The organism is Halobellus sp. Atlit-38R (assembly GCF_003665925.1).
GTDB lineage: Archaea > Halobacteriota > Halobacteria > Halobacteriales > Haloferacaceae > Haloquadratum > Haloquadratum inordinatus.
In genome coordinates, this window is record NZ_QXIJ01000001.1 from 223417 (window position 1) to 277754 (window position 54338).

At 67.0% G+C, this 54338-nt stretch carries 59 protein-coding genes and 1 other RNA gene (2 of these 60 only partly in view); 33 read left to right on the forward strand and 27 right to left on the reverse strand.

Annotation, left to right across the window (positions count from 1 at the left end; all coding sequences use genetic code 11):
• Nucleotides 1-201, forward strand: partial view of a DUF2797 domain-containing protein gene (locus D3D02_RS01140; RefSeq protein WP_121568155.1) — the final stretch only. Its footprint begins 576 nt before the window's first position; the window shows 201 of its 777 coding nt (coding positions 577-777); the start codon falls outside the window, past its left edge; the stop codon is at nucleotides 199-201.
• Nucleotides 202-331: 130 nt separating this feature from the next.
• Nucleotides 332-1492, forward strand: coding sequence for a DUF4382 domain-containing protein (locus D3D02_RS01145; RefSeq protein ID WP_121568156.1), 1161 nt, complete (start codon nucleotides 332-334; stop codon nucleotides 1490-1492).
• 152 nt (nucleotides 1493-1644) lie between these two features.
• Here the strand turns inward: D3D02_RS01145 and D3D02_RS01150 are convergent, their stop codons facing one another.
• From D3D02_RS01150 to D3D02_RS01160, 3 genes are all read right to left on the reverse strand, one after another.
• Entirely contained in the window at nucleotides 1645-2940 is a 1296-nt protein-coding gene (locus D3D02_RS01150; RefSeq protein ID WP_121568157.1) for an MFS transporter, read from the reverse strand.
• A 153-nt stretch (nucleotides 2941-3093) separates the two neighbouring features.
• An RNA gene (gene ffs, locus D3D02_RS01155) (signal recognition particle sRNA) lies at nucleotides 3094-3404 on the reverse strand.
• 100 nt (nucleotides 3405-3504) lie between these two features.
• Nucleotides 3505-3921: a hypothetical protein gene (locus tag D3D02_RS01160; RefSeq protein ID WP_121568158.1), complete on the reverse strand. Its 417-nt coding sequence runs from the start codon at nucleotides 3919-3921 to the stop codon at nucleotides 3505-3507.
• 124 nt (nucleotides 3922-4045) lie between these two features.
• Here D3D02_RS01160 and D3D02_RS01165 point away from each other — a divergent pair, with 124 nt between their 5' ends.
• Nucleotides 4046-5200, forward strand: coding sequence for a thiolase family protein (locus tag D3D02_RS01165; RefSeq protein ID WP_121568159.1), 1155 nt, complete (start codon nucleotides 4046-4048; stop codon nucleotides 5198-5200).
• Nucleotides 5197-5589 (forward strand): OB-fold domain-containing protein, encoded by a 393-nt coding sequence (locus D3D02_RS01170; protein WP_121568160.1) that lies wholly within the window; start codon nucleotides 5197-5199, stop codon nucleotides 5587-5589. The genes D3D02_RS01165 and D3D02_RS01170 overlap by 4 nt, the downstream gene beginning before the upstream one ends.
• Before the next feature lies 1 nt (nucleotide 5590).
• Here the strand turns inward: D3D02_RS01170 and D3D02_RS01175 are convergent, their stop codons facing one another.
• Nucleotides 5591-5821, reverse strand: coding sequence for a SelT/SelW/SelH family protein (locus D3D02_RS01175; protein ID WP_121568161.1), 231 nt, complete (start codon nucleotides 5819-5821; stop codon nucleotides 5591-5593).
• 103 nt (nucleotides 5822-5924) lie between these two features.
• Between D3D02_RS01175 and D3D02_RS20555 the strand changes: the two genes are divergently transcribed.
• Complete coding sequence (locus D3D02_RS20555; protein WP_158599309.1) at nucleotides 5925-6098, forward strand: hypothetical protein; 174 nt, start codon at nucleotides 5925-5927, stop codon at nucleotides 6096-6098.
• A gap of 76 nt (nucleotides 6099-6174) precedes the next feature.
• Here the strand turns inward: D3D02_RS20555 and D3D02_RS01180 are convergent, their stop codons facing one another.
• Together D3D02_RS01180 and cyoE are read right to left on the reverse strand one after the other, a co-directional pair.
• Entirely contained in the window at nucleotides 6175-6843 is a 669-nt protein-coding gene (locus D3D02_RS01180; protein ID WP_121568162.1) for a hypothetical protein, read from the reverse strand.
• Complete coding sequence (gene cyoE / locus D3D02_RS01185) at nucleotides 6843-8249, reverse strand: heme o synthase (protein WP_121568163.1); 1407 nt, start codon at nucleotides 8247-8249, stop codon at nucleotides 6843-6845. The genes D3D02_RS01180 and cyoE overlap by 1 nt, the downstream gene beginning before the upstream one ends.
• A gap of 220 nt (nucleotides 8250-8469) precedes the next feature.
• Here cyoE and coxB point away from each other — a divergent pair, with 220 nt between their 5' ends.
• Entirely contained in the window at nucleotides 8470-9180 is a 711-nt protein-coding gene (gene coxB / locus D3D02_RS01190) for a cytochrome c oxidase subunit II (protein ID WP_121568164.1), read from the forward strand.
• A gap of 110 nt (nucleotides 9181-9290) precedes the next feature.
• Here the strand turns inward: coxB and D3D02_RS01195 are convergent, their stop codons facing one another.
• The gene (locus D3D02_RS01195) at nucleotides 9291-9776 is read right to left on the reverse strand and encodes an adenylyltransferase/cytidyltransferase family protein (protein WP_121568165.1); all 486 of its coding nucleotides are present in this window, start codon (nucleotides 9774-9776) and stop codon (nucleotides 9291-9293) included.
• Nucleotides 9773-10297, reverse strand: a complete 525-nt coding sequence (locus D3D02_RS01200) for a Mov34/MPN/PAD-1 family protein (RefSeq protein ID WP_121568166.1) — start codon at nucleotides 10295-10297, stop codon at nucleotides 9773-9775. Before D3D02_RS01200 ends, D3D02_RS01195 begins: the two co-directional genes overlap by 4 nt.
• Nucleotides 10298-10447: 150 nt before the next feature.
• On the opposite strand from D3D02_RS01200, the gene D3D02_RS01205 reads away from it, so the two are divergent.
• On the forward strand, nucleotides 10448-12373 hold the full coding sequence (locus D3D02_RS01205; protein WP_121568167.1) for a DHH family phosphoesterase: 1926 nt from the start codon (nucleotides 10448-10450) through the stop codon (nucleotides 12371-12373).
• Between the two features lie 36 nt (nucleotides 12374-12409).
• On the opposite strand, the gene D3D02_RS01210 is transcribed toward D3D02_RS01205, so the two are convergent.
• Nucleotides 12410-14158 (reverse strand): phospholipase D-like domain-containing protein, encoded by a 1749-nt coding sequence (locus tag D3D02_RS01210; protein WP_121568168.1) that lies wholly within the window; start codon nucleotides 14156-14158, stop codon nucleotides 12410-12412.
• A gap of 69 nt (nucleotides 14159-14227) precedes the next feature.
• Nucleotides 14228-15544: a HEAT repeat domain-containing protein gene (locus D3D02_RS01215; RefSeq protein ID WP_121568169.1), complete on the reverse strand. Its 1317-nt coding sequence runs from the start codon at nucleotides 15542-15544 to the stop codon at nucleotides 14228-14230.
• 97 nt (nucleotides 15545-15641) lie between these two features.
• On the opposite strand from D3D02_RS01215, the gene D3D02_RS01220 reads away from it, so the two are divergent.
• Nucleotides 15642-16499: a trans-aconitate 2-methyltransferase gene (locus D3D02_RS01220; RefSeq protein ID WP_121568170.1), complete on the forward strand. Its 858-nt coding sequence runs from the start codon at nucleotides 15642-15644 to the stop codon at nucleotides 16497-16499.
• A gap of 40 nt (nucleotides 16500-16539) precedes the next feature.
• On the opposite strand, the gene surE is transcribed toward D3D02_RS01220, so the two are convergent.
• The 3 genes from surE to D3D02_RS01235 form a co-directional block, all read right to left on the reverse strand.
• Entirely contained in the window at nucleotides 16540-17343 is an 804-nt protein-coding gene (gene surE, locus D3D02_RS01225) for a 5'/3'-nucleotidase SurE (RefSeq protein WP_121568171.1), read from the reverse strand.
• Nucleotides 17344-17453: 110 nt separating this feature from the next.
• Entirely contained in the window at nucleotides 17454-18950 is a 1497-nt protein-coding gene (locus tag D3D02_RS01230) for a small ribosomal subunit Rsm22 family protein (protein WP_121568172.1), read from the reverse strand.
• Nucleotides 18947-19729, reverse strand: a complete 783-nt coding sequence (locus D3D02_RS01235) for a prephenate dehydrogenase/arogenate dehydrogenase family protein (RefSeq protein WP_121568173.1) — start codon at nucleotides 19727-19729, stop codon at nucleotides 18947-18949. Before D3D02_RS01235 ends, D3D02_RS01230 begins: the two co-directional genes overlap by 4 nt.
• Before the next feature lie 297 nt (nucleotides 19730-20026).
• Between D3D02_RS01235 and D3D02_RS01240 the strand changes: the two genes are divergently transcribed.
• Entirely contained in the window at nucleotides 20027-20530 is a 504-nt protein-coding gene (locus tag D3D02_RS01240) for a hypothetical protein (RefSeq protein WP_121568174.1), read from the forward strand.
• Between the two features lie 35 nt (nucleotides 20531-20565).
• Here the strand turns inward: D3D02_RS01240 and D3D02_RS01245 are convergent, their stop codons facing one another.
• Complete coding sequence (locus tag D3D02_RS01245; protein WP_121568175.1) at nucleotides 20566-21777, reverse strand: Xaa-Pro peptidase family protein; 1212 nt, start codon at nucleotides 21775-21777, stop codon at nucleotides 20566-20568.
• Between the two features lie 147 nt (nucleotides 21778-21924).
• On the opposite strand from D3D02_RS01245, the gene srp19 reads away from it, so the two are divergent.
• From srp19 to D3D02_RS01260, 3 genes are all read left to right on the forward strand, one after another.
• Complete coding sequence (gene srp19 / locus D3D02_RS01250; RefSeq protein ID WP_121568176.1) at nucleotides 21925-22206, forward strand: signal recognition particle subunit SRP19; 282 nt, start codon at nucleotides 21925-21927, stop codon at nucleotides 22204-22206.
• A 1-nt stretch (nucleotide 22207) separates the two neighbouring features.
• Nucleotides 22208-22435, forward strand: coding sequence for an H/ACA ribonucleoprotein complex subunit GAR1 (locus D3D02_RS01255; RefSeq protein WP_121568177.1), 228 nt, complete (start codon nucleotides 22208-22210; stop codon nucleotides 22433-22435).
• 70 nt (nucleotides 22436-22505) lie between these two features.
• Complete coding sequence (locus D3D02_RS01260; RefSeq protein WP_121568178.1) at nucleotides 22506-23573, forward strand: presenilin family intramembrane aspartyl protease PSH; 1068 nt, start codon at nucleotides 22506-22508, stop codon at nucleotides 23571-23573.
• 20 nt (nucleotides 23574-23593) lie between these two features.
• On the opposite strand, the gene D3D02_RS01265 is transcribed toward D3D02_RS01260, so the two are convergent.
• Nucleotides 23594-24100, reverse strand: coding sequence for a PUA domain-containing protein (locus D3D02_RS01265; protein WP_121568179.1), 507 nt, complete (start codon nucleotides 24098-24100; stop codon nucleotides 23594-23596).
• Between the two features lie 227 nt (nucleotides 24101-24327).
• On the opposite strand from D3D02_RS01265, the gene D3D02_RS20560 reads away from it, so the two are divergent.
• On the forward strand, nucleotides 24328-24504 hold the full coding sequence (locus tag D3D02_RS20560; protein ID WP_158599310.1) for a hypothetical protein: 177 nt from the start codon (nucleotides 24328-24330) through the stop codon (nucleotides 24502-24504).
• Nucleotides 24505-24546: 42 nt separating this feature from the next.
• Here D3D02_RS20560 and D3D02_RS01270 read toward each other — a convergent pair whose 3' ends face one another.
• Nucleotides 24547-25044 (reverse strand): NYN domain-containing protein, encoded by a 498-nt coding sequence (locus tag D3D02_RS01270; RefSeq protein ID WP_121568180.1) that lies wholly within the window; start codon nucleotides 25042-25044, stop codon nucleotides 24547-24549.
• Nucleotides 25045-25371: 327 nt separating this feature from the next.
• On the opposite strand from D3D02_RS01270, the gene dapA reads away from it, so the two are divergent.
• The 11 genes from dapA (at nucleotide 25372) to psmA (ending at nucleotide 34546) form a co-directional block, all read left to right on the forward strand.
• Nucleotides 25372-26289, forward strand: coding sequence for a 4-hydroxy-tetrahydrodipicolinate synthase (gene dapA / locus D3D02_RS01275; RefSeq protein WP_121568181.1), 918 nt, complete (start codon nucleotides 25372-25374; stop codon nucleotides 26287-26289).
• Complete coding sequence (dapB, locus tag D3D02_RS01280) at nucleotides 26290-27108, forward strand: 4-hydroxy-tetrahydrodipicolinate reductase (RefSeq protein ID WP_121568182.1); 819 nt, start codon at nucleotides 26290-26292, stop codon at nucleotides 27106-27108.
• 2 nt (nucleotides 27109-27110) lie between these two features.
• Nucleotides 27111-27956 carry a 2,3,4,5-tetrahydropyridine-2,6-dicarboxylate N-succinyltransferase gene (locus D3D02_RS01285; protein WP_121568183.1) on the forward strand — a complete coding sequence of 282 codons (846 nt, stop codon included), beginning with the start codon at nucleotides 27111-27113 and terminating at the stop codon, nucleotides 27954-27956.
• The gene (gene lysA / locus D3D02_RS01290; RefSeq protein ID WP_121568184.1) at nucleotides 27953-29200 is read left to right on the forward strand and encodes a diaminopimelate decarboxylase; all 1248 of its coding nucleotides are present in this window, start codon (nucleotides 27953-27955) and stop codon (nucleotides 29198-29200) included. The genes D3D02_RS01285 and lysA overlap by 4 nt, the downstream gene beginning before the upstream one ends.
• Nucleotides 29197-30078, forward strand: a complete 882-nt coding sequence (gene dapF, locus D3D02_RS01295; RefSeq protein ID WP_121568185.1) for a diaminopimelate epimerase — start codon at nucleotides 29197-29199, stop codon at nucleotides 30076-30078. Before lysA ends, dapF begins: the two co-directional genes overlap by 4 nt.
• Nucleotides 30079-31191, forward strand: coding sequence for a M20 family metallopeptidase (locus tag D3D02_RS01300; protein WP_121568186.1), 1113 nt, complete (start codon nucleotides 30079-30081; stop codon nucleotides 31189-31191).
• Between the two features lie 113 nt (nucleotides 31192-31304).
• On the forward strand, nucleotides 31305-31859 hold the full coding sequence (locus D3D02_RS01305; RefSeq protein WP_121568187.1) for a BGTF surface domain-containing protein: 555 nt from the start codon (nucleotides 31305-31307) through the stop codon (nucleotides 31857-31859).
• A 71-nt stretch (nucleotides 31860-31930) separates the two neighbouring features.
• A complete protein-coding gene (locus D3D02_RS01310) occupies nucleotides 31931-32641 on the forward strand; it encodes an RNase P subunit p30 family protein (protein ID WP_121568188.1) in 711 nt (236 codons plus the stop codon).
• Nucleotides 32625-33290 (forward strand): class I SAM-dependent methyltransferase, encoded by a 666-nt coding sequence (locus D3D02_RS01315; RefSeq protein WP_121568189.1) that lies wholly within the window; start codon nucleotides 32625-32627, stop codon nucleotides 33288-33290. Before D3D02_RS01310 ends, D3D02_RS01315 begins: the two co-directional genes overlap by 17 nt.
• 7 nt (nucleotides 33291-33297) lie before the next feature.
• Nucleotides 33298-33777 carry an Rpp14/Pop5 family protein gene (locus tag D3D02_RS01320; protein ID WP_121568190.1) on the forward strand — a complete coding sequence of 160 codons (480 nt, stop codon included), beginning with the start codon at nucleotides 33298-33300 and terminating at the stop codon, nucleotides 33775-33777.
• A 4-nt stretch (nucleotides 33778-33781) separates the two neighbouring features.
• The gene (psmA, locus tag D3D02_RS01325; RefSeq protein ID WP_121568191.1) at nucleotides 33782-34546 is read left to right on the forward strand and encodes an archaeal proteasome endopeptidase complex subunit alpha; all 765 of its coding nucleotides are present in this window, start codon (nucleotides 33782-33784) and stop codon (nucleotides 34544-34546) included.
• A gap of 271 nt (nucleotides 34547-34817) precedes the next feature.
• Here psmA and D3D02_RS01330 read toward each other — a convergent pair whose 3' ends face one another.
• Nucleotides 34818-35168 (reverse strand): MarR family transcriptional regulator, encoded by a 351-nt coding sequence (locus tag D3D02_RS01330; RefSeq protein WP_121568192.1) that lies wholly within the window; start codon nucleotides 35166-35168, stop codon nucleotides 34818-34820.
• Between the two features lie 25 nt (nucleotides 35169-35193).
• Nucleotides 35194-35955 (reverse strand): NRDE family protein, encoded by a 762-nt coding sequence (locus D3D02_RS01335; protein ID WP_121568193.1) that lies wholly within the window; start codon nucleotides 35953-35955, stop codon nucleotides 35194-35196.
• A gap of 137 nt (nucleotides 35956-36092) precedes the next feature.
• Between D3D02_RS01335 and D3D02_RS01340 the strand changes: the two genes are divergently transcribed.
• A complete protein-coding gene (locus tag D3D02_RS01340; RefSeq protein WP_121568194.1) occupies nucleotides 36093-36530 on the forward strand; it encodes a universal stress protein in 438 nt (145 codons plus the stop codon).
• A 144-nt stretch (nucleotides 36531-36674) separates the two neighbouring features.
• On the opposite strand, the gene purH is transcribed toward D3D02_RS01340, so the two are convergent.
• Nucleotides 36675-38264, reverse strand: a complete 1590-nt coding sequence (gene purH / locus D3D02_RS01345; RefSeq protein ID WP_121568195.1) for a bifunctional phosphoribosylaminoimidazolecarboxamide formyltransferase/IMP cyclohydrolase — start codon at nucleotides 38262-38264, stop codon at nucleotides 36675-36677.
• Nucleotides 38265-38431: 167 nt separating this feature from the next.
• Here purH and purB point away from each other — a divergent pair, with 167 nt between their 5' ends.
• The 5 genes from purB (at nucleotide 38432) to D3D02_RS01370 (ending at nucleotide 42874) form a co-directional block, all read left to right on the forward strand.
• A complete protein-coding gene (gene purB / locus D3D02_RS01350) occupies nucleotides 38432-39829 on the forward strand; it encodes an adenylosuccinate lyase (RefSeq protein ID WP_121568196.1) in 1398 nt (465 codons plus the stop codon).
• Nucleotides 39830-39889: 60 nt separating this feature from the next.
• Nucleotides 39890-40969: a glucose 1-dehydrogenase gene (locus D3D02_RS01355; protein ID WP_121568197.1), complete on the forward strand. Its 1080-nt coding sequence runs from the start codon at nucleotides 39890-39892 to the stop codon at nucleotides 40967-40969.
• A complete protein-coding gene (gene gfcR, locus D3D02_RS01360) occupies nucleotides 40953-41597 on the forward strand; it encodes a transcriptional regulator GfcR (RefSeq protein WP_121568198.1) in 645 nt (214 codons plus the stop codon). The genes D3D02_RS01355 and gfcR overlap by 17 nt, the downstream gene beginning before the upstream one ends.
• Nucleotides 41598-41732: 135 nt before the next feature.
• Complete coding sequence (locus D3D02_RS01365) at nucleotides 41733-42074, forward strand: glutaredoxin (RefSeq protein WP_121568199.1); 342 nt, start codon at nucleotides 41733-41735, stop codon at nucleotides 42072-42074.
• 233 nt (nucleotides 42075-42307) lie between these two features.
• On the forward strand, nucleotides 42308-42874 hold the full coding sequence (locus D3D02_RS01370) for a hypothetical protein (RefSeq protein ID WP_121568200.1): 567 nt from the start codon (nucleotides 42308-42310) through the stop codon (nucleotides 42872-42874).
• Nucleotides 42875-42979: 105 nt separating this feature from the next.
• Here the strand turns inward: D3D02_RS01370 and D3D02_RS01375 are convergent, their stop codons facing one another.
• A complete protein-coding gene (locus D3D02_RS01375; protein ID WP_121568201.1) occupies nucleotides 42980-44317 on the reverse strand; it encodes an aminomethyltransferase family protein in 1338 nt (445 codons plus the stop codon).
• Between the two features lie 190 nt (nucleotides 44318-44507).
• Here D3D02_RS01375 and D3D02_RS01380 point away from each other — a divergent pair, with 190 nt between their 5' ends.
• Nucleotides 44508-45041, forward strand: coding sequence for an amino acid-binding protein (locus D3D02_RS01380; protein WP_121568202.1), 534 nt, complete (start codon nucleotides 44508-44510; stop codon nucleotides 45039-45041).
• A 65-nt stretch (nucleotides 45042-45106) separates the two neighbouring features.
• On the opposite strand, the gene D3D02_RS01385 is transcribed toward D3D02_RS01380, so the two are convergent.
• Entirely contained in the window at nucleotides 45107-45850 is a 744-nt protein-coding gene (locus D3D02_RS01385) for a type I 3-dehydroquinate dehydratase (RefSeq protein WP_121568203.1), read from the reverse strand.
• A 124-nt stretch (nucleotides 45851-45974) separates the two neighbouring features.
• Between D3D02_RS01385 and D3D02_RS01390 the strand changes: the two genes are divergently transcribed.
• Complete coding sequence (locus tag D3D02_RS01390; RefSeq protein WP_121568204.1) at nucleotides 45975-47306, forward strand: glycerate kinase; 1332 nt, start codon at nucleotides 45975-45977, stop codon at nucleotides 47304-47306.
• A 30-nt stretch (nucleotides 47307-47336) separates the two neighbouring features.
• Here the strand turns inward: D3D02_RS01390 and D3D02_RS01395 are convergent, their stop codons facing one another.
• A complete protein-coding gene (locus D3D02_RS01395; protein ID WP_121568205.1) occupies nucleotides 47337-48347 on the reverse strand; it encodes a D-glycerate dehydrogenase in 1011 nt (336 codons plus the stop codon).
• A 188-nt stretch (nucleotides 48348-48535) separates the two neighbouring features.
• Here D3D02_RS01395 and D3D02_RS01400 point away from each other — a divergent pair, with 188 nt between their 5' ends.
• Complete coding sequence (locus D3D02_RS01400; RefSeq protein WP_121568206.1) at nucleotides 48536-49507, forward strand: phosphoadenosine phosphosulfate reductase family protein; 972 nt, start codon at nucleotides 48536-48538, stop codon at nucleotides 49505-49507.
• 6 nt (nucleotides 49508-49513) lie between these two features.
• On the opposite strand, the gene D3D02_RS01405 is transcribed toward D3D02_RS01400, so the two are convergent.
• The 5 genes in view from D3D02_RS01405 to D3D02_RS01425 are tightly spaced (at most 5 nt apart) and all read right to left on the reverse strand, a layout consistent with a single transcriptional unit that may run on beyond the window.
• Nucleotides 49514-50686 (reverse strand): XdhC family protein, encoded by a 1173-nt coding sequence (locus tag D3D02_RS01405; RefSeq protein ID WP_121568207.1) that lies wholly within the window; start codon nucleotides 50684-50686, stop codon nucleotides 49514-49516.
• Nucleotides 50683-51501, reverse strand: coding sequence for a Rossmann-like domain-containing protein (locus D3D02_RS01410; RefSeq protein WP_121568208.1), 819 nt, complete (start codon nucleotides 51499-51501; stop codon nucleotides 50683-50685). The genes D3D02_RS01405 and D3D02_RS01410 overlap by 4 nt, the downstream gene beginning before the upstream one ends.
• The gene (locus tag D3D02_RS01415; RefSeq protein WP_121568209.1) at nucleotides 51498-52895 is read right to left on the reverse strand and encodes a VWA domain-containing protein; all 1398 of its coding nucleotides are present in this window, start codon (nucleotides 52893-52895) and stop codon (nucleotides 51498-51500) included. Before D3D02_RS01415 ends, D3D02_RS01410 begins: the two co-directional genes overlap by 4 nt.
• Nucleotides 52896-52900: 5 nt before the next feature.
• Nucleotides 52901-53848, reverse strand: a complete 948-nt coding sequence (locus D3D02_RS01420) for a MoxR family ATPase (RefSeq protein WP_121568210.1) — start codon at nucleotides 53846-53848, stop codon at nucleotides 52901-52903.
• A protein-coding gene (locus D3D02_RS01425; protein WP_121568211.1) for an XdhC family protein crosses the window boundary here: on the reverse strand, nucleotides 53845-54338 show its end. Its footprint extends 625 nt past the window's final position; the window shows 494 of its 1119 coding nt (coding positions 626-1119); its start codon lies beyond the right edge, outside the window — the gene reads right to left on this strand; its stop codon occupies nucleotides 53845-53847. Before D3D02_RS01425 ends, D3D02_RS01420 begins: the two co-directional genes overlap by 4 nt.

Consider the following 54338-nt stretch of genomic DNA (forward strand, 5'->3'; position numbering starts at 1 on the left):
GCGTACGGGCTCGACCTTCGCGATCGCCCCGTCGCCGAGACGATCGCCACCGGCACCGTCCGCGGCGTTCAGGGGCGCCTCCTCGTGCTCGATCACGCCGGGAGCACGTACGCCGTCGACCTCCGCGACCTCGTCGGCTACGAGGCGACGGCGGAGGCGACGACGCGCGATGTCCAAGCGAGTCTCGGCGCGTGGGGATGACCCGTGCTATCTAGCCGATTGTGTTCCGTCTCTCCCGGCGCTGTACCCGAATTAAACGGGTCAAATTCGGACAAATCCGGGATCAGCACCTGCAGTATAAATGGTCGTTCGGGGTCTCGAACCGAGTGCAATGAACCGAAACGCAATCGCGAGCGTCCTCGTCGCGGCGCTGGTGCTCCTCGCCGGTTGTTCCGGCGGGATCACTGGCTCGCAAGACGGGACTGCGACCGACGGATCGACGACGACCGCGGCACAGTCGACGACCGCCGCGACAGACAGCGGCACGCTGAATCTCTACGTCAGTGACGAACAGAACGCAATCAGTGACTTCGAACACCTCAACGTCACGATCACCAGAGTCGGCTTGAACCCGGCCGACGACGGTGGCGACGATACTGACGATGAGGAGTCGGACGACACCGAGGAGAGCGGTAACGAGACGAACGAGAGCGACGACACCGAGAACGTCACTGAGACGACGACCGAAACCCAGACCGAATCGCCCGAGACGGAGACTGAATCGGACGACGACGTCGAGAGTGATGCCGAGGACGGCGAGGGAGAGTGGGTCGAATACGAAGTCGACAGCCGGACCGTCGATCTGACGCGCCTGCAGGGCGCAAACGCGACGAGGCTCTCGTCGTTCGACGTCCCGAACGGCACTTACGAGAAGGTCTTCGTCTACGTCTCCGAGGTGAACGGGACGCTGAAAGACGGCAGCGACCAGCGCGTGAAACTCCCGAGCGGGAAGCTGCAGTTGAACTCGGAGTTCACCGTCGGTAACGGCGAGTCGGTCGACTTCGTCTTCGACATCACGGCAGTGAAGGCCGGCCAGAGCGGGAAGTACGTCCTCAAGCCGGTCATCTCCGAGTCCGGGACGGACGTCGAGATCGACCCGGTCGACGAGGACGAAGACGACGAGACGGGCGAAGGCGACGCTGACGATCGAGGCGACGCGAGCGAGCAGTCCGCGGAAGCGACTGCCGCGTTGAACGCCAGTTTCGTCGGCAACGTCACGCAGGGCGAGAACGCGACGATCAGCGTCACGCAGAACGGCTCCGCCGTCGCGAACGCGACGGTCGCCGTCGACGACGACCGAGTCGGGACGACTGACGCCGACGGTACGGCCACGGTTTCGGTTCCCGACGATGCCGAGGAACTCGAAGTGACGATTACCCGCGGCGACGCCGAAACCGAACTGACAGTCGAGTTCGAGACGGAGTCGTCCCGAGAAACGCAGTCGACGACGCAATCGAGTAGCGACGGCGGAACGTCGACCGCGACGAGCTAACGCCGCGACGATCACAGAGGGACACCCACAGAGCGGCATCCCTCGCTTTCTGTTTCTTCAAACTCTCGTGCTCAGAGGGAGTATCGTACGTCTCCATAGATTTCTCGCCGGACAGTACGGCGAGACTCTCCGAACAGTGACGATACCCCCTATCAGTCCCCAGCCGCGGGCGTCGCGACCGACGTCTCCCGCGTCCGCAGGTAGGTAATGACGAAGATGCCCGTCGCGACGCCGATGAACGCCGCGGCGGTGAGAAACGCCGCGGTCGTCGAGACGGCGTCTTTGATCCCGCCGACGAGGACCGGCCCCGTGACCTGCCCGACCTTCCAAGCGATCGACCGGAGCGACATACTCGACGCCACCGAATCGAGCGTCTCGCCCTCTTCGACGAACAGCGCCATACTCGCAGGGAGCCGGACACTGTCGGCGATGCCGAGAATCCCGTAGGCGGCGAAGAGCGCGAAGAACGCCCCACCGAGAACCTGCGTCCGGCCGAACGCGTCGAAGCGAACCGGCTGGATCGCCCCCTCGAACACGAGTGCGAACGGGATGAGTGCCGTCCCGAGTCCGTACAGGAGCGCGCCGACGGCGACGAACCAGTATCGCCTGCCGATCCGGTCGGTCAGATCGCCCATATACCCCTGGAAGATCGACTTCGTTAGCTTCCCGCCGGCGAGGATCCACCCGATCGCGAAGGCGTTGATCCCGAACTCGGTGCGCGCGAAGATCGGCAGGAAGATGATGACGGCCATCTTGCCGACCGAGAAGCCGACCCGGAAGATCACGAGCGCGCGGATCATCGGCCGGCTCAGCAGGGATCGGAACGTCTCCATTCCGGTCGCCTCGTCGGGATCTTTCTGCCCGCCCGGGTTGTCGCGGAGATAGCGCCACACGAGGACGAGCGCGAGGAACGTGATCGCCGTCAGCGCCGCGTACGCCCAGACGAAGTCGTAGGTGTAGAGCAGATAGCCGCCGATGACGTCGCCGGCGAGACTGGAGAAGGCGCCGACCTGATTGTACGCGCCGAGCCAGCGACCGCTGCCGTCCTCGGGGCTGATCTCGCCGACGACGGCCGAGCCGGTGATCCAAAGCAGGCTGGCGCCGAGCCCCTGGAGAATCCGGATCAGAATCACGTGCACCGAGTTCTCCACCATCGCGAAGCCGACGAAGACGGCGACGTTGATCGCCAGGCCGGCGAGCAGGAAGTGTTTGGCGTTGCCCGTATCGACCTTCCGGCCGAGCGGGAGGACGACGAGCAACTGCGCGATAGCGAAGGCCGTGCCGAACAGCCCCTCGACGACGCCGGTCGTGCCGAACTGGTCGGCGTAGAGCGCCAGCGCGATCAGGATCGTCGAGTAGGCCTGACTCCGGGCGAAGGCGACCCCGGACAGCGCGGCGAACTCCCGGTCGCGCAGGAGTCCGAGCGCTCCGCTGGCGTGTCCTGTCATTGCGTGTTCGAATCGCCACCGTCGACGGAATTAAACGGCACTATTCGGGGAGCCACAGGGGTGTGTTGCCGGGTGTCGTAGTCGAGGCGGGGTCGCGCGTCGTCGACTCACCGGACACAGCGCCGTCGCTCGCGAACGCGAAAACGGTATGAATGGTGGACAGCGAGATTGCCCGGCGTTCCGGCACGGGGAATCCCGGTTGCCTCCTCCACCCCGCGATCCTCCGAGCGACGAACGTTCACTGGTTCGCTGCTCGCTTCCGCGCCTGACGGGGTGCCAGCGACGAATCGTGGCAGACCGGCCCTGCGGCCGGCGTTCACGAACCGCCGTCCCCGAAGGACGAGGTTTCTACGTTGGCTTCCGGGGCCCGTGTCGGTCTGACCGGACGCCCCCGGGTTCGGTCCCCGCTGAAGGCCAAAGTTGCGGGTGGAGAGCAGGGCCTAGCTGCCCGACCTAGTCCATCAACACGTAGACCGGGGCGACATAAGGGGCTTTCGACTCACAGAGTCGCCGATCGCCGGACGCCGGCGGGGCGATCCGGGCCCGCCGCGCTGCCGTGTCCGTTCAGCGGAGCACCGCTCGGGCGTAGCTTCCCGCCGTGACGGCGGCGATCGACGCCCCGGTGACGACGATCCACCGGTGGTTCTCGATCCAGGCGTACTCGGCCGGGAAGCTGAAGAGCAGCGTCGAATCGATCGACAGCGCCCACAGCAACGAGAACAGTACCATCGCCAGCGCGGAGACGAGCGCGACGCCGGCGAGCGTCTGCGGGTCCGAGCGCTCCTGTGCGCCGGCCAGAAAGACGACGATGTTGAGGAGCGCGAGGACGCCGACGATCGAGACGCCGAGGGGGCCGGCGGCGTAGTACGCGGCGACGCCCACGTCAGGTGCCGTGATCAACAGGGCGGGCGCGAAGACGACGCCCGCGAGGAGGAGACACACGACTGCACCGATCGTCGGGGCGACGGATCTGAGATTCATACTCGTCTCACGTGTCGATTGGCTCGCGTGTAAGCGCTTCGAGACCTATCGGACGTCGAGACTGCCCGGTCCGCTCGTCTCTCGGAAGGGAAACCGGTAAGCCACCACCCCCTCGTTCTCGACTATGGAGCGCGTAGCGATCATCGGCGCGTCGATGACCCAGTTCGGGCAGCGCGAGGAGTGGATCCGCGGGCTGCTCGCCGAGGCGGGCAGCGCCTGCCTCGACGACGCTGGCGTCTCGGCGGACGCCGTCGATCACCTGTACGTCTCGAATATGGCGAGCGGAGAGTTCGAAGGGCAGACTGGCGTCCCGAACGCCCTCGCACACGACCTCTCGGCGGTCCCCGCCTACACCGCTCGGATCGATCAGACGTCGTCGTCCGGCGGCGCGGGCGTGTACGCGGCCTGTCAGTCGGTCGCCTCCGGTGCCTCGGAGATGACGCTTCTCGTCGGCGGCGAGAAGATGACGCATCGATCGACTGCGGAGGCGACGGACGTCATCGCGTCGCTGACGCACCCCGCCGAGTACAAACACGGCGTCACGCTCCCCTCCTTTGCGGGGCTGACGGCGCGACACTACCTCGACAAGTACGACGCGCCGCGGGAGTCGCTCGGCAAGGTCGCAGTGAAGAACCACAAGAACGGCGTCGACAACCCCCACGCGCAGTTCCAGAAGGAAGTCGACCTCGACACCGTCTTGGAGTCGCCGATCGTCGCCGACCCGCTTCGGCTCTACGACTTCTGTCCGATCACTGACGGCTCGGCGGCGCTGCTGTTCTGTCCCGAGTCGGTTGCCCGCGAGTACGCCGACGAGTACGCGGTCGTCTCCGGGATCGGCGGCGCGACGGACACTCACGTCGTTCACGAGCGCGCGGACCCGACGACGATGGGCGGCGTCGTCAACTCCGCAGAACAGGCCTACGCGATGGCCGACGGCGACCCCGACGACGTCGACGTCGCGGAACTCCACGATATGTTCACCATCCTGGAGTTCCTCCAGTCGGAGGACCTCGGCTTCTTCGAGAAGGGCGAAGGGTGGAAGGCCGTCGAAGAGGGCGTCACCGACCGCGACGGCGAGCTCCCGATCAACACTTCGGGCGGACTGAAGTCGAAGGGCCATCCCCTCGGTGCATCCGGCGTGGCACAGGTGTACGAAATCTACCAGCAAGTCACCGGTAACGCCGGCGCCCGGCAGGTCGACGCCGAGACCGGCCTCGCCTGCAACGTCGGTGGGTTCGGAAACTGCGTGACGACGACGATCCTGGAGGGACAGCTATGAGCGACGAGTCAGACACCGGCGACGAACAGACGATGGAAGCGTACCGCTACCCCGACGGGAGCATCACGTACCCCGGACACCCGTTCGGGCCCGGCGGCGAGGAACCGACCGGAACGGTCGACCTGAGCGAGTACGTCGCCGAGGTCGTCACGTGGACGACGTCGACGGCGACGCCGCCCGGCGTCCGACAGCCGAACACGCTCGCGATCGTCGAGTTCGACGTCGACGGCGAGCCCGTTCGTGCCATCGGACAGGTGACGACCGAGGAGGTCGAAATCGGCGACGAGGTCCGTCCGGTCTACTGCGAGGAACTCCGCGATCCCGAGAAGGGCATCCGCGAACCGGCGAGCCAAGAGTGGGACGGCTTCCGGTTCGAGCCCACAGCGTGACTTAGATCGCGTCGCGGACGCGACGGGTGATCTCGTCGACGTCGTAGTCGTCTTCGGCTTTATCCCAGACGATCTCGTCGTCGACCGCAACCGTAAGAACGCCGTGGTCTCCGGTCACCAGCGCCACGCGATCGAGTCGGTCGCCGAACTGTTCGAGTAGCGCGTGTTGGATCTTCTCGGCGCGTTCGAGGAAGCCGCAGGGAACGCAGTATTCGATTTCGATTGCGGGCATCTGTCTTCGGAACGTTGGCTCTGTGCCGTGTTAAGCGCGTCGTGACCGACGTTCCGCCTCGGAGTCAGACTTTTGTCCGCTGACGCCGTACTCTGACATTGGTATGTGTTACCATACATACCAACTGAAGGCGCTAGCGGAGGAGCGACGAGCGCAAGCCGCACGGCGTGAAGAGGAGACGGAGGACGAAATCCGCACCGACGATGTCGAGGACGGCGTCACCGAGGAGCACAGCCCCGAGAAACGAACCAAGCCACAGCCAGTCGGGTTCGCCTGAGCACCCGGAACCGCACTATTTCGACCCCGAACGGCGTGGTCGGTCCGACCCCCGCAGCGACCGACCACGTCGACGTTCAGCCGAGTCGATTCCCGAACAGCGGCCGCCAGTACAGCAGCGCGACCGTCAGCAAGAAGACGACCGTCGACACGTCGTAGGAGAAATCGAACGTCGCTGCAACGACGGCAGAACTGCCGCCGAGCACCCCCGAGAGAATCGACGCCAGAATCGGCCACGAACAGGAGACACACGAGAGCAAGCCGACGATCCCCGAGACTGCTGCGCCGGCGGCGTCGATCACCGTCGCGTACACCAGATACGCCAAGGCGACGTAGCCGACGATGCGGGCAGGCATCAACACGAGCGCTGCCCACGGCGTCGAGACGACCGGCGCTGGCCCCCACCCCGGAGCGAGCGTCGCCAGCCGGACGCCGAACTCACCAGCCCCGGGACGCATCGCCGTGACCAGGACGCCGCCGGCGGCCGCCAACGCGACGAAATAGAGGACCGCGATCGCGGCCGCCCGGCGTCGCGTCCGCTCGTCGGCCGGTGCCGGGTCGGTCTTCCAGACGGCGACGACGCCGACGAAGATCCACGCGAGGCCGTAGACCGCATAGCGTGGCTGCGTGATCGTAATTCCGGACAGGAGAACGTACGCGACCGAGAGCACCGCGAGGGAGTTACCGATCAGCGCGGCGTAGAGAAGATCGCGCGTGTCGACGCTGACCGCGCGTGCGACGGACATTATACCGCCAACGCGTCGACGACGACGGCGAGCAGCAGCGCCCCGAGATACGCGTTCGACGCGTGGAACGACCGGAACGCCGCGGCTTCGGTCTGTTCGTAGTGCAGGCGGATCGCGAAGTAGAGGAAGATCGCGCCAAAGACGACGGTCGTGAGCGCGTACGCCAGCCCGAGCGCCTGCATCGAGGCCATCGCACCCGCGGCGACGAGCGTCGCCGCCAGATACCAGAGGATGTGTTTGCGGGTCGTCGTCTCACCGCGGACGACCGGCATCATCGGGAAGCCGCCGCGCTCGTAGTCGTCCTTGTACGCGAGCGCGAGGTTGTAGAAGTGCGCCGGCGTCCACAGGAAGATGATCGTCGCGAGCGCGATCCCGCCGAGGCCGATCTGCCCGTCGACGGCGACCCAGCCGATCAGCGCCGGAAGCGCGCCCGCCGCGCCACCGATGACGGTGTTCTGGACGGTGTTCGGCTTCAGCAAGAGCGTGTAGACGACGCTGTAAAACAGGATCGCTGCGACGCCGAGCACGGCCGCGAGCACGTTCACCCACGCGAACAGTGCAATCGACCCCACGGCCAGGAGGACGCCGAACGCGAGGGCGTTGCGGACGGGGACGAGGTCGGTCGCGAGTGGGCGATCGCTCGTCCGCTGCATCCGACGGTCGATGTCGCGCTCGAAGACGTGGTTGAACGTCCCGGACGCGCCGATCGACAGAACGCCGCCACCGAGCGTCGCGAGCACGACACCGATCGTCAGGCCGCCGTTCGTCGTCGCCGCCAGCGCCATCCCCGCGGCCGCGACGAGACAGAGCAGCCACATCAGCCGAGGCTTCGTCAGCCGGACGTACGCCTTCGCGGTCGCGACCAGCCGTTCCCGGCGGTCGGTCGGAATGTCCGGTTCATAGGAATTCTCGACCGGCGGGTCGAGATCGATGCTATCGACGGGCTCTTCGGAGGGGTCACCCGTCTCCCGTTCGAGGCTCCACGCGAGCGCGGCCACCAGCGAAACGAAGATTCCCATCCCGACAGTCAAGTGCGCCGCCGAGAGCGTTGCGTCGGCACCACCGACGGCGACGAACGCGCCGAGGGCGGCCTGGACGGGATAGAGGAGTCCTGCCAGGAGCGTCGCACCGAGGACGCGTCGCCCCGCACTAGCGCGCACGGCCGAGACGACAGTTACGACGCCGAGGACACCCACGGCGACGGCCAGCAGTCGATGTCCGACCGCGAGCCACCCCGCGGCCGACGTCGGCGACGTCCAGCCGTCACCACAGATCGGCCAGGCCGTACACGACGCGGCCGCGTCTGTGAGAGCCGTGGTTGCACCGACGAGCAAGAGGAGATAGACGCCGATGGCGGTCGCTGCGAGCAGATTGTGGAACCGATTGTGTGTTGCAGTCGACGCCACGAAAGTCACCTATACGCCGTTAGGAATCACCGTACTTAGGGTCCCCGCTTTCCTGACCGCAGTCGGTTCGTGAGACGACAAAGTATCGGACAATATGTGGACTACTCCACACTCCACCCGGTCGCGGTCGACCGATCACGACGAGCAGTCTGTTGCAGACGGTACGATAGAGTGACCGAAGTCAGCAACTATTTACGTGGTACTTCCTAACTCCGCACCGATGCGAAAGACGCGTTTGGCACTCGTTTCACTGCTCGCGGTGGTGGTGGCGGGCCTCGTCGCGGATCCGGTCGCCGCACAAGCGTCCGCCAGCGCAGAACTCATCAATGGGTTGAACGGGAAGCTTCTGTACATCGCTGTCCCGATCACCATCCTGGTAGAGGTAATCCTCCTCTACACGGTGGTGAAGTTCAGGAACAACGACGATCCGTCACCGACCCAGGAGAACCGTCGCCTGGAGATCACGTGGACGATCGCGACGGCGATCATCCTCCTCTTCGTCGGTGTGGCCTCCTACGGCGTCCTCGCGAACGAGAACGTCGCTACGGGCCCCGAGATCGAGAGTACCCAGGGCGAACCCGTCGTCGTCCACGCCGAGGCGTACCAGTGGGGCTGGGAGATGTCGTACCCCGAATCGGGTAACTTCTCGACCGGCACCGAGATCGTGGTTCCGAAGGACCGTCCGGTCCAAATCCAGGTGACATCACGGGACGTGATCCATGGATTCCACGTTCCGAAGTTAGCGCTCAAGACGGACGCGATGCCTGGACAGGTGAACACGATCAAGACAGTCCCCTACGAGGAAGGGACGTATCAGGGCTACTGTACTGAATACTGTGGCGTCGCTCACTCGCAGATGTACTTCACTGTCGAGGTCGTCTCCCAGGACGAGTACCAGCAGTGGCTCGACGAACAGCAGAGTAGCGAGTAATCGCGCACCCGCTTTTCGGGTTTCTCCGGTCTGTGAGCAGTTGCTACGCGCTGCTGTCTACTTCTCCTATCCAAGTGGTCGGCGAGTGCCGACGATACCGGAAAAAGCGGCTACGCGTTCCGATCTGCGTCCGAGACTGCTTCTTCTGCTGGCACCGCGTGGTCCGGTCCACGCTCTTCGAGAATCCGGTCGATGATCCGTCCGGTCGAGAGCAGTTCATCGTCGTACCGTGGTTCCCGAGCTGACGCGCGATCGACCTCACAGTCGATCCCACGTCCTGCGAGCGCGTCGCGGAGCGCGTCGGCGTCGTGGTGCTGGTCGTGCCCGAGAACGATGACGTCGGGATCGATCTGCTCGATGGGGACGAAGATGTCTTCGCGGTGCCCGAGGTGCGCATCGGTCACCATCTCGAGTGCGCCGACGACATCCCGTCGCTGCCGGTCGGGCAACACAGGACGTTCCTTGTGTGTGACGTTCTCCCGTCGAGCGACGATGACGTGTAGTTCGTCGCCCATCGCAGCCGCCTCCGAGAAGTAGTGGATGTGGCCGGGATGAACGAGATCGAACGTCCCTTGCGCGACGATTCGGCGGGTCACCGGTACGACCCTCCGGACTCCCGATAGCTTCCGCCGAGGTTGCCGTAGTCGAGGTCGAGGTCGTCCTCGGTGAAGTCGAAGAAGTCCTCGGGGTCGGGCAGGTCGACGTCGAGGACGGGAAGGTCGCGAACCTCCCCGCTCTGGTCGAACGCCTGCCAGTCAGTCGGGCCGTACGGATGACCGAGGATGATGTGGACCTGGCCTTGGCCGAAGGTGTCCAGATCGGCGTCGCTCGGCCGGAGGACGCCGTTCGGGTGCGAGTGGATCGACCCCACCGCGTGGCGGTCGTTCGGGATCATATTGCTGTCGACGGTGGCGCTCGTCGGATCCGACCGCGTCCCCGGGACGATCAACACCTCCGTGATGACGGTGCCCGAGCGATCGAGATCGAAGTGGCGGGCGTCTTCGCCGCGGAGAAAGCCCATATACTCGTTCGGATGTGTCTCGCGGGATGCCTCCCGTGCGAAGTCGAGCGCGTCGGCGGCGATGCCGATCACCTCACTCGACCGGAAGAGTCGCATATTCGATTCTCCGGTTCGTCGCCTTCTAAGCGTTCCGGTCGGATTATGGCGAGGCCAGCCGACCGCACCGTCGGGAGACGGCGTCGGCGCCACCTGCCACGTGCGCGCGGATTGTAAAGTCTTAACCGCGACGCACCACTTCTCGCCAGTATGACCGCCGATAACGCCGGGGATTCCGGCGGCGCGTCCGCTCCGGATTCGGAGACGGACTCGCGACCTATCGTCTACGATCTCGCACCGAACTGCACGCTCGAAGACGTCGAAGAAGGTGAACGGTACCACGCCGTCGTCAACGGCGTCGTCGAATACGGCATCTTCGTCGACATCTCCGACGAGGTGTCCGGACTCGTCCACGAGTCGAACCTCGATCGCTCCTACGAGGTCGGCGACCGCCTGACCGTCACGCTCGAAGAGATCAAAGAGAACGGCGATCTCGCGTTCGACGTCTTCACCGAGTCGACGTACCAGACTGTCGTCGTCGATCACGAACCCGACATCGCACCGATCGCAGGGTTGAGCGCCGGCGACGAAGTCCACATCGAAGGACAGGTCGCCCAGATCAAACAGACGGGCGGCCCGACCGTCTTCCGCATCGCCGACGAGACGGGAATCGTCTCTGCGGCGGCGTTCCGCGAGGCGGGCGTTCGCGCCTTCCCGGCCGTCGAACTCGACGACGTCGTCCGGATCGGCGGCAGCGTCGAGTCCCACGACGGCTCGCTCCAGCTCGAAGTCGACTCGATGACTCGACTCGACGGCGAGGCGATGGCCGAGGCCCGCGAACGCCTCGACGCCGCGTTCGAGGAACGCGCAGCGCCCGAGGACGTCGAGTCACTCGTCGAGTGGCCGGCGTTCGAGAAACTCCGCGACGACCTTCGCGAGGTCGCTCGCCTGCTGCGACGGACGGTGCTGGAAGGGCGTCCGATCCGCGTTCGACACCACGCTGACGGCGACGGGATGTGCGCCTCCGTGCCAGTTCAGCTGGCCCTGGAGAACTTCATCGAGGCCGTCCACGACGACGACGACGCCTCGCGGCACCTCGTCAAGCGACTTCCCTCGAAAGCGCCGTTCTACGAGATGGAGGACGTCACGCGCGACCTGAATTTCGCGCTCGAAGGCCGTGCGCGGCACGGCCAGCGGCTCCCGCTCCTCCTGATGCTCGACAACGGCTCCACCGAGGAGGACGTCCCCGCCTACGAGAACCTCGCACACTACGACGTGCCGATCGCGGTCGTCGACCACCACCACCCCGACCCGGAGGCGGTCGACGACCTCCTCGACGCCCACGTCAACCCCTACCTCTACGATGAGGACTACCGCATCACGACGGGGATGATGTGCGTCGAACTCGCGCGGATGATCGACCCCGACGTGACCGAGGAACTCCGTCACGTCCCGGCCGTCGCGGGCCTGGCCGACCGCTCGAAGGCCGAGGCGATGGAAGACTTCGTCTCGCTCGCCGAGTCTGAGGGCTACGACCGCGAGCGTCTGCTCGACGTCGGCGAGGCGCTCGACTACGCGGCCCACTGGCTGCGCTACAACGACGGTCAGTCGCTCGTCAACGACGTGCTGAACGTCGGCTGCGACGACGAGGACCGACACCAGGAACTGGTCGACTTCCTCGCGAGCCGCGCCGAGCGCGACGTCGAACGGCAGATGGACGCCGCCGCTTCTCACCTCGAACACGAGCGGTTGGAGTCCGACGCCCACCTCTACACTGTCGACCTCGACGAGTGGGCCCACCGCTTCACCTACCCCGCGCCGGGGAAGACCACCGGAAAGCTCCACGACCGAAAGGTCCGCGAACACGGCGAGCCGGTCATCACGATCGGCTACGGACCCGACTTCGCCGTCCTTCGGTCCGACGGTGTCCGCCTCGACATCCCGCGGATGGTCGCGGAACTGAACGAGGAAGTCGTCGGCGGCGGCGTCTCCGGTGGCGGCCACCTCGTCGTCGGATCGATCAAGTTCGTCAAGGGGATGCGCACCGAGGTCATCGAGAGCCTCGTCGACAAGATGGCCGACGCCGAACTCGACGAGGAACTCTCCTCGCAGGCCGTCGTCGACACCGAGGCCTAAGCGCGCCGCCGAAAACGCAGACGCAGGCCGCACTTCTCACTCGAAGTCCACCGTTCGGCGAAGGACGAAGCCGGCGAGCGACGCCGCCGAAAGCGCGCCGAGTGCCATCGTGAGCGTCCGCTTTCTGTTCTGCATCCCCTCTCGATTACTCGTTCGTTCGCCGCTCGATCCGCCGGCTCCGGCGGCGTCCCAATCCGCTGTGAAGACCCGTCCGTAGTACGTCGCCGCCGCCTCGCCGTCGAGCGCGAGGGAGACTTCCCTGTTCTCGGTCGCCGCGTGTTCGTTCCAGTTGAGACTGCCGACGATGACCGTCTCCCCGTCGATCACCGCGCCTTTCGCGTGGACTTTCCCGAACCGTCCGGCCGGGCGAGCGATCCGCGCCTCGATCGGGAGGCCACGCTCGCGGAGGCGCATCGCCCGCTCGACGACCGCCTGATTCGACTCCGCGTCGTACCACGCGTTCGAGAGGAGGATGCGAACGTCGACGCCGCGCTCGGCGGCGGCGACGAGCGACGCGAAGTAGGGCCCGTCCGGATCGAGCCGTGGTGACAGGACGGCGATGCGGGCCTCTGCACCGGCGACTTCGCTCCTGACGGCAGTCCCCGCGTTTCCGGGGGCCGTCAGCACTCGCACGTGTTCGATAGTGACCGTTTCGGGGGCGAATCCAGTATCGTACGACCCCGAAGCCGGGTCCTCTTCGACGAACGAGGCAGTTCGGCGGTGTTCGCGCCACGGCACGGCGTCGATGCCGTCGGCGTCGTGAGCGAAGACAGCGGCGAGTTCGTCGGCCGTCTGCTCGGAGTGAACGCGGACCCCCCACCCACGGCTGTCCCGACCCCCGGTTCCCGCCGGCTTCCAGTTCTCCGTCAACACGAGCGCGTCGTCGTCGCTGACGGCGTACTTGGGGTGGTGATACGAAAAGCGCGCGTGCGGGCCGTCGACCACGCGGACGTCGACGCCGCCCGCGACGAGGCGGTCGAGTTGTTCGCGCTGATTGGTCGTCATTCCGCCGACTGGGCCGCCTTCCAGGAGCACGCGCACGCGGACGCCGCGGTCGGCCGCGGCGAGGAGCGCGTCGGCGACGCGGGGCGAGGCGAACGTGTAGCCGGCGAGTAAGACCCGCGTCTCGGCTCGCTGGAGCGTTTCGAGCGGCACTGCGGGCGAATCTGGGAGGACGAACGTCGTCGCGGTCGCCGGTCCCGTCGCGACGACCGACCGTGGAGACAACCCACGCGGCGTCCACCGGCCGGTCGTCGCGTTCAACCGCTCGCCTTCGCGAGCGCGGTCGTAGGCGACACGATCGACGGTGACGCCGTCTCGACGAAGGACGAGTCGTTCACCGGCGTTCGCCAGCGAGAGCGAGGCTCGGACGACCGGCACGTCGACGAGCGGTCGCGTCGCGTTCGGCGCCGCGGACAACGCGACGGTGCCGGCCGAGGGGACGCTGATATTCGACTCGCCGTCCGAGAGCGTCAGGTTCGACGCACTCGCGGCGTCGACGACGACGAATTCGCCGACGTCGCCGTCTGCGACCGGATCCGGAAACGCGGCGACGATGTGCGGCCCTGCGGGTGATCCATCGGTGGTGTTTGCCGTGGAAGACGTGACATCGGGCCCCGAAGACGCGGCCGCAACGGGCGCGACGGCTCCAGCGATCCCGGCAGCAACGAGGAGGAGCACGCAGACGAGCCGATACGCTTCGGGAGAGACGGGGAACTGGGCAGTCGTCCGATCAACTGCGACATAGCCGCCTGCGGCCCCCGTACGACGCGCTCGTGATACCACGGCGCGTCTGGCCCGGCGATCCTATTTGAACGTACGCAGTCGCCGCCCAGTTACGCGGTCGCCGTCCGGTTACGCCGTCGGCGCTTCCGCGTCGGCGTCGCCGTCGCCGAGCGCGTCGGTCGCGAGGTCGGCCTCGTGCTGGACGAGGAAAGAGCGTTCGTCGGTGTACTCGGCGACGGTTTCGAGAGCTTCTTCGGTGCCGATCTGCCGGAGCGCCCACGCCGCGGCGGCGCGGACGGTGTCGCTCTCGTCGTCGGCCAGCGTGTCCGCGAGGGGCGCGACCGCGCGCGTGTCGCCGATGAGGCCGAGCGCGCGTGCGGCGTACGGCCGAACGTTGTCGTTGTCCATCTCCAGTTTGTCCGCGATCGCCTGCGTCGCCTCCGTCGACCCGATCTCGCCGAGCGCGCGGAGCGTCACCTTCTGGAGCGCCGGATCGGAGTCGGCGTCGACGTACTCGACGAGCGTCTCGACGGCCTCCGCTGCTCCATCACCCATTCGGCCGAGCGCCTTGATCGCCGCCTTGTCGCGGCGCTGGGCGAGTTGGTGCATCTCCTCGAAGGCCTCGGGGTTCGCCATCCGGACGAGCGCGTCCATACAGTGCTCCTGCATAAACTCCGACTGGAGGCTATCCTTCGCGAGCAGCACCATATCGACGCGGCCGCGTTTCTCCCACTCTTTGAGCGCCGACAGCTCCGGCGGGTAGTCCTTGTAGTGACCCAGGACGTCGTAGAAGCCTTGGGCCATCAGTTGCTCGTTCGTCTCCAGGTCGTCCCACTCTTGGGCGTCTTCGAGACCGGCTTCGAGGTCGTCGGTCGCCTCCAGGAGCGACGCGATCGTCTCGGCGTCCTCGTCGGCGTCGAGGTCCGCGGCTTCGACGGCCGCGATCGCGTCGTCGAGTGCCGCCACGAGGGCGTCCTCGTCGTCACCGTCGAGCGGGACGTCGGCGTCCAGCTCACCGGCGACGGCGTCGGCGAAGGCGGAGACGACGTCGACGATCTCGGATTCGCCCTGTTCGGTCCACTGGGTGTCGGTCACCTTCGACTGCGCGGACTCGATCTCGTCGACGACGTCGCTCGCGTACGGGCCGCGCTGGGACCCCAAGTCGTCGCGGAGGTCGGAGACGCGCGATTCGAGCTCCGCGCGCGGATCCTCTGCGTCTTCGTCGTCCTCGTCGGGTTCGGGCAGATCCGCGGCTTCGAGGTCCGACTCGATCCCGTCGAGGTCGGACTCGACGTCGTCTAAGTCTGCCTCCGTCTCCGCGCCCTCGAGGGCGGATTCGACGTCGTCGAGGCGTTCGTTCAGGGTTTCGGGCGTCGCGTCTGTCGACTCGTCCGACGCCGCCGTCTCCTCCGCATCGGCAGCCGTCTCGTCGTCCCCGTCGCTCATATGCTCGATATCCGTCCGTACCCGAAAAGAGCGTTTCCCTTCTGTCGCCGCGGCGTCCCGAACGCTCTTTATAGGATCGCAGGTGCAACTGGGGCCAATGACCGCTCCGAGAGAGGACACGGCCGGTGACGTGCGCGACGCCACAGACGCGGACGACACTACAGACACGGACGACACCCCAGACGCCGATGGCTCCGACGACACGAACGACTGGGACACGACGGCCTACGACGGGTCGCACTCGTTCGTCTACGAGTACGGCTCCGACGTCGTCGAACTACTCGACCCGCAACCGGACGAGCGGATCCTCGATCTCGGCTGCGGCACGGGACATCTGACCGACCGTATCGCGGACGCCTGCGCGGAGGTCGTCGGCATCGACCAGTCGGCCGAGATGATCGAGACCGCACGCGAGGCCCATCCCGACCGGCAGTTCGTCCGGGTCGACGCCCGCGACTTCGACGTCGAGGAACCGTTCGACGCCGTGTTCTCGAACGCCGCCCTCCACTGGATCCACGAGCAGGACGACGTCATCGACGCGGTGGCGGAGGCGCTCGAACCCGGCGGGCGGTTCGTCGCCGAACTGGGCGGTACGGGGAACGTCGGCATCATCGTCGGGGCGATCCAGACCGAACTGGACGCGCGCGGGTACGAACCGCCGACGGAGCCCTGGTACTTCCCGACCGTCGGCGAACACGCCACACGCCTCGAAGATCACGGATTCGAGGTCCGCTACGCGCGCCTGTTCGGTCGCCCGACCGAACTCGAGGAGGGCGAAAACGGCCTGGCGGCGTGGATCGAGATGTTTGGTGACCGGCTCCTCGGTCCGGTGCCGGAATCAGAACGCGGTGCCGTCGTCTCGGCGGTCGAAGACCGACTCCGAGAGGACCTCTACGACGACGGAACGTGGACCGCCGACTACCGGCGGTTGCGGTTCGTCGCCGTCCTCGACTGAGCGACGGCGTGCGCGTGCTGGCGTTCTCCAGATCTCGTCGTTAGGTCGCGTCGAGATACGTCTCGGCGAGTCCGTCCAGGGCTTCGTGATGCTCGGTCGTGTGCGGCGCGGTCAGCGGCGAGACCGACACCTTGCCCTCGACGACCGCGCGGCGGTCGGTGCCTTCCGGATCCGGGATGTCGCCCGCGCGCATCATCTCCCAGATGCCGTCGTGGAGCGTGATCCGACCGTTACCGTCGTGTTCGGCCGTCATCTCGTATTGGGTCGACGGGCGCGTGATTTCGAGCGGTGCGGGGCCGCTCTCCGGGTCGACGATGGGCGCGTTGATGTTCAGATACTCCGCCTGTTCGAACACGCCCGCGCCGAGCGCGTGTTCGAGCAGGTACGTCGTCGCGCGCGTCGCGTTCACGAAGTCTGCGGGGTCGGTGGCCTGCTCGCGCCACGGCGTGTCGCCGTCGCCGGGGACGTACAGCGAGACGGCGATCGCCGGGACGTCGAAGAACGCCGATTCGACGGCCGCGCTGACGGTTCCCGACCGACCGAGGACGTACGCCCCGAGATTTGCGCCCTTGTTACAGCCGGCGACGACGACGTCGACGTCCGGACACAGCGATTCGAGGCCGGCGACGACGCAGTCGGCGGGGGTGCCGTCGATCGCGTATCCCAGGTCGTGCTCGCGGACGGCGACGTCGTTCGAGAGCTGGCGTCCGACGGCGCTCTGGTCGTTCGCGGGCGCGACAGCAGTCACGTCTGTGAACGCCGAGAGCTCCTCGTACAGCGCCTGGAATCCGACGGCGTCGATGCCGTCGTCGTTCGTCAAGAGTACAGAGAGCGAATCGCTCATACCGGTATCTTCGCGGGACGGCGGAAAGGTGTACCGCCCGTGGCGGTCTTCAGAGGCGGTATCCCGGAAGGGATGAGTCAGCGAGACGGATCAGCGTGGGACGATCCGACTCACGCGACGACCTCGACGAACGTCCCGTCGTCGACGACGAGGTTGTACGCGCCCTCGTCGCCGTTCCACAGACAGAGGACGTTCTCGAACGCCAGCACGTCGCCGTAGTCGGCCGTGAGAAGCGCCTCGTTCAGCGGGTCGCGCGTGGTCGAGACCGCGTAGTGTTCGACCGACTCGCTGCCGTCGCCGATTTTGAACAGGGGATTGGCGTCGTCGCTGTCGGTCAGGTCGCGGCTCAACTTCACCGCGAGGAGGTCGATGCGGTTCGTGACGTGTCGCTCCATCTCGGCCATCTTCGCGTGCCGATCCGGGTCGGCAAGGACGTCCGCGCGGCGCGCTCCGTCAGGCCGCAGAATCGCGTAGGAGAACTGGACCGTCTCGTTTCTGAACGTGCCGTCCCCGGGCGTGCGCCCGCTGGACTCGGGGACTGTCTCTGACTCCGAGTCGGCCGCAGACCCGGCCCCTGTCTCGGCCGTGGACTCCACGCCAGCGTCGGCCGTCCCGGCCTCGTCGAGGCGGTGCTGGAACGGCGGTGCAGCGACGTCGCGGCGGCGGTCGAACGACCAGCCGCGATCGGAGGGGGCTTCGCCCGGCCACAGTCGGAGCGTCGGCGCGTAAACCGACACCGCAGACGCCGGCGGCGCGAGCGCGCGCTCGACGTCGCGGAGCCCCGTGCTGGTGTTGCGGTCGGCGGGTGCGATGGCGACGAACGAGCCGTCGTCCGCGACGGCGTCGAGGTACCGCGACGCGACGGCTTCGGGGTCGTCGAGTTCGCTCAGCACGTTCGCGAAGAGGACGAGATCGAACTCGCTCTCGGGCTCGAACGCCTCGGCGGTCTCGCGGTGGACCGTCGTCCGGAAGTTCCGTCCCGTCTCTTTCAGCATCCGTTCGAGCACGTCGGCCGATGCGGACGGCTCGACGGCGTGGTAGTCGACGACGGCGTCCTCCGGCAGATAGTCGTGCAGCCCGAGCGCCGGCCCGCCAGTCCCCGCGCCGACGTCGAGGACGCGAAGCGTTCGGGGGAGGTGCTCACGCTCTGCGAGGTCGTCGAGCACGTAGCCGACCGCCGCGTAGTAGTCAGAGAGGTGATATATCGCGTACCCGAGCGCCGCCACCGCGTCGTATTCGACGGGGTTCTGCCGGTAGTAGTCCTCTTTGAGTCGGCGGATCGTCTCCCGTAACTGGTCGCCGCTCTCGCCGCGATGCCAGTTCGCCCCGTAGCGCTCGACGAGCAGGTCTTCCAGCGCGAACGCGTACGGTTCGGGAAACGTGTCGGGCTCCCATCCCGGTTGCGGCGCGGGGTCCTCGCTGACCGGAACGAACGTGCCGTCTTCGCGCTCTCTGAGGCCGAGGTCGTACGCCTCCTCGCGGAGTGTTTCGCGGACGACGGCCGGATGCGGCGTCCCGTCGATGTACTCGTGGATCTCTTCGGGGTCGATCGGGCGGACGTTTCGCAGGTACTTCGCGTTCGCGCGCACGGCCTCGCGGTCGATCATTCTGTGTCCCCGTGACCGTCTTCGGTCCTCTCGGCGTGCTTCCGCTGTCGCTGTCTGGCCTCTTCGTACAACTGCTCGAAGGCGTCGCCCTCGGCGTCGGCGACGCGGCGTGCGGCCTCCGCGACGGCGTCGGCACCCTCGAACGACTCCTGAATCTCCCGGTAGACGCGCGGGGTCCCTTCGGTCACGGTGTCGACGAGGTCAGACAGGACGCTGGAAATCGGCGTCGCGAACTCCTCGCGGACGTCCTCGGCCGCCAGCGCGTACGCGAGGACCGCCGTGTGCGCTCCCGCTTGCACGGTCTCCATCGCCGAATCGTGTTCGGCGGGGTCCGTCTCGAAGACGCGGTTGTCGGCGTCGGCGATGGCGTCGAGCGCGGCATCCGTGACTGGGCCGGCGGCGTCGACGACCGCCGCGACGTTCCCGGGGGCGTTCTCCGGGGCGAAAAGCGGGTGTAGGCTGACGCGCTCGCGGTCCGGCAGGTGTTCCCGCATCGCTTCCACGGGGTCGGCCATCACGCCGGTGACGTCGAGCATCGCGCGCTCGGCACGCTCGGCGTGGGCCGCCACCGCGTCCCGGACCGCACTGATCGGCACGGCGAGACAGACCACGTCGAACGTTTCCGTCGTATCGAGCGCGACGGCACGACCCTCCACTGCGTCCGCGGCGGCGCTCGCGACAGCCCAGTCCCGGTCGGCGAACGCCACGTCGAACTCCGCCGCGAGCGTCTCGCCGGCCCAGCGACCCATCGCGCCGGCTCCGACGACGAGTACCTCCATCGCCGCCGACTACGCGCCGCCCCAATCAAAAGGGGTTCGGTGACGGTTTCGGGGGCGACTCCGGACGACTTGTGAGCTACTGCCGGAATCAGCGCTGATATTCAGAGGAATACGTTTAACCGAGTGGTTACCCGTGTCTAGGTGGGGGAAAGGAGTCTGTACCGTCGCAAAACTGGCCGGTCGGCCAGACCGACAGCGTATGCTGACGGCACAGCGACTGCTATCGCCGCACAGTATGGGGATGAACACGCGCGTAATCGCTCTATAACAATAGGGGAATAGAGAAAGTAATCACCGATGAAGTTTCCTACGGTCTCCGGGAGAGACACACAGGGGCGTCGACTGACGCTTCCCGACGACTTGCACGGCGAGCAGACGCTCGTCGTCGTTAGCTTTCATCAACGACAACGGTCGCTCGTCAACTCGTGGCGACAGTTCGCTTCCGAGCTGTGCGAGCGGTTCGACCACTTCGGGTATTACGAGCTTACCGTCTGCGGCAAGGGCGGGATGCTCCCGCCACAATCGATGGGCGGAATGTCGCCCGCCAGCGCCCGCCAGCGCACGCACGACAATACGGTCTTCCTCTCGGTCGACAAGCAGGCGTTCCGACGCCGCCTCGGGATCCTCGGCGAACAGACGATCTACGCGTTTCTGCTCGAAGACGACGACGTGGTTCGCCAGGCCGCCGGCGTACTCACGCCGAAGACCGGCGAGGCGCTGGAGTCGCTTCTTCAGTCGTATCGCGACGAGAAGCACCGCCAGCCGAACGGATCCGAGAGCGCCGGCGAGTCATCGAGCTGATCGTACTGTTTTTATAAGCTGACGGGTGCGCTCCGTCAGAGCTGTAGTTCGATCGGGTGTTCGGTGAGGTTCTCGTAGCCGTCCTCGGTGACGACGACGAGATCTTCGATCCGAACGCCGCCGACCGCTGGATCGTACAGCCCCGGCTCGATCGTGATGACGTGCCCCGGCCGCAGTTCGCCGCCGTCGGGCGAGACCCGCGGCAGCTCGTGTACGTCGAGGCCGACGCCGTGCCCCGTCGAGTGGATGAATCCCGTCTCGGTCGTCGGGTCCGAACGGAGCGTCGGCAGGCCCGCGTCCTCGTAGACGTCGCAGGCGGCGTCGTGGACGGCTGCGCCGGTCACGCCCGCCTCGACGGCGTCGAGAGCGGCGTCGAGCGCCTCGTGAGTCAACTCGAACCACTCGCGGACGGTCTCGGTCGGTTCGCCTTTCACGAACGTCCGCGTCATATCGGCGTGGTACTTCGTCGCCTTCGAGCGGGGGAAGATGTCGACGATGATCGGCTCGTTCGGCCGCAGCGGACCGCTCCCTCGATCGTGCGGGTCTGCGGCGTCCGCACCGCAGGCGACGATGGTCTCGTCGAGCGCGCAGCCGTGACGGAGCAGCGTGACCTCGATCTCCTCTTTGACGCGCTCGCTGGTCAGAACGTCACCGTCGTAGCGGAGAATCTGGTGGTCGACGTCGGCTGTTTCGGCGTCTCCGTCGCCCGATTCGACGACCGTGGCATCTTCGAGCAACTCTGCTGCCGCCCGCATCGCCGCTTCGTTGGCCTCCTGGGCCGTGCGAATGTGTTCGATCTCCCCGGGCGTCTTTCGCGCGCGGATATCCGTCACGACGTCCTCGGTTTCGGGCGCGACCGCGACGTCGCGCTCGCGGAGATGGTCGGCGGGTCCCAGTGGGAACCGCTCAGGGGTGGCGACGCTGTCGACGCCGTGGTCGTCGAGCCACGCGGCGACGACGCGCGCCTTCGCCTCGCTTCCACCGTGCTCGGCCACGAGCGCGCGGTAGTCGTAGTCGGCGAGCCGCGACACGTCGTCGGCTCGGCTCTCTTTCTTGGCGCGACCGTACTCCAGCGCCGAGACGAGCAGCGCCGTCCTCTCGGGCGTGTAGACGGTCACGAACGGGTCGGGTGCATCGAATCCCGAGAGGTAGCGCTGCGTCGAGTCCGAACTGTCGGCGTCGACGAGGTAGCCGTCGTGTCCGTCGGCGTCGAGATAGGCGTCGAGTTGCGAGAGATCGGGGTCCATAGCCGTCCGGTGGGGCGCGGTCGGATAAAGAACCACGCTTCAGGTGTCTTTCGGCACCGAATCGGTCCCCGATCGCCTCCCTCGATCGCCCTCGCGCGCCGGATTCGGACCACAACCGTATTACGGGCGCGCCGCGGTCGTTCGACTATGGCTGTCGAGAACGTCATCTGGCCGCGCTACCTCGACGCGTCCGTCTCCCGCGAGGACGGGCGACGGGTCCCGCTCGACGACGCCGTCGAGGATCCGACGGTCGACGAGATCGCGCAGGCCGTCCAGCAGATCGGCTACGACGCCGTCATCGAACGCGACGTAACGCACCCCCGCGAGTGGGACGCTCGGGGGCGCGTGCTCGTGAAAGGTGCCGAGGATTCGACGAAGAACGACCTCGTGCAGGCGGTCGCCGCCTACGTCGGGATCCTCCGGGGCTGAGATGCAGCGCCTCGGCACCGTCTCTCGAATGGCACAGAACCTCCTCATCGTCCGCTGCGACGACGCCGACCACCCCGACATCGGCGCGGAGGCCGTCGACGAGTCGCTCTCGACGGTCGGCCGCGTCGTCGACGTCTTCGGCCCGGTCACTCGGCCCTACGTCGCCGTCACGCCCGCGAGCGACGTGTCTCCGGCGTCGGTCGTCGGCACGCGGTTGTACGCGCGCTGAGCGCGGTCGCGTTCCACCGCCGAAGCCCGAAACACAATTCCCATAGTGCGTCGGCCGCAACTCAGAGCGTATGCGAAGACGCGTCGCCGCCGGCGTCGGGTTCGCCGCCCTGCTGTTCTTGCTCGTGCAACTCGGCGCGCTGGCGCTCGTGCCGACCTTCTACGAACAGGGGTATCAGACCGTCGAGGACCCCTCCGATCCGACGAACAGCCTGCTCTACATCGGCGCGATTCTCGTCGCGACGGCGGCGATGCTCGCGGCGTTCAAATTCGACCTCGACTGGCTCGTCCAGGGATTCGTCGTCCTCGCCGCCGCGTCGCTGGCGTGGTACGTCTTCTCGGTGTTCCTCTCGCCGCTAGCTGCGATCGGCGCGTCGCTCGTCCTCGCGGCGCTTCTGGTCGTCCACCCCGAGTGGTACGTCATCGACGCCGCGGGCGTCCTGATGGGGGCGGGCGCGGCGGGCCTGTTCGGGATCAGTTTCGGACTCTTGCCGGCTATCGTCTTGCTCTCGATCCTCGCCGTCTACGACGCCATCAGCGTCTACGGCACCGAACATATGCTCGATCTGGCGGAGGGCGTGATGGATCTGAACCTCCCGGTCGTCCTGGTCGTCCCCACGACGCTCTCGTACTCGCTTTTAGACGCGAAAACGGCGGCCGTCGACGACGGTGACGAACAGTCGGCGACGTACACCGACGGGGCGGGCGCGGAGACTGCTGAGACGGGGTCCGAAGGCGATACCGAGTCCGAGAGCGACGAGTCCGACGAGGCACCGATAGCCGACGACGAGACGCCCGCGGACGAAGACGGGGCCCCGGCAGACGAAGACGACGTCCGCGACGCGTTCTTCATCGGTCTCGGGGACGCCGTGATGCCCACGGTGATCATCGCCAGCGCGGCGTTCTTCCTCCCGGCGTCGCTCGCGCCGTCGCTCGGCGTCCCCGGGCTCCCGGCGCTCAATCTCCCGGCACTGACGGCGATGATCGGGACGTTCGCCGGCCTGTTCACGCTGCTGTGGATGGTGCTGAAAGGTCGCGCCCACGCCGGACTCCCGCTGCTGAACGGCGGAGCTATCGGCGGCTATCTCGTCGGTGCGCTCGCTACTGGCGTCCCGCTCCTGACGGCGCTCGGGCTCTAAAACTCGCGTCGCCCCACGACTCAGTCGCCGTCGGCTTCCGCTTTCGCCTCTGCGCCTTCGCGTACGTGCACCGCCATCCCTGTCTGGAAGTCCGCCATCGCGTCCGCGGAGAGTTCCGCGCGGCCGACCGCGATGACGGTGTCGTCGTCGAGGACGACGGCGACCTCGTCGCCCGGCCGGACCGCCGGGTCGACGTCGCGGACGAACTTCGCGAAGGCGTTCTTGCCGTCGCGGACGAACGGTTCGCTCTCCTCGCCGACGACGACGCGGGCGGTCGGCCGATCGAGCGCGTCGACGAGTCGTCGTCCGCCGGCGACGCCGAGGGTGAACCGGCCGTCGGTCCCGTAGGAGACGACGCGGCCGTCCGCCGAGACGATCTGTCGCGGCCGGCCGCTCGTCGACCGGCGGATCGTCAACGACTCGCTGCCGTCGTTCGGAAACAGCGCCCCGCCCGCGCCCGCGCCGAACTGGTAGTCGGCGATCGTCCGCAGTTCCGCGAGCGTCTTCTCGCGGTTCGCGTCAGTCATACCCGGTCGTTCCGGGCCGACCGTCAAGACACTCGCGGTCCACGTCCGAGGAGCAGACGTCCGGGCCTGCTTCGGAAAGTGGCGACCCGGGGCCTGAGTGCGGTTCTTCGCACACGGGACGATCTGCGGTTTTTCTCCTATGTGCCGTTCTCACTTCTGTGCGCGACGCTCGCACACCGACCGCGACTCGAAAACGTATATATACCGGTGGGAACTGGGATTGTGGTATGGCTGTCAACGTGCGACTGGTCGCGATCGGGGCACTGCTCCTCGTCGCGAGCAGTGGCCTCCTCTTCGAGACGGGCGTCAGCAACCTCCTCGCTGCCGCCGTCGCCGCGATCGCCGTCGCCGGCTCGGCGCTCGCGCTCCTCCGTGCGGGTACGGGCGACGCTCGCGCCGCCTGAAACGACGTCGCCGCCCGACGGAGGCCGCCTCCGACACCGCGCTTACAGCAGGAACGTCTCTTTTCGCTCCGAGAGGTCGAGGAACGTGTCCGCAGCCTCGATCAGCTCTTCGGCCGTCGACTCCTCGAAGGCCATCACCTCGACGCGGACGCCCTCGTGACGCAGGTGCGAACACAGCCTGGAGAAGTCGCCGTCGCCCGTACAGAGGACGACCGTGTCGACGTGGTTCGCGAGCGTGACGGCGTCGAGACTCATCCCGACGTCCCAGTCGGCCTTCTTCGAGCCGTCGCCGAACGTCTTGATCTCCTTGATCTTCGGCTCGAAGCCGATGTCGACGAGCGCGTCGAAGAAGCTCTCCTCTTCGGGCGCGTCCGCGCGAATGACGTACGCGATCGCGCGGGTGAGGTCGCGTCCGGCGACGCCCTTCTCCAACAGCGCGGAGTAGTCGATGTTCCGCGAGTAGAGGCTCTGGGCCGTGTGATAGAGGTTCTGGGCGTCTGCGAGCATCGCCACCCGCTGACTCGGGTGAATTTCGGTCATACAGTCTCTGGGGAGGCCACACTACATGAATGTCCGGTCCCGTCGGTCCCGGTGGTGCAGCGGATCTGCGCCCGACGGCGAAACGTATATTATGCGGGAGGGATGTCTGTGAACTGTGACGCGCGCCACGACGCCTGCGACGGATTCGCCCCGTTCGCCAGCGGTACGTGGCCTTCTTTTCATCGGTAAAAAACGCGCGCCTTAACGCTCTAGGCGGGAGTGGCATCCCCGTCTTTGGCGACCCTACGACCGGGCGCGCACCGACGGTCGACCGACGACCAACCGATACACCCTACCGACTGCGACTCGCAGTACCCCCTACCAACGATGACACAGATCGACTTCACCGGCGTGTTCCCCGCGATGACCACGCCGTTCACCGACGACGGACAGATCGACCACGAAACGCTCGCCGCCGACGCCCAGCGCCTCGAAGCCGCCGGCGTCGCCGGACTCGTGCCCGCCGGATCGACCGGCGAGAGCGCGACGCTGACGCACGACGAACACATCGAGGTCGTCGAGACGGTCGTCGAAGCCGTCGACGACGTCCCCGTCATCGCCGGCTCCGGCTCGAACTCGACCCACGAGGCGCTCGACCTCTCACAGCGCGCTGCCGACGCCGGCGCTGACGGACTGCTCCTCATCTCGCCGTACTACAACAAGCCCGAACAGGCGGGGCTCCGCGAGCACTTCCTCGCGATCGCCGACGCGGTCGATCTCCCACAGATCGTCTACAACGTGCCGAGCCGCACGGGCCAGAACATCGAACCCGAGACGGTCGCTGCGCTGGCTTCACACGAGAACATCACGGCGTACAAGGCCGCGAGCGGCGACATCAGCCAAATTTCAGAGGTCATCGAGTACACACGCGAGGAAGACCTGTCGGTGCTCGCGGGCGACGACGCGCTGACGCTGCCGATCTGTTCGCTCGGCGGCCGCGGTGTCATCTCCGTCGCCGGCAACGTCGAACCCGAGCGGATGGTCGACCTCGTCGACGCCGCGCTCGAAGACGAGATGGACCGCGCCCGCGAGCTTCACTTCGAGCTCTCGCCGCTGTTCCGACAGCTCTTCGTCGAGACGAATCCCATCCCGGTCAAGGCCGCGATGGAGATTCGCGGCTACGCCCCCGGGAAGCTCCGCTCGCCGCTTACCGACCTCTCCGCGGAGCCGCGCGCGGAACTCGAAGAAATCCTCGCGGATCTCGAAGCCGACGCGGAGCAGCGCGAGCAGACGGAGGCAGTATAGATGAGCGGCGGTCTCCGCGTCGCGATCACGGGCGCGAGCGGTCGGATGGGCGGCGAACTCCTCGCCGCCGCGGCCGACCGCGACGACGTCGAGTTCGTCCTCGCAGCGACTCAATCGCCCGGGGCATTCCCCAGCGGTGACGTCCCGGCTGCCGACACCGTCGTCGACGATACTGAACTCGATGGGGCGCTTGCCGAACACGACGTCGACGTCCTCGTCGACTTCACGGTCCCGGGCGCGAGCGTCGAATACCTCCGCACGGCCGCGGCGAACGACGTCGCGGTCGTCGTCGGGACGACCGGCTACAGCGAACTCCAGCGGACCGAACTCGGCGAGGTCGCCGAAGCCGTCCCCTTCCTGAAGGCGTCGAACTTCTCGCGCGGCGTGGCGGCGCTCCGACGGGCCGTCAGGGAGGCCGTCGCGGCGCTCCCCGGCTACGACATCGAACTGACGGAGACCCACCACAACGGCAAGCGCGACGCGCCCTCCGGCACGGCGCTTTCGATCCTCGACGACGTCGACGAGGTCCGCGGCGCCGACGCCGAGCGCGTCAACGGCCGCGTCGGCGAACAGCCGCGAGAGGGCGACGAGATCGGCGTCCACGCCCGCCGCGCGGGCGACGTCACGGGCGAACACGAGGTCCTTTTGGCCGGCAACGACGAGGTACTCGAACTGACCCACCGGGCCGGTTCGCGCGGCATCTTCGCCGCCGGCGCGCTCGACGCGGCAGCCTGGCTCGCCGGACGCGACGCCGGTCGCTACGATTTCGACGAAGTCTTAGATGCCGACAGTGACGAGAGTGACACAGGAGCACACTGACAATGGGACTCGAATCCGACGTGACGGACCTGTGGCAGCGCTACCAGGACGACGAACTCTCCGCCGACACCGCGGGCTCTGCGATCGACTCGACGCTCAACGCCTTCCTCGAAGCCCTCGAAACGGGTGACGTGCGAGCGGCCGAGCAGGTTGGCGAGAGCGGCCCCGACGGCTGGGTCGTCAACGAGTGGGTCAAGCAGGGCATTCTCCTGAACTTCGGCCTGCGGGAGACGCTCCCCCGCGAGTACGGCGGCGTCACGTACTACGACGTCCTGCCGCTGCGCTCGACCACCGACCTCGGCGGGCGCGGCACCCGCAACACGCCCGACGGGACGGCGATCCGACGCGGTGCGTACCTCGGCTCGGACTGCATTATGATGTCGCCGTCGTTCGTCAACATCGGCGCGTACGTCGACGACGGCACGCTCGTCGACTCCTGCGACACCGTCGGGTCCTGTGCCCAACTGGGCGAGAACGTCAAACTCGGCGCGAACACGCTCATCGGCGGCGTGCTCGAACCGGTCGAGGACGCGCCCGTGATCATCGAGGACGGCGTCTCGCTGGGCGCGGGCTGTCGCGTCACCTCTGGTTTCCACGTCGGCGAGAACACCGTCGTCGGCGAGAACACGCTTCTCAGCCCCCGGATTCCGGTCTACGACCTCGTCGAGGAGGAAGTCATCTACGGCCACCTCCCGTCGAACCGCCGCGCGTTCACCCGCTACGTCGAGTCCTCGCTCGGCGACCACGACCTCTTCGAGTCCGGCGCGTACAAGCCGGCGGTCGTCGCGCTCGACATCGAAGACGACACGCTCGATAAGACCCGCCGCGAGGAGGCGCTTCGGGAATGAGCGAGGGCGGCGACGGCGGGCCGGCGGTTCGCCGCCTCGACGAGTGGGACGAGGAGACGCTCCTCGCACTCGCCGAGGAGTACGAGACCCCGCTCTACGTCGTCGACCTCCGTAGAGTCGAAGCGAACTGCACCCGACTTCTGGACGCGTTCCCCGGCGCCGACGTCCGGTACGCCGCGAAGGCCCACACCGGCCAGTCCGTGCTTCGAACCGTCCGCGAGGCCGGCCTCGACGTCGAGTGCGCGTCCGCCGGCGAAGTCGAGCGCGCTTTCGAGGCCGGGTTCTCTGGCGATCGAATCCAGTACACGGCGGTCAATCCGCCCGCCGGCGACCTCGATCTGGTCGTCGAGCGCTGGCGCGAACACCCCGGGCTGACGATCACCGTCGGCGCGGCCGACACCGTCGACCGCCTCCGCGACCGCGGCTTCGACGGGCGGCTCTGCATCCGCGCGAACCCCGGTGTCGGCGCGGGCCACCACGAGAAGGTCCAGACCGGTGCGAACGCGAAGTTCGGCATCCCGATCGAGCGCGTGCCCGACCTTGCAGACCAGTGGGCTGCCGAATTCGACCTCGTCGGCGTCCACGCCCACGCGGGCAGCGGCATCTCCGGTGAGGACCTCTCGGAGCACCGCGAGTTGGTCCGCCGGATGGGAGATCTCACCCGCGACGTCGAATCCCGCGTCGGTTCCCTGGAGTTCGTCGACGTCGGCGGCGGGTTCGGCGTGCCGTACCGCGACGACGAACCGCCGTTGGACCTCGCCGCCGTCGCCGACGCGACGCGCGAGGCGCTCGGCGAGGTCGACGCGACGCTCGCGATCGAACCCGGACGCTACATCGCCGCAGATGCTGGCGTGCTCCTCACGCGGGTCAACACGGTCAAGGAGGCCCGCGACGCCACCGTCGTCGGCGTCGACGCCGGGATGACGACGCTGCTCCGCCCGGCGATGTACGACGCCTACCACGAAATCCGGAACCTCTCCGCACCTGCCGACGCCGAATCGATGCCCGTCACCGTAGCGGGACCTATTTGTGAGTCGGCGGACGTACTGTGCGAGCACAGACCGCTCTCGCGGCCCAGACGGGGGAACACCCTCGCCGTGGGGAACGCGGGCGCGTACGGATACGAGATGTCGAGCACCTACAACTCTCGACCCCGGCCGGCGGAAGTCGCCCTCTCGGAGACGACGGTCCGACTCGCCCGACGACGGGAAACCCTGACTGACCTCACCGAACTAGAACAATGAGCGTACTGCACGACCACGTACCAGTAGAGAAGTACCACGGCACCGGCAACGACTTCATCGTCGTCGACGCCGTCGAATCGATCCCCGACCGCCCGGCGTTCGCCACGACCCACTGCGACCGCGAGACCGGCGTGACACACGACGACTCGCCGCGCACCGGCGCGGACGGCGTTCTCTTTCTCGCACTCGAAGACCGGTACTCGCCGCCGCGCATCGTGATGACGCTCGTCCAACCGGACGGCTCCGTCGCCGCGATGTGCGGCAACGGTGCCCGCGTTGCCGCCGCCTGGGGCGCCGAACAGACCGGCTCGGACGTGCTGATGATCGACACGCCCGCCGGTACCCGCCGCGCGGATGTCGACGGTGACCACGTCACCATCGAGATGGGCGAACCCACCTTCGCCCCTCGTGACGTGCCGCTGGCTCGCGACGCCGAACTCGTCGAAGAAGACGTCGAAGGCCTCACCGTCACCGCGGTGAACACCGGCGTCCCCCACGCGGTCGCGGTCGTCGACGACGTCGACGACGTGGACCTCGAAGCCGTCGCACCGGACGTCCGCCACGCGGACGTCTTCCCGGAGGGAGCCAACGTCACGCTCGCCTCCCGCGTCGAGGACGACGAGGGCAATCCGCACTTCCGACAGCGGACCTACGAGCGCGGCGTCGAGGGCGAGACCCAGTCCTGCGGGACCGGTGCCGTCGCCGTCGCCGCGGTCGCAAAGCGCCTCGGCCTCGTCGACGGCAGCGCACCCGTGACCGTCAGCCCGCCGGGCGGCGACTTGGAGATCACCGTGCCGGACGACGGACCGGCAACCCTCGCCGGCCCCGCCGAGCGGGAGTTCGCGAGCGAACTCGACGTCGTCGTCCGATCGGCGTAGATGGTCGACGACGACTTCGATCCCGTCGCGTTCCTCGAAGACGCCGTTCCGATCGCCTCCAACGAGAGCGTCGAGGAGATGCGCGCGTTCCTCGTCGAGACGCTCGAAGCCCACGGCCTCGACGCTCGCGTCGACGACGCGGGCAACACGCTCGCCGCGAAGGGCGCCACCGAATCCGACGCGGACACGCATCTCGTCTTCAACACCCACATCGACACCGTCTCTCCACACGTACCGTTCGAGCGCGAGGAGGCGGACGGCGAGACGACCCGCATCCGCGGCCGCGGCTCCTGCGACGCGAAGGGGCCGCTCGCAGCTATTCTCGCCGCGTTCTTCGCTGTCGACCCACGCGAGGACGCCCGCGTGACGCTCGCAGTGACGCCCGACGAGGAGAAACTCTCGACGGGCGCGGCCGCGCTGGGTCTCGACGCCGACTGCTACGTCGTCGGCGAACCGACCGGTCTGGACGTCTGCACCGCCGCGAAGGGGCGTTTCCAGGGAACGCTCACGCTCACCGGCTCGGCCGCGCACGCCGCCGAACCGGCGTCGGGCGTGAACGCCATCGCCGGACTGGAAGCCGCACTCGCGGTGATTCGACGGTTCGACGACGACCGGGACCCGCATCCGCAACTCGGCGCGGCGACGCTGACGCCGACGACCGTGACGGGCGGCGACGCGACGAACCAGATCCCGGCGCACTGTGAACTCGTTCTTGACCGCCGGAGCGTCCCGCCGGAGACGGCCGAGGAGTTCCGAACGGGACTCGAAACGGCCGTTCGCGCCGCTGTCGCCGACGATGTCGGCGTCGACTTCTCGCTCACGGACCGCCCGACGCCGTTTCTGGAGGCGTTCGCGACCGACGAAGAGCACGCCCTCGTGCAGACACTCGCGGCCGCGTCGGAGCGGGCCGGCGGATCCGGGACCGTCCGCCCGTTCACGGCCGCGACCGAGGCGTCGTACTTCTCGCCCGCCCCCGTGGTCGTCTTCGGTCCGGGTGTGCTCGCCGACGACGAGGGGGCCGTCGCCCACGCCGAACGCGAGTACGTCGACGTCGACGACGTCGAGCGCGCGGCCGCCGCACTTACCGACGCGACGCGGCAGCTCGTCGGCTGATCGGCCCAGCGGTCGGTCTGGTGGAGGCAGCACGAGCCCCCCCGGCGGCGCTCAAGCGACGATTTAAGCATTCCCCGCCTACTTGGCCGCCACACTCGTCTCCCCGAGTGGGTATGATCGATAGCCCTCCAACAGATCGTATCGCACAGATCGCAAGCGAGATCGAGCACAGCGCACCAGCGACACGTTCGGTCGTCTCCCTCGCACTCGTCGCCACGCTCGTACTCTCGGCGGCCGCCGTCCCCGCGACCGCACAGGCGGACGAGGAGCCGTTTCAACTCGAGACGGAGTCGGTCTCGTCGACGGCGGAGGTGACGATCGCCGGAACGACGACGCTCGATCCGGGTACCGAACTGCAGATTCGCGTCCAGTCCGCGGGCGAGACTGACCCGCAGTTCCTCAAGACGCAAGCGGCGACCGTCGGTGAGGATGGGTCCTGGAACGCCACTTTCGACCTCTCGGCGGTCGAGACGCACGACTCGATCACAATTACTGTGGCAGGGCCGGACGGGAACCAGACTGCTGACTTCGACGTCCCGGTCCGGAACGATCAGTCGACGTCGACCGAATCCCGCTCGGGTACGTCGACGCCCGGATTCGGTGTCGTCGTCGCCGTCGCCGGCGTTCTCGGCAGCGCGGTCGTGCTCAGGCGGCGTCGCGGCCGCTGACCGTCTCCTCGATTCGCGCGCTACTTCGACCGATCGTAACTGCCATACTCGCCCGGCCTGTTCTTCGGACTATGTACGAGGCGGTTCACGCCCACCCGGACGGACAGAGCACGGCCGCACGCTTCGCGACGACGGCCGAGCGCTACGGGTACGAGGGCGTGATCGTCCGCGCTGACGACGCCGACCCCGACTACGAACGTCTCCGTGAGAACCTCGCGGCCGACGTCGTCGACGCCGCCGAAATCGTCGCTGCCGACCCCCAACACGCCAGCGGCGCGGTCGGGAACGCGCGCACAAAGCACACGCTCGTGTCCGTCTGCGGCGGGACGAACGCGCTGAATCGCTTCGCCGTCGAGCAGGACCGCGTCGACGTGCTCACGCGGCCGTTCGAGGGCGCAGACGGGAGCGGTGACGGCGATTTCAACCACGTGCTCGCGAAGTCCGCTCGGGAGCACAGCGTCTGGATCGAAGTGAACCTCGCGCCTGTCCTCAGAAATCGAGGCGGCCACCGCGTTCAGCACCTCGAGAAACTCCGTCGGCTGAAGCGGCTCGTCGACCACTACGACGCCCCCTACGTCGTCAGCGCGAATCCGCAATCGCACCTGCAGCTCCGCGCGCCCCGGGAGCTCGCCGCGCTCGGTGCGGAGATCGGCCTCGGAGAAGAGTGGACACGCGATGGACTTGACGCGTGGGGGCGGCTGATCGCCCGGAACCGCGAGCGGCTCTCCGAGTCGTTCATTGCCCCGGGCGTCGAACGTGGCCGGTATGAAGAAGACGATTGACGAACACGCCGCGCGCTTCTCGGCGGCCGCCGACTCGTACGACGACGAGTCGAACTCTGCAGAGTACCTCGCGTGTGCGGACTTAGTCGTCGAACACGCCGCTCCCGGTCCCGACGACGTCGTCCTCGACCTCGGGACGGGCACCGGGGCGATCGCGCTCGCGCTGGCACCGAACGCGAAGCGCGTGATCGGCCGCGACATCAGCGAGGGGATGCTGGCTGAGGCGCGCGCGAAGGCCGGCGACGCGGGCCTCGAAAACGTCGAGTTCGGCGAGGGTCGCTTCCGCGACCCCAACTACGACGGGCCGGTGGACGTCGTCACCTCGAACTTCGCGATGCATCACCTCTCCGACGCGGAGAAACGGGAGGCGATTGCCGCCATCGCCGACCTGAATCCGCGGCGTTTCGTGCTCGGCGACCTGATGTTCTTCGGAGCGCCCGACCCCGACGAGCCCTTCTACAGCCCCGAGGTCGACGACCCCGCGACCGTCGGGACGCTCGTCGACGCGCTGACCGACGAGGGGTTCGTCCTCACGGCCGTCGAGCGCGTCCACGATCAGGTCGGCGTCCTCGTCGCCGAACGGTTCGGCGACGCGAGCGAACGCGTCAGCGTCGCGGACGCGGACGCTACCACAGACAGCGCGGAGTGAACCGCCCGTGAAGCACCTTCCGAAACACCTCCAGCCGCGCTGGCGGTATCTGGCCGTCGAGATCGAGACCTGGCCCGACGCGGAGTTCGACCGCGGGGCATTCCAGCGGGACCTCTGGTACGCGGCACAGAACCTCTACGGCGACGTCGGGAGCGCGGAGACGGATCTGACGGTGCTCTCGTTCGACCTCGATGGCGGCGACGGCGAGACGATCGTGCGGGCGTATCGGGGCACGGAAGACCGCGCCCGGGCAGCGCTCGCGACCGTCGACGCGGTCGACGGCACCCCCGTCGGCCTCCGTGTTCGCGGAATTTCGGGCACTGTTCGTGCCTGTGAGGAAAGGTATTTGAACGGCCGGACCGGACGTGGGAAACAGAGAGACGTCGTGTTCGAGAACGAACCCCACCCTGCCGTCGTCCGCGGGACGCGCGTCGATGTCGAGGGTACCGACGGGTTCGCGGGCGCGACGCGGCTCGATTTCGAGTGATACTATGCAGGGACAAGCCCAACAGCAGGCATACGATCGTGGGATCACGATTTTCTCGCCCGACGGTCGTCTCTATCAGGTGGAGTACGCGCGGGAAGCAGTCAAGCGAGGGACCGCGAGCGTCGGGGTCCGGACGCCCGAGGGAGTCGTCCTCGCGGCCGACAAGCGATCTCGCTCGCCGCTGATGGAGCCGACGAGCGTCGAGAAGATTCACAAGGCTGACGACCACGCCGGCATCGCCTCGGCGGGCCACGTCGCGGACGCGCGACAGCTCATCGACTTCGCGCGCCGTCAGGCGCAGGTCAACCGCCTCCGCTACGGCGAAGCCGTCGGCATCGAGACGCTGACCAAGAACGTCACCGACCACATTCAGCAGTACACGCAGGTCGGCGGCGCCCGTCCGTTCGGCGTCGCGCTGCTCATCGGCGGCGTCGAGAACGGCTCGCCGCGCCTCTACGAGACGGACCCCTCCGGGACGCCCTACGAGTGGAAGGCCGTCTCCATCGGTGCGGACCGCGGGGACATCCAGGAGCACCTCGAAGAGAACTACGAGGACGAGATGACGCTCGACGAGGGCGTCGGCCTGGCGCTTCGCGCGATCGCCTCCGCGAACGACGACGAACTCACGGCCGCGGGCGTCGACGTCGCGACCGTCTCCGCCGACTCCGAGGAGTTCGTCGAACTCGAAAACGACGAAATCGAACCGTACATCGTCGAGAACGACCTCGAACCGGCCGAAGAAGACGAAGACGACGAAGCCGACGAATAACGGCGTCGGACCGCGGTACTTCTCCGCTTTCGCGACCTGTCTGTAGTAGCATTTGCAAGTCTTCACTCATCGGCTCGTACGCTGTCGTTCGATCGGATGAGCAATCAGTTGCAAATGCTACTATAGAAACCTCGTTCCCGCGATCGACTGTGCCGCTCGCACCGCCCACCAGTCGGACCGTTTTGCAGCTATTCGGGACACACGCGGTCGGGACACACGCGGCTACCGAGCGCGCGACCGAGCGACGATGGAGTGCAGAAACGAGCCGCGATCAGTACTCTTCGTACGCGAGATTCATCAGCCACTGCGAGAAGGCGTCGCTGTTGTGGTTGACCTCCTCCTCGCCGATGAACGGCGAGAGCATATCGCCCGCCATCAGGAGCGAGAAGTCGAGGTCCCGCGCGGCCGGTTCCAGATGGTAGGTGTTGTGTCCCTCATAGACCGTCTCCTCGCGTTCGATCAGGCCGAGCGACGCGAGTCGTTCGGCGATCCGGCTGCCCTTCCGCGAGGAGATGTCGAGTTCCTTCCAGAAGTCGCTCTGGTGGATCCCACCCGTCTCTCGGATGAGTTCCAGCGCTTCGCGTTCGTCGTCCGAGAGATCGGCTTCGGCGGCTGCGCTCATATGCCGACCGACGCCCGCGACTCGTTTAAATTTGACCTTCGACCCGGTCGAAGGCGGTGTCGCAAGGGGCCCCGTCGGCGAACTGGAACTCGGCGTCGTCGTCGGCCGAGAGCGTGATCAGCGACGAGGACCGCGTCCCGAAGTCCCGGTCCGACTCGTGGACGCAGACGCCGTACTCGTGGGTTCCGAGAACCTCCTTCGCGCGGTCGAGCCAGGCGGACGCGGAGTCCCACTTCCGCGAGTCCAACTCCGTCCGGACCTGCTGGGCGTTGTGCGCCTGGATCGCCCCCATCTCGGGCCGCCACTCGGGTTCGACGAACTCGCCGTCGATGCCGACGTTGACGACGACGTGGACGCCGGGTGTCAGTCTTCGAACGTTCAGTTCACCGTCCCACTCGAAGAAGTAGGCTCGGGGGTCGTCCCCACCGCGCTCGGCTACGACGAGGTGAAATCCGTCGTACGTGTCCGCGGCGACGGCGTCTTCGACCGTCTCGCGCGCATCGACGGCGCTCTCGGCGCGCAGCGCGTCGCGAACGAGCAGTCCGCGGGAGCGCCCTCCACCGCCGGGCACGTCGACCCAGCGGTTCGTGAGGCCGACGAAGACGCCGTGTTCGTTGTAGCCGATCCACGTCCCGCCGGCGACTGCGTCCCGCGGCGCGACGAACGACGGGTCGCCGTCGACGACGGCCGGCGGTTCGGAGTCTCGATCCAGCAGTTCGTCACGGTTCGCCGCGACGACGACGGGCGCGTCCTCGAATGCGCGCCAGGCGAGCGTCAGTGTACACACGCACGCCCCTTGGAACGAGGGAGAAATATACTCTCTGCCGGCGCGCCCTTAGCGTATCGCAGGCGCCGACTCACCGCTCCCGCACGGCGACAACCGGGGGACCGTTCAAGAGGGTGCCGTCCGAACGGCGAGACGCGATGTACGATCACATTCTCGTTCCCACCGACGGCAGCGACGGGACCGCACAAGCGCTCGACCACGCACTCGACATCGCAGCGACGCGAGAGGCGAAAATCCACGCGCTCTCGGTGGTCGATCGGCGGCTCTATCTGGCCGCCGGCGAGGAACAAAAGCCCGACCTGAAGGCGACGATGGAGGAAGACGCCCACGAGGCGGTCGAAGAAATCGCCGAAGCCGCGGCGGAGGCTGGCGTCGAGTGTACGACGACCGTCCGTGACGGTATTCCGTACCGCGCGATTCTGGATTACGCCGCCGAGAGCGACGTCGACCTGATTGTGATGGGGACGCACGGCCGTTCCGGGCGAGACAAACTCGCGAATCTCGGCAGCGTCACCGAGCGCGTCGTCGAGAACACCGACGTGCCGATCCTCGTCGTCCGGATGGACTCGGAGTAGGGGTTCGTTTCAGTTCGACTTCGGTCGCACGGCAGGCAGCCCGTTTCAGACCGGTTTTACTTCACTTCGCTTGGTCAGCGTGCCGGAAGTCGCGTGAGACTCGCCCTCCTCGTCTCACTGACTTTCGACACTCCTTCGCTCCGCTCAGTCGTGTCGAAAGCACCGCCGCCCGGTGAAGACCATCGGAATCCCGCGCTCGTCGCAGGCCTCGATGACGTCCTCGTCGTTGACGGAGCCACCGGGCTGGATGACGGCCGACACGCCGGCGTCGGCGGCCTCCTCGACGCCGTCGGGGAACGGGAAGAAGGCGTCAGACGCCATCACGGCCCCGTCGGCGTCCTTGCCCTCGGCGTGCTCGTCGGCCTTCATCGCGGCCAGTCGGACGGCGTCGACGCGGGAGACCTGACCCATCCCGACGCCGACGGTCTCGGTACCGTCCGCGAAGACGATGCCGTTCGATTTGACGTGCTTCAGCACCTTCCAGGCGAACAGCATCGTCTCCAGCTGCTCGTCGGTCGGTTCGGTCTCGGTGACGACTTCGATCTCGTCGCGGTCGGGCGCCCACAGGTCACGCTCCTGAACGAGACGGCCGCCGACGAGCGGCTTTTCGGTGAGGCGGTCGGTCCGGTCGCCGAGCGGGCCGACGTCGAGGACGCGCAGGTTCTCCTTCTCGGTGAGGACGTCGAGCGCGGCGTCGGTGTACCCCGGCGCGACCACGACTTCCTTGAACGAGTCGACGATCTCTTCGGCGGTCGCGGCGTCGCACTCGCGGTTGAGCGCGACGATGCCGCCGAAGGCGCTCATCGGGTCCGTCGCGAGCGCGTCGGCGTAGGCGTCTGCGAGGGTGTCCGCGGTCGCACAGCCGGCGGGGTTCGTGTGCTTGATCACCGCGGCCGCGGGTTCGTCGAACTCCTTGATCAGGTTCAGCGCGGCGTCGGCGTCGTTGTAGTTGTTGTACGACAGGCCCTTCGCGCCCTCGTTCAACTGCGGGGCGTCGACGACGCTCGCCTCGTCGACGGCGGCGTCGGCGTAGACCGCGGCGTCCTGGTGGGGGTTCTCGCCGTAGCGCAGTTCGGCGACGCGGTCGTCGGAGACGACGCGGCGCTCGGGGAACTCGCCCCCGTCGTCGCCGTCGACGGTCACGGTGAGTTCCTCGCCCTCGCTCTCGACGTGGAGGCGACCCTCCGCGAACCAGCGGACGGCGCGCGGGTACGCCGTGAACTCCGCGTCGTGGAGGACGCGCGTCTTCAGCGAGTCGGTGTCGTCGTCGGCGTAGACCGGCACCGACTCCTGGGTGACGACCGGCCCGGCGTCGACCTCGTCGGTGACGACGTGGACGGTACAGCCGGTCACGCTGACGCCGGCGTCGAGCACCTGTTCGTGGGCGTCCATTCCGGGGAACGACGGGAGCAGCGACGGGTGGACGTTGAGCGTCGTCGGCGCGGCGTCGAGGAACGTCTCGGTGAGGACGCGCATATAGCCGTCCAGACAGACGAGGTCGAAGTCGTAACTCGACAGCGCGTCGAGGACGCGCTCCTCGTGTGCCTCGCGGGATTCGTCGTCGTCGCGCTCGACGACTTCCGTGGGGATGCCGCGCTCGGAGGCGGCGTCGAGGACGGGCGCGCCCTCGTGGTTCGCCACGACGACAGCAAGTTCCGCGCCGCCGGGGCGTCGATCGTCGATGTGCAGGAGGTTTCGTCCGCGATTGCTCGCCAGGCCGGCAATCTTGGTCATACTCGTGGGGCCTCGCGCAGATAGTAAGTCAGTTGCGGTCTCGCCGGCACCGATATACACAATTGCGGATAGGTGCGTCCGAAAATCGGTCTGTAACCCCGAGAAATATGCACAGGAGTGGGATATCCATCGACACGCTTTTTTAGCGCACTGCGGAGACTCAGCGTATGGACGACCTCTCTCGTTCCGACCCGCTCGCGGCAGTCTCGCCGCTCGACGGGCGATACGCCGGCCGAACCGCGCCGCTCGTGCCCTACGCCAGCGAAGCGGCGCTGATGCGAGCGCGACTCCGCGTCGAGGTGGAGTACCTCCTCGCGCTGGCGGACCTGGACGCTACGTCGCTCTCGCTGACCGACGAGGAGCGCGCCGACCTTCGCGCCGTTGTCGACGACTTCGGCGCCGACGACGCGGACCTCATCAAGCGCCTGGAGACCGAAGGCGCCGAGGGGTACAGCGCGACCAATCACGACGTGAAGGCCGTCGAGTACTTCCTGCGCACGAAGACGGACGAGCGCGTCCACCCGTGGATCCACTTCGGGCTCACCTCCGAGGACGTGAACAACCTCGCGCAGCGACTGCTCGTCAAGCCCGCCGTCGAAGACGTGTTGCTGCCGGCGCTGACGGCCGTCCGCGACGAACTGGTCGACCTCGCCCACGAGTACCGGGACACGCCGATGCTCGCGCGAACGCACGGCCAGCCCGCGACGCCGACCACCTTCGGCAAGGAGATGGCCGTCTACGCCGCGCGCCTGGGGACGACGATGGGACGCGTCGTCGACGCCGCAGACGGCCTCTCGGGCAAACTCGCCGGCGCCTCCGGGACGTACGCGGCGCACGTCGCCGCCTACCCCGACGTCGACTGGCGCGCGTTCTCCCGCTCGTTCGTCACCGGTCTCGGTCTCGACCACACCGCGCTCACGACGCAGGTGAACCCCTGCGACGACCTCGCGTCCGTCTTCGACGCGCTTCGGGGCGTGAACAACGTCCTCTGTGACCTCGACCGCGACATCTGGCTCTACGTCTCGGACCGCTACCTCGGACAGGAGGCCGCCGACGGCGAGACGGGGTCGTCGACGATGCCGCACAAGGTGAACCCGATCGACTTCGAGAACTCCGAGGGGAACCTCTCGAAGGCCAACGCGGATCTGACGTTCCTCGCCGACTACGTCACGACCTCGCGCCTCCAGCGCGACCTCTCGGACTCGACAGTGAAACGCAACATCGGTGCGGCGTTCGCGCACTGTCTGATCGGCTACGGAAAGACCGAGGCGGGGCTCGGAAAAGTCGTGCCCAACCAGACGGTGATGCGCGAGGAACTCGACGCCCATCCCGAACTGATCGGTGAGGCCGTTCAGACGATCCTCCGGCGCGAGGGCGACACAGAGGCCTACGAACGTGTCAAGGAACTCACGCGCGGCCGCGACGTGACGCTCGAAGACTTCCGCGACCTCTTCGACGACCTCGACGTCGACGACGACGTCCGCGCGGAACTGCGCGCGCTCTCGCCCGCCGAGTACGTCGGCGTCGGCGACGCCCTCGTCGACGATCTGAACGACGACGTCTGAGTATAATATTAACTCATAGTGGAATAAATCTTTTATCGACACCGCGCGTTAGCTCGAGGTATGCACGCGATCGCGGTCGAGCGCGGGGCGAACCGTCCGGTCGTCGTCGATACCGAGCGGCCGGTGCCCGGCGTCGGCGAGGCGCTGGTCCGGACGCTCCGGGTCGGCGTCGACGGGACCGACCACGAGGTCGTCGCCGGGGGCCACGGCGACTTCCCGGCGGGCGAGGACCACCTCGTGCTGGGCCACGAGGCGGTCGGCGTCGTCGAAGACGCCGGCGACACGCGATTTTCTCGGGGCGACGTGGTCGTCCCCACGGTTCGCCGACCGCCGAACGGATCGAACCCGTACTTCGCGCGCGGCGAACCGGATATGGCTCCCGAAGGCGCCTACCACGAGCGCGGGATCTCTGGGGCGCACGGATTTATGTCGACGTACTTCACCAGCCCCGAGGCGTATCTGGTCGAGGTTCCGGCGTCGATCGTCGACGTCGGCTTCCTCGTCGAACCGCTTTCTGTGGCCGAGAAGGCGGTCGAACTCGCGTACGCGTCGCGCTCGTCGTTCACCTGGGAACCGGAGTCGGCGCTCGTCCTCGGCAACGGGAGCCTGGGCCTGCTCACGCTTGCGATGCTCCGCGACCAGTTCGACTTCGAGCGGCTCTACTGTCTCGGCCGCCGGGACCGCCCCGATCCGACGATCGACATCATCGAAGGACTCGGTGCGACCTACGTCGACTCCCGGGAGACACCGCTCGAGGAGGTTCCGGGCGCGTACGAGTCGATGGATCTCGTGTTCGAGGCGACGGGCTACGCGAAGCACGCCTTCGGGACGATCGAGGCGCTCGCGCCCAACGGCGTCGGCGCGCTGTTGGGGGTCCCGGGCTCGTGGGAGTTCGAGATCGACGGCGGGAAACTGCACAGAGAACTCGTGATGCACAACAAAGCGCTCGTCGGGAGCGTCAACTCGAACGTCCGACACTTCGAGTCCGCGGTGGAGACGCTCGCGACGCTCCCGGCGTGGTTCCGCGACGCGGTCGTCACTGGCGTGTACGATCTAACCGAGTTCGAGGCGGCCTTCGGCGACGACGACACCACTATAAAAACCGCCGTCCAATTCAGCGCGTATGAAGAACGTCGATGATCTCATCTCGAGTGCGGCCGAACTCGCCGAACGCGGTCTGTCGAAAGGCGAGATCGCCGACGAGCTGAACGTCTCCCGGGAGACGGCCAGTTGGCTGGTCGAACGCAGCGGCTCGAACAACTACGAGCCTGAACCGGTACAGCCCGAGGACAACGGCGGTGGCCCCCACGACATCCACGTCGACTGGAGCGCGATCGGCCGCGACTCCCAGCGGCTCACACACATCGGCCGAGCGATGGCCGACCTCCTGGTGAAAGAGGGCGAGGAAGTCGATCTGACGATCGGGATCGAGAAAGCCGGCGCGCCGCTCGCGACGGTCGTCTCGACGGAACTCGACACTGACCTCGGTTCGTACGCCCCGGCGAAGCACCAGTGGGAGGAAGGCGACATCGAAGACCTCGGCGGGTCGTTCTCGCGGAACTTCGCGCAGATCCGCGACCGCGACTGCTACGTCGTCGACGACACCATCACTTCGGGAACGACGATGCGAGAGACCGTCGAGTCGATCCGCGAGGAGGGTGGCAACCCCGTCGCCTGCGTCGTCATCGTCGACAAACAGGGCGTCGAGGACATCGAGGGCGTGCCGGTCTACTCGCTCATCGACGTCGTTCGCGTCGGCAACGAATAAGAGCGGGTCAGGGCCGCGCTCGCACCGTCTCCGCGAGTGTTTCACGGTCGCCGACTCCCGCTCGAACCGTCGAGCGGGACTGCCCGAACTTCGGGCGACGCAATCCATTTCAGGACTGGACGCATACGTCGCTCTATGACGTTCCAGCCCGGTGCGGATATGAGCGACGACGAAGTACGAGCGCGCGTCGACGACGCTATCGAGTCGAACGACGTCGTCCTGTTTATGAAGGGGAACCGGCTGATGCCCCAGTGTGGCTACTCCCAGCGCGCGGTCAATCTCATCTCTCAATACGTCGACGAGTTCGAAACGATCGACGTGCTCCCCGCGCTCGATCAGTATCGGAGTGCGCTCGAAGATCACAGCGGCTGGGAGACGATTCCCCAGACGTTCGTCGCCGGCGAGTTCGTCGGCGGCAGCGACATCCTCGCAGAGCTCGACGAGCGGGGCGAACTCGAAGCGACGCTCGACGCGTAAGTGACGGAGGCATCGCTGTCGTCCGGGATTGCCCACCTGCACGAATGTGGGTGCCGAGACGCGGTGATTCGTTTGTCCGGAGTTCGAGTCATCGACTACCCTGTGGGTTTCGCGTCTGCTCGCGGGCGCCGCCGCGAATCAAAGGGTAGACCCTATAAGGCCCCGGCACCTACCACTACACAGGTACCGACGTCGCGTCGCGTCCGTTCGTACGGGTACCACCCAAAGTAACTATGTCAGGCCGCGTATACCGACTTCACTCGACACTGGAACTGCCCCTCGAAGAGGTCGAAGAGTACCTGAACGGTGACCCGGAACTGCCGCCCGAGGTCGACGACGTCGAGGTGACCCGTCGGAACAACACGCTCATCCTCAAAGCCGTCGCAGCCGAGGACAATCTGAGCAAGTACACCCCGACGGCACAGTTGAAAGCCAGCATCACAGAGAACCGCGTCTACGAGGAAGAGCCGCCGCGCGCGGGCGCACCGCGCTGGGAGGAAGAAGAAGAGGAGATCCCTTCCGAACTCGTCGAGTTCGCCTGTTTCAAGGGCGACCGCGAAACCGTCCTTCAGAACACGGCGCTGCAGTATCCGATGTTCCTCGTGCTGCGCGAAATCGCGCTGCTCGCTGAGAAGGGCACGCTCACCGCGATCACCGAACTCGATGGCGAACTCACGGCCCACCGCATCGTCGAAGGCGAAGAGCGCCCGGCGAGCATCGAGGTCGTCGAGAACCCCTCGAAGAGCGAGAACGGTTCTAACGGCGTGAACTGGCGCGACAACAAGTTCATCTCCGACTGAAATCCACCACCGGTCCGCAGCGACTGGTCACCGCCGGATTCTCACCGACTCCCGATCGCCCGATGCTGAGCTCCGCGAGCGACGGCTTCGGGCTTCGTTCCCGTATCAGCGACGGTCCTGCTTGTACGGCGCCGGTGCGACGGTCGCTCGGATCTCCGCCGGCTCGTGGCGTTCGACGGCTCTGTTTTCACTTCCGTCTGCCTCGCCCCAAGTGAGCGTCACCTCGGTCCCGGGATCGCTGTGCTCAGTGTCGACGAGCGCCAACGAGAGCATCTCGCGGTGGTTGTAGATGTAGCTCATCCACTTCGAGACGCCGACGATCTCACCGTCTTTCCGCACCTCGTCGTAGTGGCACGCCGAGGAGCGCGGCACCGGAAGATCCATAAATTTCTGCGTCTCGCCGTTGCGGAACAGCGAGTGGAAGACGTCGACGACGTCCCCGTCGTTCCAGACGAGCGTCACCTTCTCGCGGTCGGGGTGGTCGATCTCCGCTTCGAGAGCCGCCTTCCCCACGAAGTCGTGATCGAAATCGACGATGTGGCCGTACCCGACTTCGACGGGCGTGACGTAGTAGTCCTCGATGTCGGCGGCGTCGTAGCTCCCGCCGATCGAGATGAGGCCCTGGCGGAGGTCGAGCCACTCTCTGAACTCCTGCATCTCCTCGCCCGAGTAGATCGCCGGCACCGGCAGCGGAAGCCACCCGAGCACCACGTTGGCGCTCTGATAGCTCTTCGAGCCGAGCCGCCGGATGCCGTACTCCTCGCCAGCATCGAGAACGGCTTCTCTCACGGCGTCGCCGTTCGCGTAGTCGCCCCAGAACTCGAAGCCCGCTTCTCCGGCCATTCCGTGCCGGAGGAGAAACGCCTCGGTGCCGTCGATCGTGACCTCCTCGAACCTGAAGAATCCCAGGTCGGGGAGCGGCCCGTCGATGGCCTCCCGCATCACGTCGACGGCGTCCGGCCCCTGCACCTGATAGCGGAAGTTCTCGGGGTCCCGTCCCGTCGCGACCGGGCGGCCCTGCATCTCCGCGTCGACGTCGTATTCGCCGGTCTCAGACTGATACAGCAGCCAGTGATGCGCCGCTGCCGCGCCAACGCTGAGGAAGTTCGACTCGCCCTCACGGAACAGGATGGCATCGCCGATCAGGTAGCCGTCCGGGTTGGCGACGACGAGCTGTTTTGCCTGACCGACGTCGAACTGCTCGAAGTCGTTGACGGCGTAGTCGGCGTACAGTTCGATCGCCTCCGTGCCCTCTACCCGCAGGTCCGTCATGTGATACGACTGGTCGGCGAACGCACAGCTCTCCTGCCACGCGCGCTGTTCTTCGATCCAGTGCGTGAACTCGTCCGGGAGTTTCGTGAACTGTCCGAGACCGAGGTCACGGAGGAGATCGACCGGGCTCTCGGCGGCTTGGAGTGCGTCTTCTAGGGTACGGTCTGACATAGAAGTCGGTACGTGCATTGGTACACATCCTCATAATCGTTTGTGAGGTTCGGCTGGTGAGTTCAAATCGAGTTCCCGAAACCGGTCCGAGCACTGACCGCGTCCGGCGACTGCGTTCGGCAGTATACTTATTTCCGCTCCGGGGCTGGATTTCAGGTAATGCACGCAACGAACGGACGGTGGTCGAACGATGAGTGACGCACAGACGGACATCCGTGCGTACACGCTCCGTCTGGAGCTGGTCGACGAACCGGGCGAACTCCTCCGCTCGCTCGGCCCGATCGCCGAGAACGGCGGGAATCTGCTGTCGATCTTCCACGAGCGGGGCAACGTCACCCCACGTGGACACATTCCCGTCGAGGTCGACATCGAAGCGACGCCGGATCGCTTCGAGAAGATCATCGACGGCCTCCGTGACGCTGGCATCAACGTCGTCCAAGCGGGGACCGAACGATACAGTGAGGGACTTACTGTCGTGCTGTCGGGACACCTCATCGACACCGGCCTCTCGGATACCCTCTCGCGGATTCAGGAGGCGACGAACGCGACGGTAACGGACCTCTCGCTTGCGGCACCGGAAGGCACGGCCGACGTCTCCAGCGCGCGCATCGACATCGCTACCGAACGGGGCGCAACCGAGGAGGTCCTCGAAAAGCTCCGCTCCATCGCCGAGGAGAAGGAGCTGCGGCTGGTCGAGCCGCTCCCGACGAGTGCGAGCGTCTGAGCGCCACGAGTGACCGGAGCGAAACAGCCGTTCAGATCCTCAGAACCGGAAAAAATGCGCGTCGGTCAGTTCGGGAGCGTGAGCTCGGACGGGACGGTCACGTCGTCCTCTATGGCCTCGATGCGTTCTAGCTTCGTCCCATCGATCCTCGTCGCCTCGATGAGGGCGGCGAGTTTGCCCAGCGGAATCTGGCCCGGTGCGTACTCGCTGTCGTCCGACAGCAGCGGCGCGTAGCCTAACTTCGAGCCGTAAATGTGACCGACGACGCGGGTGTGGCTCCCGATCTCGCCCATCGCGATCCCGGCGGCGTCGAGACCGGACTCGGTGGCCTCGTGCAGCGCCGAAAGCAGCGTGAGCGTATCCGAGAGGTCTTTCGGATACGTTGCGACCTTCGCGATGTCACCGTAGCCAGCACACTGATCGAAGATCGCGGTCAGGACGTCCCCGTCCGGCGTCGTCTCGAAGTCGTGATGCGAGATAATGAGACGAACGTCGTTCTGGCGGAACTCCTCTAAGATCCACTCTTTCGCGCGAGCCGTCTCCAGTTCGATGTCGACGTACGCGACCGAGTCGAATCGGGATGCAGCAAAGAGCGTATCCAAGCGTCCGGTGTCCTCGGCTTTGCCGCCGAACCACTGGTTTCGGTTCGTCGCGATGATCGGTAGTTCGCCGTCGTATGCCTCTAACTGTTCGATCGGCTTTTCGGCCTTGTCGATCCGGAACTCGACGATGTCCGCAGCCCCCCGAGCCTCCGTCTCCCGTGTGAGGTCGTTTGTCGTAGCTGCGAGGGCGAAGTCGTCGATCTTCATGTCACGGAGTAGCACCCTGCTCGTTATAAGTTTGCTCATCAACCGAAGTGGTCGTCGTCGGTCACGTTGGGAGACCCCACGGAGTGGCAACCGATCTTATGTACCTCTTACCTCGAATACAGGTATGACCGACTCCGCCGATCGCAATTCGCCGACGACTGCCGACACAGCGCTCGAAGCCGTGCGTGCCGGAATCGATGCGGCCCACCCGGAGAGGGTCCTCCGAGAGACGGTCACTGTCGACGGGGACCGACTCCGGATCGACGATCGAACGTACGATCTCACGGCGTACGACGACGTGATCGTCTTGGGCGGCGGCAACGCCGCTGGCACGGTCGCGAGCCACCTCGCAGGCCGCCTCGACGGGCATCTCACCGGTGGTGTCGTCGTTACGGACGATCCGGCGCCCGCCGACCCGGTCGAGATCGTCGTCGGCACCCATCCCGTCCCGAGCGACGCCAACGCCGAGGGTACGCGCCGCGTTCTCGAACGGGCGCGCGAGGCCGGTGCGAAGACGCTCGCACTCGTCGCCGTGACTGGCGGCGGCAGCGCCCTCCTCTCGGCACCGGCCGACAGCGTCCCGCTCGCAGACCTCCAGATGCTCACCGAAGAACTTCTCCAGTCGGGTGCGCCGATCGATCGGATCAACAGCGTTCGGAAGCACGTCTCGGTGCTGAAAGGCGGCCAGTTGGCTCGCGCCCTCGCGCCGGCGACGACTGTCGGCCTCATCTTCAGCGACGTCACCTCCGGCGACCCCTCTGTCGTCGCCAGCGGGCCGCTCTCGCCGGATAAAACCACCTATGCCGACGCGATCGCCACGCTCTCGGAGTACGGCGTCGACGCCCCGGCGTCCGTCAGTCGCCACCTCCAGCGAGGCGTCGAGGGCGACGTCCCGGAAACGCCAGGGGCTGACGACCCCGCGTTCGAGCACACGTCGATCCACGTCGTCGCGGACAACTGCACCGCGATCGCGGCCGCACGTGACGTCTGCCGCGAGGCGGGGTTCGAGACGCTCGTGCTCTCGTCGTCCGTTCGCGGCGAGGCCCGCGAGGCCGCGAAGACGCACGTCGCGATCGCCGAGGAGATCCGGCGGAGCGGCAATCCTGCGACTGCGCCCGCGGCGGTCCTCTCCGGCGGGGAGACGACCGTCACGGTCGCGGGCGACGGTTCCGGCGGTCCGAATCAGGAGTTCGCACTCAGCGCCACGATCGAACTCGCAAGCGCCGACGGCGCCGAGGCGGTACTGGCCGCCGTCGACACCGACGGGATCGACGGCCCGACCGACGCTGCTGGCGCCGTCGTCGACTCGAACACGGTCGACGACGTCCAGCGTGCGCGCTCACTGCTGGCCGCAAACGACGTCCACGACTACCTCGGCGAGCGCGGGGCGCTCGTGCGAACTGGACAGACCGGCACCAACGTCAACGACCTCCGCGTTCTCCTCGTCCCGGCGTGAGCGCGCCGCGGAGCGAGGTTCCCGTACTGGCTATTCCAGTCCAGCGTCGCGAAGCGCGGAGTTCGGGAGTTCCTCGCCGCCGATGCCGGCTTCGACGTTCGCGGCCGCCATCTCGGCGACCCGACTTCGGGTCTCGATACTCGAACTCCCGATGTGGGGTGTCACGACCAGCTGTTCCGGCGCGTGCCGCATCAGATCGTGGTCCGCCGGGAGTGGCTCCGGGTCAGTCACATCGAGCCCCGCGCGGCCGATCCACCCCTCTTCGAGTGCGGTGTCGAGCGCGTCGGTGTCGACGATCTCGCCGCGTGCCGTGTTGACGAGGACCGAATCTTCGGACATCTGTCGGAGTTCCGGTTCGCCGATAAGCCCCTCCGTCTCGTCGAGGAGCGGGACGTGCAGCGAGACGAAGTCGCTGTCGCCGAGCAGCGCGTCGAGTTCGACGTACGTGGCGCCGACGCCGATCTCGGCGAGTTCGTCCTCCCGTTCGGGCTTGGGATTTCGCCCAGTGTACAGGACGTCCATCCCGAATCCGGCCGCGCGGCGGGCCGTGGCGAATCCGATGCTCCCGAGGCCGACGATTCCGAGCGTGGCGTCGTGAACGTCCGTACCCATCAGCAGTGTCGGATCCCAGGCCTCCCACTCGTCCGCCGCCACGTACTCGTGGGCCTCGACAGTCCGTCGGGCGGCAGCCATCAGGAGCGCCCAGGCGAGATCGGCCGTCGTCTCTGTCAGCACGCCCGGGGTATGCCCGACGGCGATGTCGCGCTCGGCGGCCGCCTCCACGTCGATGTGGTCGTACCCGACGGAGAACGCGCTGACGACGGCGAGGTCGGGGGAGGCGTCCAGTACGTCGGCGTCGATCTCGTCGGAAACCATACAGACGAGCGCTTCGGCGTCGAGTTCGCGGAGCTTCGATTCGATGTGTGTCTTCTCTGGGGGGAGCGTTCCGTCCCAGACGACGACCTCGTACTGCTCACGGAGGCGCTCGACCCCGGAACCCGGAATTTCACGCGTCACGTAGACCGTCGGTGTGGTGCTCATCGTCGCCGTCTCTCCGACGTGAGGGCAAAGTTCTTTGGAGTCGAGGTGGCGTGCGGTTCCGCGCTTGGCAGTTGTTTCGGTCGCTACGAACTGCGGTGTGCCGATGTCGCGAGGGCGACCCCACCGTCGATCAAGAGGGTTCCGATGTCAAAAAGCATTTAGCGGTTCTAATTAGATGTAATTACACGATGTCAGACGCGTTCCCCGACTACCTCGACGTGGACTACACCGACGGCGAAGGTGAGACGCCCGCGGACTATCCGACGATTCAGGACAAAATCGAGAAGGCAATCGAGGTCACGAAGCAGGGCCTCGAACAGTACGAGACGCCGGCCGTGATGTGGACCGGTGGCAAGGACTCGACGCTCACGCTGTACTTCATCAAGGAGGTCGCCGAGAAGTACGACCTGGAGACGCCGCCGGCGGTCTTCATCGATCACTTCCAGCACTTCGACGAGATCCACGACTTCGTGGACCACTGGGCTGAGGAGTGGGACCTCGACGTGGTCTACGCTCGCAACGAGGACGTCGGCGCGTACGTCGAGGAACACGACCTCGAACCCGGCGACGACATCGAGATCTCTGAACTCTCCGAACACAACCAACACCACGTCCGCGACCTGCTCGAATACGAGGAGGACACCTTCCCCTTCCTGCTCGACACCTACGTCGGCAACCACCTGCTGAAGACTGTCGCGCTCAACGACGCGCTCGAAGAGTACGACGTCGACGGCGTCATCTCCGGCGTCCGCTGGGACGAACAGGAGGCCCGTGCCGACGAGACGTTCTTCTCGCCGCGTCACGATCCGGACATCTACCCGCCGCACGACCGTATTCAGCCCATCCTCCAGTTCGACGAGGCGTCCGTCTGGGAGGCGTTCTGGAACTTCGTGGTTCCGGACACCGTCGAGGGCTACCCCGACGAGGGCTACGTCCCCGAGAGCGCAGACGACCTGCCGAACGGCCTCACGATGGACGACATCCCGGTCTCGCCGAAGTACTTCGCCGGCTTCCGTTCACTCGGCAGCGAGGTCTCGACGGACAAGACGACCGAGGAACCGGCGTGGCTCCAGGATATGGAGAACACGACCGAGCGCGCGGGTCGCGCCCAGGACAAAGAGGACCTGATGGAGCGACTCCGCGACCTCGGCTACATGTAAGCCCGGTTACTGTGCCGGCGCGTCGACATCGGTGCCGACGTCGACGCGCTCGTGAATCGGCTCCTCGCGCGATTTGAGGTGTCGTGGCGTCCGGCCGTTCGAGACGGCCAGCACTTCTGCCACGATGCTGTGTGCGATCTGATACGGCGAGCCGCCGCCTAAATCGAGACCGACCGGCGTGTACAGCGACGAGAGCTCGTCGTCTGCGAACTCCCGGCCGTCGTCCGCGAAGGCGCCTAGCATCTCCTCGAACCGTTCGCGGGGACCCATCACCCCGACGTACGCGACGCCGGCGTCGAGGAGCGCTTCGATCGCCAGCCGATCGTCGACGAAGTTGTGCGTCATCACGACCGCGTACGTACGGTCGTCGAGAGCGAGGTCGTCCGCGATGGTGGCCGGCGAGGTCGTCACGGCGCGGTCGGCTGCTGGAAACCGATCCTCGAGGTCGACCGCCCCTCGGAAGCCGACGACGGTGACGCGGAAGTCGTTCTTCGCCGCGAACTCCGTCACCGGCCCCACGTCGTGGCCCGTCCCGAAGACGACCAGTTCCGAGGGGGCCGCGAGGCCGTCGATGAACACTGTCAGTTCGCCCGCGTCGGTCTCGAACGTGACGGTGTCGGCCTTCCCTCGCGTCGCCAGTTCGCCGGCGGGACCGGCGAGCGCGTCGGTCGGCCACTCTGTCGCTTCCGCTCCCGTCGGCAACTGTAGCGCCCCCGTCTCGGGGTGGTAGTAGGCGCGGTCGCCGCGCTCGAACGGTCCATCGGCGTCGAGCACGGTCACGACGCCGACGTCCCGGCCGGCGAAGAACGACTCGACGGCCGGTCGATACGTCTCCGTCAGCGGTTCTACCAGTACTTCGATGACGCCGTTGCAACCGACACCCAGCCCCCACACGTCGTCTTCGTCGTCCTCCATCAGATCGTAGGTCACGAGTTCCGGGCGGCCAGTCTCACGGACCTCCGCACCTACCGTAACGAGTTCGTCTTCGAGACAGCCGGCAGTGATGCTGCCGACGCCCGTGCCGCCCTCGTCGAGCAGCATCTTCGCGCCGGGTCGTCGGTAGGCGTTCCCCTCTACGTCGACGATCGTCGCCAACACGTCGGTTCGCTCGGCGTCGAGTCGGTCACGGATCTGCTGTACTACCTCCGTTTCGGGAACACTCCAGTCGTTCTGTGTCATAGATTCGTTGTTTCTGAACCGTTTGTCTCGTCGAGTCGGACACCCGCGGGCCGGTCGACAGCCGCATACACCTTCTGCAGGCCGGCGTCGTGGAGGTCCGTCCCGCAGTCGCCGCGCTGGATCGCCGCGCGAACCGCGTCGCAGTCGCTCACGAACGCGCCGGCGACGACGTCGACGCCCGCATCGAACAGCGGTTCCGGGAGGAACGACGCGGTGGCACCGATCACGACGACGGTGGCGTCCGGGGGGGCCGCATCGAGGTACTGTTCGACCCCGCCGTAGATGAACGCCGACCCGGTCACGAAGACGACTTCGGCGCCGCTCATCGCGGCGTCCGTCTCCGGCGGCGTGAACGTGCGGACGGTGACGCCCGCCGGGGTGGCCACTTCGTCGACTGGGTCGCGCTCGATCACGCGGACCGTCACGTCGTCGAACTTGCGGAACGCCGGCGTGAACAGCCCGACGGTCGTGATGCGTTCGACGTCGTCCGCCAGGAGCGCCATCGGATCGCCGGTGCGCCAGTCGACGAGCGGTGCCGAGAGTGCGTTCATCGCCGCGATCCCGACTGCCCGTGCACTGTGCCCGTTCGTGCTCGCGCCTCGGTGCTCCGTCGCCGCCGCCAGCAGCGATTCCACGTCCAGGTCGTCGGTCATCGGTGGCTCGCCGGCCGGCCGATGCGCGACGCCCGCGCTCTCGACGCCTTCGTTCCGCACTTCCACGAGGATCGCCGCGTCTCCCACCGTGATGCGCTCCACTGTCGGGGTCGCGAGGTGCGGGCGAAGCCGTGCAGCGACCGCTTCCAGGAGGTCGGTCACGCCGACCCACCTCCAGAGTCGGCCCCGACGAGGCGGCGGTCGTACTCGTAGCCAACCCGGCCGTGCAGTCCGCGCTGTTCGATCTGTCGCGCCGCCTCGGCGAGATCTGCGGGTTCGGCGAACCCGAACAGGGCGTCGAGGTAGGGGACGCTCGTCGACATTCCGCGCGACTGCGGTTCGAACGCCGGTGAGACCGCGAGGGGGTTGAACCAGACGAGCGCGCCGGCCCGCTGGGCCAGCCACGTAATCCCGTCGGCCAGCGTGTCAGGGTCGCCGACGTCGAGGCCATCGCTGACGACCACGACGACCGTTCGCCGGTCGACCGCGTAGGGGTGTCGCGCGCGGAGCGTCGTGAACGCCTCGCCGATCTGCGTGCCGCCGCCCCACTGGACTTCGGCCTCGCGGAGCGCCGCCGCCGGGTCGCCGCCGCCGCGAGCGAACTGTTCGGTGACGTCGACGAGTTCGGTGTCGAAGAGGAACACGTCGGTCTCGCGCGCGCTGTCGTACAGCCGATCGGCGAACGCCAGCAGCACGCTCCGGTCGACGGTGTCGAGGACGGACCCGCTCACGTCGACGAGGAGACAGCACCGGAGTTCACTCGGCGTCGGCCGTGATTCGGGGAGGTCGATCGGCGCGCCGCCGGTCGAGAGACTCGCCCGGAGCGCCCGTCTGGCTTCCACGCGGTCGCCGGTAGTCGACTGCCGGCGGCGACGCCCCGGGACCGTCGACAGCGCGTCGACGAACCGGTCGATAGCTGTGAGTTCGGACTCGGTCAACTGCGCGGTGTCGATGTCGACTCGCTGCCGCCCGCCGACGGCGCTGTAGCGCCGGGCGTCGCTCTCACCAGTTTCGGCCGGACGGTCTCCCGTCACGTGACGGCGCTCGGTCGGGATGCGGACCTCGACGTCCCCGTCGCCCGAGTCGTCGACATCCGGGGGGTCTGCGTCTTCGAGTACACCGGGGTCCTCGGCGGCTTGACTGTCGGCGTGGGACGGTCCGTCCTCGCGCTCGTCGTCGTCGCTGCCGGCGGTCGGCCCGTCGTGGTCCGTCGCGACAGCGCTCAGGCCGGACCGGAGTCGATGCCAGAAGGTCGGAAACGCCGACTCGAAGGCGTCGCGCTCGGCCGGTTCCGAGAGCAACGTCGCCCGCAACGCGTCCGTCACGTGCGCTCGGTCGTCGAGCCCGACGACCGACAGCGCCTGCGCCGCGTGGAGCGTCGCACTCGTCGGGACGGTGACGCCGTCGTTCCGGAGTTGGGCGGCGAACCGAAGGAGTTCGATCAGGACGTGTCGCCGCGCCGCGCGGAAGTCCGGGACGTCCTCGCGTTCGTGGTTCGCGGCAGTGCCGACGCCCCCGCCCACTCCGCCCCCCGCCGGATCACTGTCACCGTACATATCGCTCACGCTTCGAGACGGTCTTCAGCCCTCGCTGCGGCCGTCTGCAACTGTTCGAGCAGTTCGGCGTCGATCCGATCGAGGTCCTCGACTTCTTTGATGAGACAGCCGAGGGTGCGCTCGATCTCGTCGGTCGAGAGCGGCGCGTCCGCGTCGTCGTGTCGCAGTTGCGCCACGGCGCGCGCCCAATCGAGCGTCTCGGCGACACCCGGTTGTTTGAGGAACGCCTCCTCGCGCAGGCGGTCGACGACGGCACAGACTTCGGCCGCGACGGCCCCGTCGAGTTCGGGCACTTTCCGGCGCACGATCTCGTACTCGGCCTCGAACGACGGCGGTTCGACGTGGAGGTACAGACAGCGGCGCTTCAACGCGTCCGAGAGTCCCCGGGTGCGGTTTGACGTGAGCACCACGATCGGCGGCTGCTCCGCGCTGACGGTGCCGAACTCCGGGATCGACACCTGGAAGTCCGAGAGCAGTTCGAGTAAGAACGCCTCGAACTCCTCGTCGGCCCGGTCGATCTCGTCGACTAAGAGCACCGGCGGCGTCTCACCCTCCGCGGTCAGCGCCCGCAGGAGCGGCCGTTCGAGGAGGTACTCCTCGTCGAAGACGGACTGTTCGTGGTCGCGTCCCGTACCGGACCTGCCGGCGACCGTGCCCTCGTTGGCCTGCACCGCGAGCAACTGCTTCGTGTAGTTCCACTCGTACAGCGCGTTCTCGGCGGTCAGTCCCTCGTAGCACTGCAGTCGGATGAGTTCGGTATCGAACGCGCTCGCGAGCACTTTCCCGAGTTCGGTCTTCCCGCTCCCGGGCGGCCCCTCGACGAGCAGCGGCCGGCCGAGCGTGAGTGCGAGGTGGACCGTCGTGACCGTCCGGTCGTCGGCGACGTACTCCGCGGTCTCGAACCGCTCTCGAAGGTCCGACTCCGACAGCGACGCGAACGCTTCGCGGGTCATACTGACCCCTCGGCGGCGTCGAGATACGACGCGGGGTCGTTCTGGAACGAGTCGGCGCAGCCCTCACAGCAGAAGTAGTACGTCGTCCCGTCGTGTTCGACTGCGGGTGCAGATGCTGGCTCGACCGTCATTCCGCACACTGGGTCCGTCGCGAGTTCGTCGGACGACGCCGAGCCCTCTGTCGACATCTCGTCGTCACTGGCCGCTCTCTCGGCCGTCTCGGCCGTCTCGACCGTCGTGTGCGCTCCGCTGCCCCGGGCGGATCCGCCCGCCGTCGATCGCGCGTCGACCACCTGAGCCAGGATGCTCGCCGCGATCTCGGCCGGCGTGTAGGCCGCGATGTCGACGCCCGCGGGGTTGGTCACCGATTCCCGGACCGTTTCGGGGTCTACGTCGAGCACGCCGGCGGCCCGTTCGACGACCTCCGAACGCCGCGTGTCGCTCGCGACAAGTCCGATGTACGGTGCGCCCGCGCGGACGCCGGCCGCGA

Excerpts from the sequence above, each read along its gene's own strand:
- D3D02_RS01145 (WP_121568156.1), top strand. The coding sequence starts at position 332 with ATGAACCGAAACGCAATCGCGAGCGTCCTCGTCGCGGCGCTGGTGCTC.
- D3D02_RS01150 (WP_121568157.1), bottom strand. The coding sequence starts at position 2,940 with ATGACAGGACACGCCAGCGGAGCGCTCGGACTCCTGCGCGACCGGGAG.
- D3D02_RS01160 (WP_121568158.1), bottom strand. The coding sequence starts at position 3,921 with ATGAATCTCAGATCCGTCGCCCCGACGATCGGTGCAGTCGTGTGTCTC.
- D3D02_RS01165 (WP_121568159.1), top strand. The coding sequence starts at position 4,046 with ATGGAGCGCGTAGCGATCATCGGCGCGTCGATGACCCAGTTCGGGCAG.
- D3D02_RS01170 (WP_121568160.1), top strand. The coding sequence starts at position 5,197 with ATGAGCGACGAGTCAGACACCGGCGACGAACAGACGATGGAAGCGTAC.
- D3D02_RS01175 (WP_121568161.1), bottom strand. The coding sequence starts at position 5,821 with ATGCCCGCAATCGAAATCGAATACTGCGTTCCCTGCGGCTTCCTCGAA.
- D3D02_RS20555 (WP_158599309.1), top strand. The coding sequence starts at position 5,925 with ATGTGTTACCATACATACCAACTGAAGGCGCTAGCGGAGGAGCGACGA.
- D3D02_RS01180 (WP_121568162.1), bottom strand. The coding sequence starts at position 6,843 with ATGTCCGTCGCACGCGCGGTCAGCGTCGACACGCGCGATCTTCTCTAC.
- coxB (WP_121568164.1), top strand. The coding sequence starts at position 8,470 with ATGCGAAAGACGCGTTTGGCACTCGTTTCACTGCTCGCGGTGGTGGTG.
- D3D02_RS01200 (WP_121568166.1), bottom strand. The coding sequence starts at position 10,297 with ATGCGACTCTTCCGGTCGAGTGAGGTGATCGGCATCGCCGCCGACGCG.
- D3D02_RS01205 (WP_121568167.1), top strand. The coding sequence starts at position 10,448 with ATGACCGCCGATAACGCCGGGGATTCCGGCGGCGCGTCCGCTCCGGAT.
- D3D02_RS01215 (WP_121568169.1), bottom strand. The coding sequence starts at position 15,544 with ATGAGCGACGGGGACGACGAGACGGCTGCCGATGCGGAGGAGACGGCG.
- D3D02_RS01220 (WP_121568170.1), top strand. The coding sequence starts at position 15,642 with ATGACCGCTCCGAGAGAGGACACGGCCGGTGACGTGCGCGACGCCACA.
- surE (WP_121568171.1), bottom strand. The coding sequence starts at position 17,343 with ATGAGCGATTCGCTCTCTGTACTCTTGACGAACGACGACGGCATCGAC.
- D3D02_RS01230 (WP_121568172.1), bottom strand. The coding sequence starts at position 18,950 with ATGATCGACCGCGAGGCCGTGCGCGCGAACGCGAAGTACCTGCGAAAC.
- D3D02_RS01235 (WP_121568173.1), bottom strand. The coding sequence starts at position 19,729 with ATGGAGGTACTCGTCGTCGGAGCCGGCGCGATGGGTCGCTGGGCCGGC.
- D3D02_RS01240 (WP_121568174.1), top strand. The coding sequence starts at position 20,027 with ATGAAGTTTCCTACGGTCTCCGGGAGAGACACACAGGGGCGTCGACTG.
- D3D02_RS01245 (WP_121568175.1), bottom strand. The coding sequence starts at position 21,777 with ATGGACCCCGATCTCTCGCAACTCGACGCCTATCTCGACGCCGACGGA.
- srp19 (WP_121568176.1), top strand. The coding sequence starts at position 21,925 with ATGGCTGTCGAGAACGTCATCTGGCCGCGCTACCTCGACGCGTCCGTC.
- D3D02_RS01255 (WP_121568177.1), top strand. The coding sequence starts at position 22,208 with ATGCAGCGCCTCGGCACCGTCTCTCGAATGGCACAGAACCTCCTCATC.
- D3D02_RS01260 (WP_121568178.1), top strand. The coding sequence starts at position 22,506 with ATGCGAAGACGCGTCGCCGCCGGCGTCGGGTTCGCCGCCCTGCTGTTC.
- D3D02_RS01265 (WP_121568179.1), bottom strand. The coding sequence starts at position 24,100 with ATGACTGACGCGAACCGCGAGAAGACGCTCGCGGAACTGCGGACGATC.
- D3D02_RS20560 (WP_158599310.1), top strand. The coding sequence starts at position 24,328 with ATGGCTGTCAACGTGCGACTGGTCGCGATCGGGGCACTGCTCCTCGTC.
- D3D02_RS01270 (WP_121568180.1), bottom strand. The coding sequence starts at position 25,044 with ATGACCGAAATTCACCCGAGTCAGCGGGTGGCGATGCTCGCAGACGCC.
- dapA (WP_121568181.1), top strand. The coding sequence starts at position 25,372 with ATGACACAGATCGACTTCACCGGCGTGTTCCCCGCGATGACCACGCCG.
- dapB (WP_121568182.1), top strand. The coding sequence starts at position 26,290 with ATGAGCGGCGGTCTCCGCGTCGCGATCACGGGCGCGAGCGGTCGGATG.
- D3D02_RS01285 (WP_121568183.1), top strand. The coding sequence starts at position 27,111 with ATGGGACTCGAATCCGACGTGACGGACCTGTGGCAGCGCTACCAGGAC.
- lysA (WP_121568184.1), top strand. The coding sequence starts at position 27,953 with ATGAGCGAGGGCGGCGACGGCGGGCCGGCGGTTCGCCGCCTCGACGAG.
- dapF (WP_121568185.1), top strand. The coding sequence starts at position 29,197 with ATGAGCGTACTGCACGACCACGTACCAGTAGAGAAGTACCACGGCACC.
- D3D02_RS01300 (WP_121568186.1), top strand. The coding sequence starts at position 30,079 with ATGGTCGACGACGACTTCGATCCCGTCGCGTTCCTCGAAGACGCCGTT.
- D3D02_RS01305 (WP_121568187.1), top strand. The coding sequence starts at position 31,305 with ATGATCGATAGCCCTCCAACAGATCGTATCGCACAGATCGCAAGCGAG.
- D3D02_RS01310 (WP_121568188.1), top strand. The coding sequence starts at position 31,931 with ATGTACGAGGCGGTTCACGCCCACCCGGACGGACAGAGCACGGCCGCA.
- D3D02_RS01315 (WP_121568189.1), top strand. The coding sequence starts at position 32,625 with ATGAAGAAGACGATTGACGAACACGCCGCGCGCTTCTCGGCGGCCGCC.
- psmA (WP_121568191.1), top strand. The coding sequence starts at position 33,782 with ATGCAGGGACAAGCCCAACAGCAGGCATACGATCGTGGGATCACGATT.
- D3D02_RS01330 (WP_121568192.1), bottom strand. The coding sequence starts at position 35,168 with ATGAGCGCAGCCGCCGAAGCCGATCTCTCGGACGACGAACGCGAAGCG.
- D3D02_RS01340 (WP_121568194.1), top strand. The coding sequence starts at position 36,093 with ATGTACGATCACATTCTCGTTCCCACCGACGGCAGCGACGGGACCGCA.
- purH (WP_121568195.1), bottom strand. The coding sequence starts at position 38,264 with ATGACCAAGATTGCCGGCCTGGCGAGCAATCGCGGACGAAACCTCCTG.
- purB (WP_121568196.1), top strand. The coding sequence starts at position 38,432 with ATGGACGACCTCTCTCGTTCCGACCCGCTCGCGGCAGTCTCGCCGCTC.
- D3D02_RS01355 (WP_121568197.1), top strand. The coding sequence starts at position 39,890 with ATGCACGCGATCGCGGTCGAGCGCGGGGCGAACCGTCCGGTCGTCGTC.
- gfcR (WP_121568198.1), top strand. The coding sequence starts at position 40,953 with ATGAAGAACGTCGATGATCTCATCTCGAGTGCGGCCGAACTCGCCGAA.
- D3D02_RS01365 (WP_121568199.1), top strand. The coding sequence starts at position 41,733 with ATGACGTTCCAGCCCGGTGCGGATATGAGCGACGACGAAGTACGAGCG.
- D3D02_RS01370 (WP_121568200.1), top strand. The coding sequence starts at position 42,308 with ATGTCAGGCCGCGTATACCGACTTCACTCGACACTGGAACTGCCCCTC.
- D3D02_RS01375 (WP_121568201.1), bottom strand. The coding sequence starts at position 44,317 with ATGTCAGACCGTACCCTAGAAGACGCACTCCAAGCCGCCGAGAGCCCG.
- D3D02_RS01380 (WP_121568202.1), top strand. The coding sequence starts at position 44,508 with ATGAGTGACGCACAGACGGACATCCGTGCGTACACGCTCCGTCTGGAG.
- D3D02_RS01385 (WP_121568203.1), bottom strand. The coding sequence starts at position 45,850 with ATGAAGATCGACGACTTCGCCCTCGCAGCTACGACAAACGACCTCACA.
- D3D02_RS01390 (WP_121568204.1), top strand. The coding sequence starts at position 45,975 with ATGACCGACTCCGCCGATCGCAATTCGCCGACGACTGCCGACACAGCG.
- D3D02_RS01395 (WP_121568205.1), bottom strand. The coding sequence starts at position 48,347 with ATGAGCACCACACCGACGGTCTACGTGACGCGTGAAATTCCGGGTTCC.
- D3D02_RS01400 (WP_121568206.1), top strand. The coding sequence starts at position 48,536 with ATGTCAGACGCGTTCCCCGACTACCTCGACGTGGACTACACCGACGGC.
- D3D02_RS01405 (WP_121568207.1), bottom strand. The coding sequence starts at position 50,686 with ATGACACAGAACGACTGGAGTGTTCCCGAAACGGAGGTAGTACAGCAG.
- D3D02_RS01415 (WP_121568209.1), bottom strand. The coding sequence starts at position 52,895 with ATGTACGGTGACAGTGATCCGGCGGGGGGCGGAGTGGGCGGGGGCGTC.
- D3D02_RS01420 (WP_121568210.1), bottom strand. The coding sequence starts at position 53,848 with ATGACCCGCGAAGCGTTCGCGTCGCTGTCGGAGTCGGACCTTCGAGAG.